Origin of the sequence: Lysinibacillus sp. NPDC056185 (genome assembly GCF_047737915.1) — a bacterium.
Classification (GTDB): Bacteria; Bacillota; Bacilli; order Bacillales_A; family Planococcaceae; genus Lysinibacillus.
Window position 1 is genome coordinate 1 of the sequence record NZ_JBLLLQ010000026.1, and the last position, 57,671, is coordinate 57,671.

The 57,671-nt window shown below is 36.3% G+C and carries 57 protein-coding genes and 3 pseudogenes (1 of these 60 running past the window's edge); 41 read left to right on the top strand and 19 right to left on the bottom strand.

Annotation, left to right across the window (positions count from 1 at the left end):
- A partial coding sequence (locus ACMZ42_RS20525) for a TSUP family transporter (protein ID WP_415732601.1) occupies positions 1 to 286 on the bottom strand: 286 nt, incomplete at its 3' end.
- A gap of 389 nt (positions 287 to 675) precedes the next feature.
- On the opposite strand from ACMZ42_RS20525, the gene ACMZ42_RS20530 reads away from it, so the two are divergent.
- Both ACMZ42_RS20530 and ACMZ42_RS20535 read left to right on the top strand, forming a co-directional pair.
- Positions 676 to 1,296, top strand: coding sequence for a DUF47 domain-containing protein (locus ACMZ42_RS20530; RefSeq protein ID WP_370082328.1), 621 nt, complete (start codon positions 676 to 678; stop codon positions 1,294 to 1,296).
- Between the two features lie 15 nt (positions 1,297 to 1,311).
- On the top strand, positions 1,312 to 2,328 hold the full coding sequence (locus ACMZ42_RS20535) for an inorganic phosphate transporter (protein WP_370082330.1): 1,017 nt from the start codon (positions 1,312 to 1,314) through the stop codon (positions 2,326 to 2,328).
- 48 nt (positions 2,329 to 2,376) lie between these two features.
- Here the strand turns inward: ACMZ42_RS20535 and ACMZ42_RS20540 are convergent, their stop codons facing one another.
- Positions 2,377 to 2,793, bottom strand: coding sequence for a hypothetical protein (locus tag ACMZ42_RS20540; RefSeq protein ID WP_415732602.1), 417 nt, complete (start codon positions 2,791 to 2,793; stop codon positions 2,377 to 2,379).
- A 90-nt stretch (positions 2,794 to 2,883) separates the two neighbouring features.
- Here ACMZ42_RS20540 and ACMZ42_RS20545 point away from each other — a divergent pair, with 90 nt between their 5' ends.
- A complete protein-coding gene (locus ACMZ42_RS20545; protein WP_415732603.1) occupies positions 2,884 to 4,371 on the top strand; it encodes a hypothetical protein in 1,488 nt (495 codons plus the stop codon).
- A gap of 34 nt (positions 4,372 to 4,405) precedes the next feature.
- Here the strand turns inward: ACMZ42_RS20545 and ACMZ42_RS20550 are convergent, their stop codons facing one another.
- From ACMZ42_RS20550 to ACMZ42_RS20570, 5 genes are all read right to left on the bottom strand, one after another.
- Complete coding sequence (locus ACMZ42_RS20550; protein WP_415732604.1) at positions 4,406 to 5,200, bottom strand: DeoR/GlpR family DNA-binding transcription regulator; 795 nt, start codon at positions 5,198 to 5,200, stop codon at positions 4,406 to 4,408.
- Between the two features lie 64 nt (positions 5,201 to 5,264).
- Positions 5,265 to 6,521: an L-rhamnose isomerase gene (gene rhaA, locus ACMZ42_RS20555; RefSeq protein ID WP_415732605.1), complete on the bottom strand. Its 1,257-nt coding sequence runs from the start codon at positions 6,519 to 6,521 to the stop codon at positions 5,265 to 5,267.
- Positions 6,522 to 6,532: 11 nt separating this feature from the next.
- Complete coding sequence (gene rhaM / locus ACMZ42_RS20560) at positions 6,533 to 6,850, bottom strand: L-rhamnose mutarotase (protein WP_415732606.1); 318 nt, start codon at positions 6,848 to 6,850, stop codon at positions 6,533 to 6,535.
- A gap of 2 nt (positions 6,851 to 6,852) precedes the next feature.
- Positions 6,853 to 8,313: a rhamnulokinase gene (rhaB, locus tag ACMZ42_RS20565; protein WP_415732607.1), complete on the bottom strand. Its 1,461-nt coding sequence runs from the start codon at positions 8,311 to 8,313 to the stop codon at positions 6,853 to 6,855.
- Positions 8,314 to 8,422: 109 nt separating this feature from the next.
- On the bottom strand, positions 8,423 to 10,492 hold the full coding sequence (locus ACMZ42_RS20570) for a bifunctional aldolase/short-chain dehydrogenase (RefSeq protein ID WP_415732651.1): 2,070 nt from the start codon (positions 10,490 to 10,492) through the stop codon (positions 8,423 to 8,425).
- A 221-nt stretch (positions 10,493 to 10,713) separates the two neighbouring features.
- Here ACMZ42_RS20570 and ACMZ42_RS20575 point away from each other — a divergent pair, with 221 nt between their 5' ends.
- The 10 genes from ACMZ42_RS20575 to ACMZ42_RS20620 all read left to right on the top strand — a co-directional run bounded on the left by ACMZ42_RS20575 (position 10,714) and on the right by ACMZ42_RS20620 (position 21,129).
- Positions 10,714 to 12,231 carry a sugar ABC transporter ATP-binding protein gene (locus tag ACMZ42_RS20575; protein WP_415732608.1) on the top strand — a complete coding sequence of 506 codons (1,518 nt, stop codon included), beginning with the start codon at positions 10,714 to 10,716 and terminating at the stop codon, positions 12,229 to 12,231.
- Positions 12,232 to 12,246: 15 nt separating this feature from the next.
- Positions 12,247 to 13,275 carry an ABC transporter permease gene (locus ACMZ42_RS20580; protein ID WP_415732609.1) on the top strand — a complete coding sequence of 343 codons (1,029 nt, stop codon included), beginning with the start codon at positions 12,247 to 12,249 and terminating at the stop codon, positions 13,273 to 13,275.
- Complete coding sequence (locus ACMZ42_RS20585; protein ID WP_415732610.1) at positions 13,275 to 14,294, top strand: ABC transporter permease; 1,020 nt, start codon at positions 13,275 to 13,277, stop codon at positions 14,292 to 14,294. Before ACMZ42_RS20580 ends, ACMZ42_RS20585 begins: the two co-directional genes overlap by 1 nt.
- Positions 14,295 to 14,447: 153 nt before the next feature.
- Positions 14,448 to 15,485: a rhamnose ABC transporter substrate-binding protein gene (gene rhaS, locus ACMZ42_RS20590; protein ID WP_415732611.1), complete on the top strand. Its 1,038-nt coding sequence runs from the start codon at positions 14,448 to 14,450 to the stop codon at positions 15,483 to 15,485.
- 73 nt (positions 15,486 to 15,558) lie between these two features.
- The gene (locus ACMZ42_RS20595) at positions 15,559 to 16,425 is read left to right on the top strand and encodes an AraC family transcriptional regulator (protein WP_415732612.1); all 867 of its coding nucleotides are present in this window, start codon (positions 15,559 to 15,561) and stop codon (positions 16,423 to 16,425) included.
- A 209-nt stretch (positions 16,426 to 16,634) separates the two neighbouring features.
- The gene (locus tag ACMZ42_RS20600; protein ID WP_415732613.1) at positions 16,635 to 17,333 is read left to right on the top strand and encodes a response regulator transcription factor; all 699 of its coding nucleotides are present in this window, start codon (positions 16,635 to 16,637) and stop codon (positions 17,331 to 17,333) included.
- Complete coding sequence (locus ACMZ42_RS20605) at positions 17,330 to 18,778, top strand: ATP-binding protein (protein WP_415732614.1); 1,449 nt, start codon at positions 17,330 to 17,332, stop codon at positions 18,776 to 18,778. The genes ACMZ42_RS20600 and ACMZ42_RS20605 overlap by 4 nt, the downstream gene beginning before the upstream one ends.
- Positions 18,775 to 19,845, top strand: coding sequence for a LolA family protein (locus ACMZ42_RS20610; RefSeq protein ID WP_415732615.1), 1,071 nt, complete (start codon positions 18,775 to 18,777; stop codon positions 19,843 to 19,845). The genes ACMZ42_RS20605 and ACMZ42_RS20610 overlap by 4 nt, the downstream gene beginning before the upstream one ends.
- An 11-nt stretch (positions 19,846 to 19,856) precedes the next feature.
- Positions 19,857 to 20,078 carry a hypothetical protein gene (locus ACMZ42_RS20615; RefSeq protein WP_415732616.1) on the top strand — a complete coding sequence of 74 codons (222 nt, stop codon included), beginning with the start codon at positions 19,857 to 19,859 and terminating at the stop codon, positions 20,076 to 20,078.
- Positions 20,079 to 20,181: 103 nt separating this feature from the next.
- A complete protein-coding gene (locus ACMZ42_RS20620) occupies positions 20,182 to 21,129 on the top strand; it encodes an MBL fold metallo-hydrolase (RefSeq protein ID WP_415732617.1) in 948 nt (315 codons plus the stop codon).
- Positions 21,130 to 21,157: 28 nt separating this feature from the next.
- Here ACMZ42_RS20620 and ACMZ42_RS20625 read toward each other — a convergent pair whose 3' ends face one another.
- From ACMZ42_RS20625 to ACMZ42_RS20640, 4 genes are read right to left on the bottom strand one after another with little or no spacing between them, the layout of a single operon-like run.
- Positions 21,158 to 21,439 carry a YrdB family protein gene (locus ACMZ42_RS20625; RefSeq protein ID WP_415732652.1) on the bottom strand — a complete coding sequence of 94 codons (282 nt, stop codon included), beginning with the start codon at positions 21,437 to 21,439 and terminating at the stop codon, positions 21,158 to 21,160.
- On the bottom strand, positions 21,348 to 21,866 hold the full coding sequence (locus tag ACMZ42_RS20630) for a hypothetical protein (RefSeq protein WP_415732654.1): 519 nt from the start codon (positions 21,864 to 21,866) through the stop codon (positions 21,348 to 21,350). The genes ACMZ42_RS20625 and ACMZ42_RS20630 overlap by 92 nt, the downstream gene beginning before the upstream one ends.
- A 22-nt stretch (positions 21,867 to 21,888) precedes the next feature.
- A complete protein-coding gene (locus ACMZ42_RS20635; RefSeq protein WP_370083623.1) occupies positions 21,889 to 22,242 on the bottom strand; it encodes a DUF4260 domain-containing protein in 354 nt (117 codons plus the stop codon).
- Entirely contained in the window at positions 22,229 to 22,669 is a 441-nt protein-coding gene (locus ACMZ42_RS20640; RefSeq protein ID WP_415732618.1) for a MerR family transcriptional regulator, read from the bottom strand. Before ACMZ42_RS20640 ends, ACMZ42_RS20635 begins: the two co-directional genes overlap by 14 nt.
- A gap of 125 nt (positions 22,670 to 22,794) precedes the next feature.
- Between ACMZ42_RS20640 and ACMZ42_RS20645 the strand changes: the two genes are divergently transcribed.
- The 6 genes and pseudogenes from ACMZ42_RS20645 (at position 22,795) to ACMZ42_RS20670 (ending at position 28,669) form a co-directional block, all read left to right on the top strand.
- Complete coding sequence (locus ACMZ42_RS20645; protein WP_370083627.1) at positions 22,795 to 23,070, top strand: sigma factor; 276 nt, start codon at positions 22,795 to 22,797, stop codon at positions 23,068 to 23,070.
- A gap of 207 nt (positions 23,071 to 23,277) precedes the next feature.
- Positions 23,278 to 24,732: a diguanylate cyclase gene (locus tag ACMZ42_RS20650; protein ID WP_415732619.1), complete on the top strand. Its 1,455-nt coding sequence runs from the start codon at positions 23,278 to 23,280 to the stop codon at positions 24,730 to 24,732.
- A gap of 233 nt (positions 24,733 to 24,965) precedes the next feature.
- Complete coding sequence (locus ACMZ42_RS20655) at positions 24,966 to 25,481, top strand: sigma-70 family RNA polymerase sigma factor (RefSeq protein ID WP_415732620.1); 516 nt, start codon at positions 24,966 to 24,968, stop codon at positions 25,479 to 25,481.
- Positions 25,468 to 26,130 (top strand): TIGR04104 family putative zinc finger protein, encoded by a 663-nt coding sequence (locus ACMZ42_RS20660; RefSeq protein ID WP_415732621.1) that lies wholly within the window; start codon positions 25,468 to 25,470, stop codon positions 26,128 to 26,130. Before ACMZ42_RS20655 ends, ACMZ42_RS20660 begins: the two co-directional genes overlap by 14 nt.
- A 147-nt stretch (positions 26,131 to 26,277) precedes the next feature.
- Positions 26,278 to 26,814, top strand: a pseudogene (locus ACMZ42_RS20665) (biotin transporter BioY); the annotation flags it as partial.
- A gap of 280 nt (positions 26,815 to 27,094) precedes the next feature.
- A complete protein-coding gene (locus ACMZ42_RS20670; protein ID WP_415732622.1) occupies positions 27,095 to 28,669 on the top strand; it encodes an amidohydrolase in 1,575 nt (524 codons plus the stop codon).
- A 249-nt stretch (positions 28,670 to 28,918) separates the two neighbouring features.
- Here ACMZ42_RS20670 and ACMZ42_RS20675 read toward each other — a convergent pair whose 3' ends face one another.
- Entirely contained in the window at positions 28,919 to 29,140 is a 222-nt protein-coding gene (locus ACMZ42_RS20675; protein WP_370083636.1) for a hypothetical protein, read from the bottom strand.
- Between the two features lie 254 nt (positions 29,141 to 29,394).
- Here ACMZ42_RS20675 and ACMZ42_RS20680 point away from each other — a divergent pair, with 254 nt between their 5' ends.
- Positions 29,395 to 31,167 (top strand): glycerophosphoryl diester phosphodiesterase membrane domain-containing protein, encoded by a 1,773-nt coding sequence (locus tag ACMZ42_RS20680; RefSeq protein ID WP_415732623.1) that lies wholly within the window; start codon positions 29,395 to 29,397, stop codon positions 31,165 to 31,167.
- 10 nt (positions 31,168 to 31,177) lie between these two features.
- Here the strand turns inward: ACMZ42_RS20680 and ACMZ42_RS20685 are convergent, their stop codons facing one another.
- Entirely contained in the window at positions 31,178 to 31,585 is a 408-nt protein-coding gene (locus ACMZ42_RS20685) for a hypothetical protein (RefSeq protein ID WP_415732624.1), read from the bottom strand.
- Positions 31,586 to 31,749: 164 nt separating this feature from the next.
- Between ACMZ42_RS20685 and ACMZ42_RS20690 the strand changes: the two genes are divergently transcribed.
- From ACMZ42_RS20690 to ACMZ42_RS20705, 4 genes are all read left to right on the top strand, one after another.
- A complete protein-coding gene (locus ACMZ42_RS20690; RefSeq protein ID WP_415732625.1) occupies positions 31,750 to 32,697 on the top strand; it encodes a stalk domain-containing protein in 948 nt (315 codons plus the stop codon).
- A gap of 239 nt (positions 32,698 to 32,936) precedes the next feature.
- Entirely contained in the window at positions 32,937 to 33,509 is a 573-nt protein-coding gene (locus ACMZ42_RS20695) for a cysteine hydrolase family protein (RefSeq protein WP_415732626.1), read from the top strand.
- Entirely contained in the window at positions 33,484 to 34,029 is a 546-nt protein-coding gene (locus ACMZ42_RS20700) for a GNAT family N-acetyltransferase (RefSeq protein WP_415732627.1), read from the top strand. Before ACMZ42_RS20695 ends, ACMZ42_RS20700 begins: the two co-directional genes overlap by 26 nt.
- Positions 34,030 to 34,471: 442 nt before the next feature.
- Entirely contained in the window at positions 34,472 to 35,680 is a 1,209-nt protein-coding gene (locus ACMZ42_RS20705; RefSeq protein WP_415732628.1) for an MFS transporter, read from the top strand.
- Between the two features lie 172 nt (positions 35,681 to 35,852).
- Here ACMZ42_RS20705 and ACMZ42_RS20710 read toward each other — a convergent pair.
- Positions 35,853 to 36,643, bottom strand: a pseudogene (locus ACMZ42_RS20710) (tyrosine-type recombinase/integrase).
- Positions 36,644 to 37,133: 490 nt separating this feature from the next.
- Between ACMZ42_RS20710 and ACMZ42_RS20715 the strand changes: the two are divergent.
- From ACMZ42_RS20715 to ACMZ42_RS20740, 6 genes are all read left to right on the top strand, one after another.
- On the top strand, positions 37,134 to 37,919 hold the full coding sequence (locus ACMZ42_RS20715; RefSeq protein WP_323657614.1) for an ABC transporter ATP-binding protein: 786 nt from the start codon (positions 37,134 to 37,136) through the stop codon (positions 37,917 to 37,919).
- Between the two features lie 11 nt (positions 37,920 to 37,930).
- Positions 37,931 to 38,923 carry a FecCD family ABC transporter permease gene (locus tag ACMZ42_RS20720; protein ID WP_415732629.1) on the top strand — a complete coding sequence of 331 codons (993 nt, stop codon included), beginning with the start codon at positions 37,931 to 37,933 and terminating at the stop codon, positions 38,921 to 38,923.
- Positions 38,924 to 39,940 carry a FecCD family ABC transporter permease gene (locus ACMZ42_RS20725; RefSeq protein ID WP_415732630.1) on the top strand — a complete coding sequence of 339 codons (1,017 nt, stop codon included), beginning with the start codon at positions 38,924 to 38,926 and terminating at the stop codon, positions 39,938 to 39,940.
- Positions 39,941 to 39,944: 4 nt separating this feature from the next.
- Positions 39,945 to 40,850: an ABC transporter substrate-binding protein gene (locus ACMZ42_RS20730; RefSeq protein WP_370083551.1), complete on the top strand. Its 906-nt coding sequence runs from the start codon at positions 39,945 to 39,947 to the stop codon at positions 40,848 to 40,850.
- A 460-nt stretch (positions 40,851 to 41,310) separates the two neighbouring features.
- Entirely contained in the window at positions 41,311 to 41,496 is a 186-nt protein-coding gene (locus ACMZ42_RS20735; protein ID WP_370083549.1) for a hypothetical protein, read from the top strand.
- A gap of 849 nt (positions 41,497 to 42,345) precedes the next feature.
- Complete coding sequence (locus ACMZ42_RS20740) at positions 42,346 to 43,380, top strand: serine hydrolase domain-containing protein (RefSeq protein WP_415732631.1); 1,035 nt, start codon at positions 42,346 to 42,348, stop codon at positions 43,378 to 43,380.
- 562 nt (positions 43,381 to 43,942) lie between these two features.
- Here the strand turns inward: ACMZ42_RS20740 and ACMZ42_RS20745 are convergent.
- Positions 43,943 to 44,335, bottom strand: a complete 393-nt coding sequence (locus tag ACMZ42_RS20745; protein ID WP_415732632.1) for a hypothetical protein — start codon at positions 44,333 to 44,335, stop codon at positions 43,943 to 43,945.
- A gap of 131 nt (positions 44,336 to 44,466) precedes the next feature.
- On the opposite strand from ACMZ42_RS20745, the gene ACMZ42_RS20750 reads away from it, so the two are divergent.
- Both ACMZ42_RS20750 and ACMZ42_RS20755 read left to right on the top strand, forming a co-directional pair.
- Positions 44,467 to 44,682, top strand: coding sequence for a hypothetical protein (locus tag ACMZ42_RS20750; RefSeq protein WP_415732633.1), 216 nt, complete (start codon positions 44,467 to 44,469; stop codon positions 44,680 to 44,682).
- Positions 44,683 to 45,002: 320 nt separating this feature from the next.
- The gene (locus ACMZ42_RS20755; protein WP_415732634.1) at positions 45,003 to 45,188 is read left to right on the top strand and encodes a hypothetical protein; all 186 of its coding nucleotides are present in this window, start codon (positions 45,003 to 45,005) and stop codon (positions 45,186 to 45,188) included.
- A gap of 49 nt (positions 45,189 to 45,237) precedes the next feature.
- Here the strand turns inward: ACMZ42_RS20755 and ACMZ42_RS20760 are convergent.
- Positions 45,238 to 45,363, bottom strand: a pseudogene (locus tag ACMZ42_RS20760) (IS1595 family transposase); the annotation flags it as partial.
- Positions 45,364 to 45,687: 324 nt separating this feature from the next.
- Here ACMZ42_RS20760 and ACMZ42_RS20765 point away from each other — a divergent pair.
- From ACMZ42_RS20765 to ACMZ42_RS20795, 7 genes are all read left to right on the top strand, one after another.
- The gene (locus ACMZ42_RS20765) at positions 45,688 to 47,634 is read left to right on the top strand and encodes a primary-amine oxidase (RefSeq protein ID WP_415732635.1); all 1,947 of its coding nucleotides are present in this window, start codon (positions 45,688 to 45,690) and stop codon (positions 47,632 to 47,634) included.
- A gap of 21 nt (positions 47,635 to 47,655) precedes the next feature.
- Positions 47,656 to 48,201, top strand: coding sequence for a hypothetical protein (locus tag ACMZ42_RS20770; RefSeq protein WP_415732636.1), 546 nt, complete (start codon positions 47,656 to 47,658; stop codon positions 48,199 to 48,201).
- A gap of 14 nt (positions 48,202 to 48,215) precedes the next feature.
- Positions 48,216 to 49,730 carry an aldehyde dehydrogenase family protein gene (locus ACMZ42_RS20775; RefSeq protein ID WP_415732637.1) on the top strand — a complete coding sequence of 505 codons (1,515 nt, stop codon included), beginning with the start codon at positions 48,216 to 48,218 and terminating at the stop codon, positions 49,728 to 49,730.
- Between the two features lie 33 nt (positions 49,731 to 49,763).
- Complete coding sequence (locus ACMZ42_RS20780) at positions 49,764 to 50,576, top strand: hypothetical protein (RefSeq protein ID WP_415732638.1); 813 nt, start codon at positions 49,764 to 49,766, stop codon at positions 50,574 to 50,576.
- 815 nt (positions 50,577 to 51,391) lie between these two features.
- The gene (lepB, locus tag ACMZ42_RS20785; RefSeq protein WP_415732639.1) at positions 51,392 to 51,982 is read left to right on the top strand and encodes a signal peptidase I; all 591 of its coding nucleotides are present in this window, start codon (positions 51,392 to 51,394) and stop codon (positions 51,980 to 51,982) included.
- A 210-nt stretch (positions 51,983 to 52,192) separates the two neighbouring features.
- Positions 52,193 to 52,744 (top strand): DUF6773 family protein, encoded by a 552-nt coding sequence (locus ACMZ42_RS20790; RefSeq protein WP_370083473.1) that lies wholly within the window; start codon positions 52,193 to 52,195, stop codon positions 52,742 to 52,744.
- Positions 52,710 to 52,904 (top strand): helix-turn-helix transcriptional regulator, encoded by a 195-nt coding sequence (locus ACMZ42_RS20795; protein WP_053482180.1) that lies wholly within the window; start codon positions 52,710 to 52,712, stop codon positions 52,902 to 52,904. The genes ACMZ42_RS20790 and ACMZ42_RS20795 overlap by 35 nt, the downstream gene beginning before the upstream one ends.
- Before the next feature lie 167 nt (positions 52,905 to 53,071).
- Here the strand turns inward: ACMZ42_RS20795 and ACMZ42_RS20800 are convergent, their stop codons facing one another.
- Positions 53,072 to 53,665, bottom strand: a complete 594-nt coding sequence (locus ACMZ42_RS20800) for a YdeI/OmpD-associated family protein (RefSeq protein ID WP_415732640.1) — start codon at positions 53,663 to 53,665, stop codon at positions 53,072 to 53,074.
- A gap of 271 nt (positions 53,666 to 53,936) precedes the next feature.
- Here ACMZ42_RS20800 and ACMZ42_RS20805 point away from each other — a divergent pair, with 271 nt between their 5' ends.
- A complete protein-coding gene (locus ACMZ42_RS20805; RefSeq protein WP_370083455.1) occupies positions 53,937 to 54,686 on the top strand; it encodes a hypothetical protein in 750 nt (249 codons plus the stop codon).
- Between the two features lie 367 nt (positions 54,687 to 55,053).
- Positions 55,054 to 55,503, top strand: coding sequence for an HTH domain-containing protein (locus tag ACMZ42_RS20810; protein WP_370083456.1), 450 nt, complete (start codon positions 55,054 to 55,056; stop codon positions 55,501 to 55,503).
- Positions 55,504 to 55,829: 326 nt separating this feature from the next.
- Here ACMZ42_RS20810 and fumC read toward each other — a convergent pair whose 3' ends face one another.
- Both fumC and ACMZ42_RS20820 read right to left on the bottom strand, forming a co-directional pair.
- Positions 55,830 to 57,221 carry a class II fumarate hydratase gene (fumC, locus tag ACMZ42_RS20815; RefSeq protein ID WP_415732641.1) on the bottom strand — a complete coding sequence of 464 codons (1,392 nt, stop codon included), beginning with the start codon at positions 57,219 to 57,221 and terminating at the stop codon, positions 55,830 to 55,832.
- A 381-nt stretch (positions 57,222 to 57,602) separates the two neighbouring features.
- A protein-coding gene (locus ACMZ42_RS20820; protein WP_370083458.1) for a hypothetical protein crosses the window boundary here: on the bottom strand, positions 57,603 to 57,671 show its 3' end. It continues 147 nt past the right edge of the window; the window shows 69 of its 216 coding nt (coding positions 148–216); its start codon lies off the right edge, out of view; it ends in the stop codon at positions 57,603 to 57,605.

Consider the following 57,671-nt stretch of genomic DNA (forward strand, 5'->3'; position numbering starts at 1 on the left):
GATGCACAGTATATGCACCAATGAATGAACCAATAAAAATAAAAGGCATTATTTTCTTATTCTTTTTCACATCAACCTTGCCAGCTCGTAAAAAAGTTAACATGCTAGTCCCATTGCTAATTGTATTGGCGAGTTTGTTTGTGGCAATTGCTGTACTTGGGGGTAAACCAACAGCCATAAGCGCGGGTAACGAAATTAATCCTCCACCACCGACAATCGCATTTAAAAAGGATGCGATAAAGCCAAATACTAAAAGGATTACAAGTGAAAGTAAATCGATGTCCATATGTATGATACTCACATCCTTATTTGTAAGATACACTTTTCTTATAACAGTACTGCGAATTGTAATAAATGACAATGGAGGAATGTAAATATCGTTTACAATTCCTTAACATTGAAAACGATGAAAAAATTGAAGAAAAAATTGTTTTTTCAAGTGTTTTTATAAAAATGAAAGAAAAAACGGTAATATTTAAAGAAAAATCGATAAATTTTGTTATCGAGTTTCCAACGTTTTCAACTTGGAAAAGTACCTAAAAATAATTGTGGCGAATTTTATATTACATTTTTGTAAATTCAACTATTTTATCTTTAAAAATCTGTAGAACTATGTGAAAGTTTTGTTATGATGATTGCAGAAATCGTCAATATTCATTCAACAGGAGGAACATGATGTTCAACTCAAACAAGCAAGATCCATTTTTTAAGGCATTGTTAAACATTTCTAAAAACGTGAAAGAAGGTATTTATTACGCTCATAACGCACGTATTGAAAATATAGATTCACTAAAAGAAATCGCAGACACAATGAAGCGATATGAAACAAGTGGAGATAAATTGATTCACGAGCTTATCGTTATGCTAAATAAATCATTTATGACACCTATCGAGCGTGAAGATATTTTATCACTTGCCAATAAATTAGATGATGTTATTGATGGAATGGAAGGCTGTATTGCTCATTTTGATATGTACAATTTAACAGAAGTTACAGACCCGATGCGCCAATTCTTAACATATATTGCGAAAAGTACAGACGAAATGGTCCAAGCAATGGAGCTATTAAATAGTAAAAAGCTTGTTGAAATGCGTAAACATGCTATTCAAATTAAGGACTATGAGCGTGAATGTGATGAAATTTTCCGCTCGTCTATGAAGCAATTATTTATTCAAGAAAAAGATCCGATGCGCATCATCGTCTTCAAGAGTATTTACGAACAATTTGAAGATATTGCAGACTACTGTCAAACTGTAGCAAATACAATTGAAACAATAATTATGCGTAACGCGTAAGATGGAGTGTAAGAAATGGATACGATATTACTGATAACAATATTAGTCGTTTTATTTGCACTTGTTTTCGATTTTATTAACGGCTTCCATGATACGGCCAATGCGATCGCAACTTCGGTATCAACAAGGGCATTAAAGCCACGTACCGCAATATATATGGCTGCAATTATGAACTTCATTGGAGCTATTACATTCGTTGGGGTAGCAAAAGCATTAACAAAGGATATTGTTGACCCATTCAGCTTAAATGCTTTTAATGGAGATACTACAGGTTCTGTCGTTATTTTAGCGGCATTATTATCAGCGATCACATGGAATTTAGTAACGTGGTACTTTGGAATTCCGTCTAGTTCATCGCATACATTGATCGGTTCTGTGGCTGGTGCTGCCATTGCGGCAGCTGGCTTTAATGTTTTGAACTATAGTGGCTTTATTAAAATTCTTCAGGCGCTTATTTTCTCACCATTACTTGCGTTTGCAGCTGGTTTCTTAATGATGTCTTTATTTAAAGTGTTATTTAAGGATATGAATTTATATCGAACGAATAAAGGCTTCCGGACAATGCAAATTGGTACAGCCGCTTTACAATCATTTACACACGGTACAAACGATGCACAAAAGGCGATGGGGATTATTACGCTCGCTTTAATTGCAGGAGGCTTGCATCATACAGACGATATTCCTTTCTGGGTACGTTTTGCAGCAGCCTGTGCGATGGGTCTTGGTACTTCTGTAGGTGGTTATAAAATCATCAAAACAGTCGGCGGCAAGATTATGAAAATCCGTCCAGTAAACGGGGTAGCAGCAGACCTTGCTTCTGCATCCATCATCTTCGGTGCGACATTAATCCATTTACCAGTATCTACAACACATGTTATTTCTTCATCTATCATGGGCGTAGGAACAGCACACCGTGTAAGAGGTGTTAAATGGGGCATGGCACGAAAAATCGTGACAACATGGGTAATCACCATGCCAATTTCCGCAGTCATGGCGGCAGCTATTTATTTCATATTAAGTTTATTTTTCTAACATAGTGGGAGGAATGCACAAATTGCGTGCATTCCTTTTTTTGTTTGATTAATTGGATAGAAAGGAGGGTACGGAAAGCTCGAGCAGAACGACGGAAGGCCCTAGCAGAATGACGGATGGGAAAGAAGGCGACGGAAAGTCCAGGTAGAACGACGGAAAGTAAAGGCGAAGCGACGGAAAGCTCGGGCAGAACGACGGATGGGAAAGAAGGCGACGGAAAGACAGGTCAGAACGACGGAAAGAAAAGGCGAAGCGACGGAATGGAAGAGTAGAACGACGGAAAGAAGAAGCAAAGCGACGAAAGGCCCGAGCAGAACGACGGATGGAAAAGAAGGCGACGGAAAGACCGGATAGAACGACGGAAAGAAAAGGCAAAGCGACGGATAGTCCGAACAGACCGACGGATAGAAAAGGTGAAACGACGGATAGCTTAATATAGAATTTAAAATAAGAGAAAATAAGCAAAATAATGCAACTTTATGGCAAGATAGTGCCATGATTTTTATTTAGAGATTGCTATAATGGCAGTACATTTTATGGTAGGGGGATGAAATGGTGGGAAATGTAAAGCAAAAGCCAAGAATCGGCTTATATACGGTAGGGCTTGCAGCGTATTGGTCACAATTTGAAGGATTAAAAGATCGACTAGAGGTTTACAATCATTTTATTTGTGATGAATTAGAGAGGGAGGTAGATGTATATAATTTTGGACTAGTTGATTCTGTAGATAAAGGGAGAGAAGCTGGAGCTTATTTTAATCAGCATCAAGTTGATCTTATCTTTTTACATGCAGGGACATACGCAACAAGTTCAATCGTATTACCTGTGCATCAACGCTGCCAAGCAAAAATTGTTATTCTAAGCCTACAACCAACTACTCAGATTTCTTATGATCGTACAACAACAGGGGAATGGTTAGCACAATGTGTAGCTTGTCCAGTGCCGGAATTTGCAAATGCTTTAAATCGAGCAACTATTCCTTATACAGTGATAAGTGGTTTGTTAGGGTTAAGGGAGCAGTTGAATTGGGTGATTAGTGAGGAGATTACAGCTGATCGACCGGAGGCCAAGCGTGCTTGGCAGGAAATCTTTGAATGGGTGAGAGCTGCTGGAGTTAAACAAACATTGCAAAATAGTAATTTTGGATTTTTAGGTAATACTTATAATGGAATGCTAGATATGTATAGTGATTTTACAATGGTCCAAGCACAAACAGGCATTCATATAGAAGCACTAGAAATGTGTGATCTAGATGAACAGCTTCAACAAGTTCAGCCCTGTGACATAAAGGTTAAGTATGAGCAAATGCTTAACATCTTTAAGATTAGTGAAGATTCTTCAGCCGACCCATTAGCAAAAAAGCCGACGAAAAAGCAATTAGATTGGGCATGTCGAGTAGCGGCAGCTCAGCAGAGATTGGTAGAAGAAAAACATCTTGATGCATTAACTTATTATTATCATGGATCATCTGGCAACGAATATGAAAAACTGCAAAGTGGATTTATTCTTGGACATTCACTCTTAACAGCAAATGGCATTCCTTGTGCAGGAGAAGGAGATTTAAAAACGGCATTGGCTATGAAAATTTGTGACATATTGCATGTTGGTGGCAGTTACAGCGAAATTATTGCAACTGATTATGTACATGAAACAATTTTACTAGGACATGACGGGCCATTTCATCTACAAATTGCTCAAGAGCAACCGGTTTTACGCGGAATGGGTTTATATCATGGTAAACAGGGGAGCGGCATATCGGTTGAAGCAAAGGTACAAAGTGGACCTGTAACGGCATTGGGTATTACACAAACGTTTGAAGGAAAATTAAAGTTTATTATAAGTGAAGGGGAGTCCTTAAATTTACCAGTTATGAAAATTGGAAATACGCAAACACATGTGAAATTTTCTCAGCGTCCTGATTTATATATGGAACGCTGGTTTGATGAAGCCCCGACACATCACTGTGCATTATCTATTGGTCATAATGCTAAACAGTTTCAAAAGGTTGCAATGTTGTTGAAAATCCCATACTGCATTTTTTAAGTAAGAAAAACCAGGTGTTTTTGCCTGGTTTTTCTTAACTTCTATAATATCCGATATTGTTATGCGGAAGTGTAACAGTGTGGATGTGAATCCCGAGATCCGTAGCCTGTTGTTTAAAATTCTGATCCATATTCTCATCGCAAATTATTGTATGAATTTTGTCTAGTGGAGCGATTTGAGCAAAAGAATGTGTATTAATTTTACTAGAGTCTACAAGTAAAATTGCTTCATCACAATGTTCAAGCATTTGTGCCTTTAATAGAGCCTGTAGTTCACTTGAGTCACTAACTCCATGCTTGAGATGTACACCTTTACATGAAATGAATGTCTTTGTCACATGATAATTGGCTAGTGAACGTTCTGCTAACGGCCCGACAAAGGAATGAGATTTAGCAGTGTAGCGTCCGCCGGTTGAGATAATCTCAATTTGATTTTTATCAACGAGCTCTGTAACTACCTGGACAGAATTCGTGATGACTGTTAAGGGGATATTAGGCAAAAATCGAGCTAGACACCGGGCTGTTGTACTGGCATCTAAAATAATTTTATCACCTGTTTGGATGAATTTTAAAGCTTCATAGGCAATCGCCCGTTTTTCATGCACATTCAAAATTTCACGCTCTGTAAAATGGATTTCTTGATCGACGGAAGGGATTTTAATAGCGCCACCATGTTGCCGTTGTATTTTATGTTCGCGTTCTAATTTTTCTAAATCTCTTCGAATAGTTTCTTCAGTGACAGAAAATAACTCACTTAAATCGGTAACTTTAACGAAGTTCTGTTCGTAAATTAATTCAAAGATTTTTTTACGTCTTTCTGCTGCAAGCATGGTAAACACTCCTTTCAGTAAGATAAACCTTTATCATTTTAGCATACATCATAATGATACTGCTTTAATTGCGATGAGTACGCAGCTCTTTTTCATACGTTTTGACATTATTTAGCCAATTTTCACGCACTGGTACTTGTTGTGTTTCACAGTAATAATCCCAAATGGCTCCAAATGGATATGTTTTGAATTCTTCCATTAAAGCAAGGCGTTCTGTGAAATTTCCTGATTCCTGTAGTTGGCGTAAATAATCGTTTGGTAGTAAAAGTGCATATAATAATGCTTTGATCATATTACGTGTGCCGATAACCCATGCAGCTATACGATTAATGCTAGCGTCAAAGAAATCAAGACCGATAATAACACGATGAATAGCATCATTACGCACTATTTCCATGGCAATTTCCCGTAATTCATCATCAAAGGTCACGACATGATCACTATCCCAACGAACAGGACGAGATACATGTAATGCTACCTTTTCGTGAAAGAGCAGTAGTGTGGATAGCTTATTGGACACCATCTCAGTTGGATGAAAATGGCCAGTATCTAGTAAACATAGTTTATTATTTTGTTGTGCATAGCTCAAATAAAACTCATGTGACCCTACTACAAAGGATTCTGAACCGATACCGAATAATTTACTCTCTATAGCATCAAGATTGTAGCGAATATCAATATCTTCAGCAAAGATAATATCTAATGATTCTTTTAAGCGCTTACGTGGTGTTAGACGATCACTAGGTGTATCCTTATAGCCATCTGGAATCCAAATATTTGTTAAACAAGGTGAGTTTAAAGCTTTCCCAAAGTATTCGCCAATTTTGCGAGAGGCGATACAATGCTCAATCCAAAATGCACGAATGTTCTCATCGGGGTGAGATAGTGTCAAACCATCTTGTGCTTTTTCATGTGAAAATAATGTTGGATTAAAATCTAAGCCAAGTTGATGCTTTTTAGCCCATTCTACCCAATTAGTAAAATGAATAGGCTGTAACTCATTTCTTTCTACTATTTGCCCTTCTGTTTCTGCATAAATGGCATGCAAATTAATGCGATGTTTACCAGGAATCAGTGCTAATGCTTGCTCAAGATCAGCACGAAGTTCGTCCCCATTACGTGCCTTGCCAGGATAGTTTCCTGTTACATCAATGCCACCAGAAAGTGTTTGCCGTTTGGTCTCAAAGCCGCCAACATCATCTCCTTGCCAGCAATGAATGGAAATAGGGATACTTTTGAGAGTTTGAAGTGCTCCTTCTACATCTATATTCCAATGCTCATAGTATGCCTTCGCTTGTTGAAAACGTTGTTGTATTGTCATAGATATCCTCCTTATCGTGAAAGATGAAATACTTGTTTAAGATCTATTGATACAGGTTGATTATTAGCATGAGTTTCCATTAGAGGTGCCATATAAGCCCACCATTGACGACAAATTTCTGTACTTGCTAATGCATCCCATAGTTGCTCATCGTTAATTTCAAGATAGGCAAATAATTGTCCTGTTGCAGGATGTAAGAAAATAGAATAAGAATGTGCCCCATGAGCTTTGATTGCCTCTTCCATTGCAGGCCATAATTCAGCATGGCGTTTTTCATATTCCTCATAGTATTGTGGGTAAACAGTCATTACGAATGCATTTCGAAACATCATTATCCCTCACTTTCAATAAAGGTTGTCGCATGTAAAAATGCCGAAAACAGTTGTTGTTGATTACATGGAAGAGGGGTGAATACTTTGTGTGGAAAAGAACGTCTCACAAGTGCGCGTCCCGCTTCAATAGATTCAACAGTACCTACATGAATTAATTGTACTAATAAGTTTCCGATAGCAGTGGCTTCAGTTGGACCTGTTACCACTGTTTTTTGACTAAAGGTAGCGATGCATTGATTTAAAAAATCATTATGAGCACCACCGCCGACAATATGTAGCACATCAATGGAATGTCCGACTATTTCTACGATTTGCTCAAGATGATGCGCTATGATGATAGCTAAATTATAGTAAACTGCCGCAGCTAGCTCGCCTTCTGTGTTAGGGATATGTTGTTTTGTTTCCAGACAATAGGCTTGCAATTCCTCAATCATATTGTCTGGATTGATAAAACGACTATCATTCAAATTAATATATTGTTGAAGTGGGGGGACTTTTTTCGCTTTCTCTACAAGTTCTTCAAATGTATAGGCTGTCGGAAGTAGTCGCTGCACTTCTTGTATAATCCAAAGTCCCATTACATTTTTTAAAAAGCGATAAGTGTGTGCCGCGCCGTACTCATTCGTGTAATTTTCTTCTAAAGTTTGTGTTGTCACAATAGGTTGCTTTGTTTCTATACCGATTAATGACCATGTCCCGGAGCTTAAGTAGGCCCAGTTGTCCGTACTTGCGGGCGTTCCTAATACAGCAGAAGCGGTATCGTGGGATGCGACTGCAATGACAGTACATGTAGGCAAATCATATGTCGGAAAAGCATCCATACTTAGGGGCCCAATGACTGTTCCTGGCTCAATCAATGGAGGAAAATGTGTGCGTGATAACCCAAGTATTTGTAAGAGCTCTTCATCATACTCACGTGTTGCGATATTGAGTAATTGTGTTGTTGAAGCATTAGTAATTTCGGCTGTTATACGTCCTGTTAGCCGATAATTTATATAATCCGGTACGAGTAGGATAGATGCTGTTTGGGCAAGGATATCCTTATTTTCCTCATATAGCTGAAATAGTGTATTGAACGGCAAAAATTGAATACCTGTTTTTTGATAAATCGTCGGACCATCCATCTGCTGAAGCACAGAGGACATCGTATGGTCAGTACGATGGTCACGATAGGCAATCACAGGTTGTAGGAGCTCACCATTTTGGGCAATCAATGCATAATCAATTGCCCATGTATCGATTCCGAGTGTGCAGCTAACGATACCGTGCTGTTTGGCAATCGCTAAGCCTTTTAAAATTTCATCCATTAAATAATGCACATCCCAGCAGAAGTGATTATTTACGTGGTGGAATTCATTTTTAAATCGATGAAGCTCTTTTAGCTGAATATGTCCATCTAATAGTTGGGCATGTACAAGACGACCACTAGACGCTCCGATGTCAACAGCAATATGATGCAATGTTTTTCACCCCTTGAAAAGAATGTACATCAGTATTAAGGAAAACCAAATAACGTTATTTGAATTTGTTATTTGGTCGATTCTATAAATAGCTACAGGCTTAGTAACATTAGCGTGTAAATGCTGCTGGTACGCCTCCATCTACCGTTAGCATGCAACCTGTTGTTTTGCTAGATTTAGAGGATGCAAAAAATAGAATAGCATCTGCGATATCGTCAGGAAATATATTCACCAATAAGGTTGTACGTTGACGATAATGTTCTTCTAATTCCTCTGGATTGATATTATAGGCGGCAGCACGTTCTTCTCGCCAGCGTGAGTCCCAAATAGCGGACCCTTGTAGTACAGCATCTGGCAATACGGAGTTAACGCGGATACCGAATTCACCTCCCTCGGTAGCAATACATTTGGCAAGATGAATTTCAAGTGCCTTCACAGCACTATAAGCGGCTGCATTTTTTCCTGCATAAAGTGAATTTTTAGATCCCACAAATACCATATTACCCCCGAGTTCTTGAAGTCTCATGCATTTAAAGGCTTCGCGTGCTACTAGGAAATAACCTGTGCCAAGTACATCCATATTTAAGTTCCATTCTTGCAAAGTCGTTTCAGAAAATGGAGCGGATGTTGCTAAACCTGCATTGTTGACGATAATATCAAGGCCACCATAGGACAAGATAGTTTGTTGGATGGCTTCGATAACTTGTTCTTCTTTCGTCACATCCATTTTCACGGCAAGAGCAACAGGCGCTTTATATTCCTTGTTTAATGCATCGGCAACCTTTTGAGCTCCTTCAAGATTAATATCGGCCAATACAATGTGAGCTCCTTCAGCTACGAATTTTCTGGCAGTCGAGCTTCCGATACCACCAGCACCACCTGTAATGAAAGCAATTTGGCGGGAAAATTCTGCTTCTTTTGGCGCTAATGATAATTTATATAATTCAAGTGGCCAGTACTCAATTTGGTAGGATTCTTCCTCATTTAGTGATACAAATTGACCGAGGGCTTCAGCACCTCTCATAACGGCAATTGCCCGATTATATAGTTGGCCACTTACATCTGCCATCAACATGTTTTTCCCGCTATTTATCATACCGATACCGGGAATGAGGATCACACGTGGGGCAGCCTCAAACATAACATCATGGTCATTTTTATGACGTTCAAAGTAGTCCTTATAATCTTCTTTATAATTGTTAATAGACTCTTTTAACATACATTTTAATGTCTCTACGTCATCTTTTTGAGGATGCCATTCTACAAAGAGCGGTGTTCTCTTAGTGTGCACTAAATGATCGGGGCATGCTGCGCCTATTTGGGAAAGTCTCTCAGCGTGTTGGCTGTTAACAAATTGCAGAACACGCTGAGAGGTATCCACTTTTAACAGCATCTTTTTTTGATCACTTACAGCTCCTCGAATGACAGGTAAAATTTTGTGTAAAATGTTTGTGCGCTGTTCCTCATCAAATACCTCAAATTTCTGACCACCGAAGATAGTGGCTTCATCGATTTTATTAGCAATGAAGCGTTCGGCTTGTGCAATAATTTGGATCGTTTTATCGTAGCTTTCTTCAGCTGTGTCTCCCCATGTAACTAATCCGTGTTTTTCCATTAAAACAAGTTCTGCATTTGGATTGTTTTTGACCGCTTGAGCAATCATTTTTGATAATTTGAAGCCAGGGCGAATATATGGAACCCATACAAATTTATCCCCGAATATTTCCTTTGCTATTTCTTGTCCATTATGTGCACAGCAGAGACTGATAATCGCATCTGGATGTGTGTGATCAACATGTTTATATGGTAAAAATGCATGCAATAATGTTTCGATAGAAGCACGTGGATGACGTGTATCTATCATACAATGCCCGAGATAATCGACCATTTCTTCATCAGTCATGTCCTCGCGCTCTAGTAATGGTAGGATGCTTGTTAAGTCAAGCCCGGTAAATTGTTGGGGTTGAATAGTGGCTAAGTCAGAGCCGCTACCCTTCACCCAAAGTACTTCGACATTTTCACCTTTAAAATTTTTTTCTACAGATTTGGCTGAAGTGTTGCCACCTCCCCAGTTACAAACTGTCCGATCCAAACCGAGTAGATTGGATCGATAGGCAAGCTCCTCTAGTGTCGATGTGAATGTTTTAGCTCTGTCATTATTCCATGTATTGATTGGCATCATATATCTCCACCTTTTAATTTCTTTGTTTTTCTTTGTTTATAGTAACATTTTTTCTGAAAAATAGAAATAATTTTTTGAAAATTAAAAATACGGCATTGTAAACGCTATATATTTGCTTTATGATAAGAAATAAAATAATAACAAAAAAACTCAAGTGTATTTTTATGTTGTTTTTTCTTTACTTTGTACCTTGGACAAAACAAAGGAGGGCGGTTTAGATGACGGAATATGTTTTAGAGTTACGGGGTGTAACCAAACAATTTCCCGGAGTAACAGCACTAGATAATGTGAATTTAAAATTAAAAAAGGGTGAGATTCATGCATTAATGGGAGAGAACGGCGCAGGAAAATCAACATTCATTAAAATTATTACAGGTGTATATGCCCCTAATAAGGGAGAAATTATTTTGCATGGAGAGAGTGTGCAATTTAATAACCCAAAGGAGGCTCAAGCTAAAGGAATAGCAGCGATTTACCAGCATGTTACCAACTATCCAGATTTGACAGTCACCGAAAATATATTTATGGGGCATGAAATAGTTAGTCCTCATACGAAACGATTGCTATGGAAAAAAATGCACGATGAGGCGAAAAAGATTTTAGTTCAACTGGGGTCATCCATTGATCCTAAAACAGAGATGAGTGCATTAAGCGTAGCACAGCAACAAATTGTAGAAATTGCGAAGGCCATTTCTACAAATGCCAATATTATTATTATGGATGAACCGACAGCAGCCTTAACTGCGCGTGAAAGTGAAGAGCTTTACCGTATTGCAGAAACATTACGAGATCAAGGAGCTTCTATTATATTTATCTCTCATCGTTTTGAGGATATGTACAGGCTTGCCACACAGGTCACTGTACTGCGTGATTCTAAATATATGGGAAGCTGGGGAGTGCATGAAATTTCAAATGAAGATTTAATTGTGCAAATGGTTGGACGTGAAATTTCGCAGGTGTTTCCAAATAAGCATAATCAAATTGGTGAAAAAATCGTAGAAGTAAGGAATTTGGGGAAAGTTGGCTGCTTTGCAGATATTTCTTTTGAAGTACATCGTGGAGAAATCGTAGGGTTAACAGGATTAGTGGGGGCAGGACGTACAGAGGTATGCCAAGCACTTTTTGGTATCGCACTAGCGGATAAGGGAGACATTTTTGTTAAGGGACAAAAGGTTGTTATTAAAAAGCCAAAGGATGCAATGAAACTAGGAATTGGTTACTTGCCTGAAGATCGTCAACTCCAAGGATTAATTTTATCGTGGGAGATTGGTCAAAATATTACTCTTCCAGCTTTGCGTCAGTATGCGACAAATGGGTGGCTGCGTACAGCAAAAGAAGCGCAAGTTGCTAAAGAATTAGCAGAGAAAGTAAATGTAAAAGCAAACTCTATTTTTGATTTAGTCAGCTCTTTATCGGGTGGAAATCAACAGAAAGTGGCAGTTGCTAAGCTACTTACGAGTGATGTAGACATTATCATTTTAGATGAGCCGACAAAAGGAGTAGATGTAGGGGCGAAATCCGCCATATATGAAATTGTAAATGAACTTTCGGCACAGGGATATGGCGTAATACTTGTTTCATCAGAAATGCCTGAGATTCTAGGTTTAAGTGACCGGATTATTGTTATGAAAGAGGGACGTATAACACGAACATTACATCGAAATGAGGCCACGCAGGAGAAAATATTAGAGGCGGCGATGGGAACAGAAGTAACGGGAACAGAAGTAACTGTATAAGTGGGGTGTGAAAGTATGGAGACATTACAGCAAACGACAAATTCAGTGGATGCGCTAGCAGAGAATCGTTGGTTGACAAATATCTATAAATTTAGAGAACTGGGGTTAATTGGCTTCATTGTTGTACTATGTATTTTTATTCAATGGAGAAATAGTAGCTTTCTCACTTTAGAAAATATTAATGATTTAATGACAAACGCAGCAATTTTAAGCATTCTAGCAGTGGGGATGATGCTTGTATTAATTACACGAGGAATTGATCTATCGATTGGGGCCATTATTGGCTTGACGGGAATGATTAGTGCCCAGTTTGTCAGTAACTATCATTTACATCCTGTCCTAGTACTGTTGCTTGGGATAGGGTTAGGTATTCTATGCGGTGTAATCAATGGGACACTCATTGCCAAGCTTGGCATTCTACCTATCATTGCAACATTAGCATTGATGAATATTTTCCGTGGTCTTACTTATCGAGTGAGCAATGGTGAATGGGTTAGCTCATATCAAATGTCTGAAAGTTTTTTAGCGATAGCAACAGGTAAATTATTCGGTGTTAATCATTTAGTGATCATTGCAATTGCTATTTATATTATTTTTTACTTTTTTATCAATCACACCATTACAGGACGCCAAATTTATGCAGTTGGGAGCAATCCGGAATCAGCTGTTGTTAGTGGTATTCCTGACAAGAAAATACTAATTTTAGTGTATGCCATAATGGGTGGGCTCTCTGGGCTAGCTGGTGTATTATGGGTAGCCAAATTTGCATCCGCTCAAGGAGATACTGGTTCGGGCTATGAATTGACGGTTATTGCTGCCTGTATTTTAGGTGGTGTCAGTATTGCTGGTGGAGCTGGAAAAATTTCAGGTGTGATACTAGGTGCTTTGCTGTTAGGGATTTTGCAAAATGCACTGCCATTACTGAATGTATCTCCATTTTGGCAAACAGGTATTCAAGGCATCATTATTTTATTTGCAGTCATATTAAATACACTTGTGAAACGTAGTGTAGATCGTAATAACTTGTTAAGGAGGAAGATTTAGTGAGTGAAAAAATACTTGTAGAAACAAAGCATCTTCCACGTAATTTACTACATGAAAAAACATTTTCATGGAAAAATTTCTTCTTTCAATGGGAATGGCTATTAATGATAATATTGTTGCTTGTTTTTGTTGTCAATACAGTGCTCTCACCGTATTTTCTTAACGCTACTAGCTTATTAGATGCAACGATGGTGTTTTTAGATAAAGCATTTATTGTGTTTCCGATGGCACTAATAATGATTTTAAGAGATATAGATATTTCCGTAGGATCCATTGTAGCTTTAGCCTCTGTTGTTATGGCGACTGTATACAACGCAGGAGTATCTATGGAGTTCGCCATCATTTTATGCTTGATCGTGGGAGCGTTATGTGGTCTTATCAATGGATTGTTAATCGTTAAATTTAAAGAGCTTTCTGCAGTTATTGTGACATTAGGAACAATGATTTTATTTAGAGGAATTGCCTATATCATTTTAGAGGATCAATCCTCTGGTGCATTCCCAGAGTGGTTTAGTTTTTTGGGATGGGGTTATGTGGGACCGATACCGTTTATCTTAATCGTATTTGTCATTGTAGCTATTTCTTTTACGTTACTTTTACACAAAACAACATTTGGACGTCGTGTATATGCAATGGGTAGTAATCCAACAGCAAGTCGATTCTCGGGTATAAGTGTAGATAAAATTCGCGTGATTATTTTTATGCTGGCAGGACTGATGGCAGCTATTACAGCTATTTTCTTAGCATCACGTATGGGAAGTACACGGCCTAATATTGCAACAGGCTATGAGTTAGATATTATTGCAATGGTTGCTTTAGGTGGAATAAGCACTGCAGGTGGTAAAGGTCGAATGATAGGAACAATTATTGCGATTTTTATTATCGGATATTTACAGTATGGCTTAGGGTTAATGAATGTATCTGCACAAACATTGCTCATTGTAATAGGGTTGCTGTTATTGCTATCTGTATCAGTGCCTAAATTTAAACTACCACCTTTCTTCACTAAAAAAGCATGAGTCGATTTACGTTGGGTGTATATAAAAGCAATAATAAATATCGTTTTGGTCATGACGATCGACCGTTAGAATGCTGTAAATACCAAAATTGGAAGAGTCATTTGTTTTGTATATACCTAATTTAAATAAAAAATTTACTTAGGGGGTTATGGTATGAAAAAGTTTTGGAGCTTTGTGTTAATGATGACACTCGTTTTATTTGTATTATCTGCATGCAACTCAGATTCCTCATCTAAGGAAGACAAAACATCAGGTGATAAGGGGAATAATAAGTATGCTTTTGTTTTTAAAAACACTGGCAATCCTTATGGTGAAAAGATGCAAGAGGGCTTCGAGAAGGCAATTAATGAAATTGGTGGAGAGGTGATTTTACGTTCTCCGGAGCAACCAACTGCTGAAGGGCAAATTCAAATTATTGAGCAGCTAATAACGCAAAATGTAACTGCCATTGCTGTAGCAGCAAATGATTTCGATGCATTAGAACCTGTGCTAAAAAAGGCGATGAATAAGGGAATTAAGGTGCTATCTGTAGATTCTGCAATAAATGCTAATAGTCGTATGCTTCATGTTAACCAAGCTAACCCTGAGCGCATTGGTCGTATTCAAATAGAAGCGGTATCAGAAATGATTAATGGTGAAGGTGAGATTGCTATTTTAAGCGCAACATCGCAAGCATCTAACCAAAATCTATGGATAGAGTGGATGAAAAAGGAATTAGAAGATCCTAAATATGCAAATATTAAACTTGTTAAAGTTGCATATGGTGATGATTTACGTGATAAAAGTGTATCTGAAACAGAGGCACTATTAAAATCATATCCTAACTTGAAGGCGATTATTGCACCAACAACAGTTGGGATTGCAGCAGCTGGAAAAGTATTAACTGACAAAAATTTAGGAGGAAAAGTAGCTTTGACAGGACTAGGGTTACCTAGTGAAATGGCTAGTTACATTGAAAATGGTGTATCTCCTTGGATGTATCTGTGGAACCCTATTGATGTTGGCTATGCAGCTGGATATGCAGCAGCTGACTTAGTGAATGATAAAAAGGGTGAGGTTGGAGAAACATTTGAGTTAGGAAAATTGGGTTCATTTGAAGTAGTTAAAGATGGAGAAGGCACACAAGTAATGCTTGGTGATCCATTTAAGTTTGATGCGAAAAATATAGCTGAGTGGAAGGATGTCTACTAATCCATTACTAACACTGTCTGACGGTCGAAGTTTTCGACATGCTAGACAGTGTTTTCTTTAGGAGGAGAAAGGGATGAAATATGAGAATTATAATCGTACATGGAAAGTATCGTCTCTTTATCTTCAAAATGATGTTAGTACCTTTGCAATAGCAAACTTACTTTACGTACAGGAAATGGGTGATTTTTCTACGTTTAGACCCTATTTTACTGAAAGACAGGAGCATGATTCTTTTTTAATTTTATGGACAATTAAAGGGCAAGGCCATTTATTATATGAAGATGAGCTATACACACTGGAGGCAGGCGATGTATTTTGGATTGACTGTTATCAATATCATAAATATTGGTGTTCAATTAATAGGGTGTGGGATTTTCAATGGATTCATGTACAAGGGCAATCTATGAGAGGCTATTATAGCTTGTTTCGACAGTTTACAAAGAGTCCGTTGATTTCGCTACAACTAGAACTATTTAAGGGTGCCTTTCAAAATATACTAATGATAAGAAAAGAGTCGAGAATGTGTGCACAGCTTCGAGAAATACGTACTCATAAAGTTTTGACAGAATGGATGACACAGATATTAGAATTATATTTACAGCAAGGTGAGCCGAAAGCTAAGGTTCCAGATTACCTACAGGAGGTACATGCTTTATTGACAACACAGTATGCTGAACATTTATCTCTTTACCAATTGGAACAACAATTTGCTATAAGCCGTTTTACGTTGATTCGTCAATTTAAGCAATATTATGGTATGACACCAAATGCCTATTTAATCTTGCGTAGGATGATAGCTGCTGAATCATTATTGCAGGAGACAGCCCTTTCAGTACAACAGATTGGAGAGAGGGTAGGCGTGTTTCATACAGGTCATTTTATTCGCTTATTTAAACGTTACAAAGGTTTGACACCTGAGACATTTCGGCAATCATTGTAAATAGATGATCGTCTTTTTATTAAATGGTAGTAAGAGGTTACTTGCCGGTCACATTATTTTTATATAATCTAAGAATGCACAACGAGCGTGCATTCTTTTCTGATTGAAAAAATCGGACGGATAACCAAATCTATGGTAATTATAAAGAAAGTATAAAGTTCAGAAAAATTGTCTTTTTACATAGTAAGGTTAGTACAGGAGGAAAACAGATGAAAGAAAAGCTATTACTGATTGAGGATGATACGGCGATTGGACGTATTGTGAAGGATACGCTTGAGCAAGAAGGTTACCAAATTACTTGGGCAACAACAGGACTTGAAGGGCTAGCTGATTTTCAAGCTGATACGTTCGATTTAGTGTTAGTCGATTGGATGTTACCTGAGATGGATGGTCTTACTGTTTGTCAAAATATCCGTTGGGAAAGTGATGTACCTATTATAATGATGAGCGCGCGTAAGGAAGAGGAAGATAAGGTTGAGGGCTTGCAGGGCGCTGACGATTATATAGCAAAACCGTTTAGCTTAGAGGAGTTAAAGGCACGTGTAGCCTCACACTTACGTCGCTGGAAACGTTTTGCGAAAAAAGAAATAGCAGAAGATGTTACATCCTTTAAACATGGCTTAAAAATTGATTGGCAAAAGGAAACAGCGCGCCTTGAGGATCAAGAGCTTGCCTTAACACAGAAGGAATTTGCTTTGTTAAAACTACTTGCGAAAAATCCAAGCCAAACCTTTTCAAAAGAAGAGCTTTATCAGCATATTTGGCAACAGGCGAGCGTAGATGAAACACATACAGTCACAGTACATATAAAGGCGCTACGAGAAAAGCTAAAAGACCCAGTAAAATCACCGTATTATATACAAACAGTATGGGGCAAGGGGTACCGCTTTATCGGTGAACTATTATGAAGATTAAAACATGGTTACTCATCACTTTCTTCATCGTGATGGTTTTACCGATAACAGGTGCTTATAGCCTTTATGTGTGGATCAATGCCTATTACCAAGATAAAAACGTTGGTGAGTATTTTGAAAAATTAACAGAGCTCAATCAGGTAAAATCTGTTCTCGAAAATCCTATGTATTATAAAAAAAATGCGGATATAAAGGATATTGAAGCACTAACGAATGAGCATCTTGCAATTACTCTTTACTCGAAATCAGACTTGATTTTGTATTCCTCAAATCCATTGAAACAGGTGTTTGATACTAAAGATAGAATTTTTAAAGGTTTATATGAGCTAAAGCAAAATTACAATGCTTTTACTTATAAAGAACCTGTTTATCAAGATGGAGAATTGCTTGGGGTTTATGAGATTCAATTAGTTAGGACGGATTGGGTAAAAGGTGTAGAAAGTCGTTCTTGGCTTGTAATAGCTAGCTCTATATTTTTATTTCTCCTTATTTATTTTGCAGTAATGATGCTGCTTAACCGTAAATTAAATCGCCCGTTACATGAACTGATGCGGCAAATGCGTACTTTTGCAAAGGGGGAGCATGTGGAATCAAATTTAGTGGTAAGAAAAGATGAAATTGGGGAACTTGCTCAAACCTTTCTTGCCATGCAGGACGAAATTGAAACAGCGCGTGCTCACTTGAAAACTGAACAACAGCAAAAGGAGCTAATGATTGCAAGTATTTCCCATGATTTGAAAACACCTCTTACAGCTATTCAAGCATATGCTGAATCTTTACAAAGCAAGGCGTTATCAGAAGAACAGCAAGACGAGTACCGACAGATAATTTTAACAAAGTCTGAAACGATGAAGCATATGTTAGAGGATTTACTAATGTACACTTTACTGCAATCGACAAGCTATCATTTAGAACTTGTTGCAGTTGATGGGGCAGAGTTTTTTGAAATGGCACTGTCTGATTACGAGCAGCTGTGCAAAGATCAAGGATTTATGCTTGAAGTTACTTGTGACATAGAGGGTATGTATGCAGTGCATCCGAAGCAGCTTCAACGGGTGATCGACAATTTAATGAGTAATGCTTGGCGCTATGGAGCAGTAGGTACAACGATAGGCTTAGCAGCCGTGAATGCTGGACAATGCCCTATAGAGAGCTTTGATTTTGTATTGCCAGCACTGAATAAGCAGAATGGTATGTATATCATTGTACAAAATAGCGGGCAAGGTGTAAAAAAAGAGGATATCGAGAAGCTATTCGAGCCCATGTACCAAGCAGATTCAGCACGAACTAAGGCTGGGGAGCGCGGCACTGGACTAGGATTAAATATAGCAAAACAAATAATAGAAAAACACGGTGGGACAGTAGAGCTTATATCAAAAGAAAACTATGGGACAGCTGTACTTTGCTGGTTACCATCATTTAAAGGAGAGAATTCATGATGAATTGGAAAAAATCATTACGTGCAGCAGGTTTAGTTGCTGCCCTAACATTTAGCTTAGTAGGTTGTAATACAGAGGGATCATATTCACCACAGGAAATTATTGATCATGCATTACAGGAAACGAAAGAACCACTTACGTATTACGGTGAATACACAATGGATATAGGCGAGGCTGGTGAAAAAGCTCAAGTCAAAGAGTGGATTAAAGATGGTAAACGACGTATTGAGTCGACAACTGAAAATGGTGAGCATAGCATCGCAGTCAACGATGGCTCACAGATTATGATGTATGATGTTGTTAAAAACACTGTTCATAAATTAGATATTAGCAACGGTGGGTTAGATGAAATCCCATCACAAAGAGACCAGTTAGAATTACTATTTAACGCAGTAAAGGATACGCATGATGTGAAAATTGCAGGAGAGGAGAAGATTGCTGGAAGAGATACGTATAAAGTTGTCGCGAAAGCTAAAAAAGATGATACTTTAATAGGTGATATAGAAGTATGGGTTGATAAAAAAACATGGGTAACGTTAAAAACAATAACGAATAGTGCTGGAAGTAAAATGACATCAGAGTATACGAAAATGGATGAAAATGCAAAAATTGATGATGCACAATTTACACTTGATATTCCAAAGGATGCAACAGTAGAAGAAATAAATGTACCTGAACCTGAATCAGTGACACTGGATACAGTGAAAGAACAGCTTGGCGAATTTTTAATGGTGCCAGAAGTAAATGGACTAACTTTGGAGGATATTTCATTAGATAAAGGGATAGAAGATCATTCAGCATATACCTTTAGCTATGCGAAGAATGGTCAGCAAGATATTTCAGTAACAGTTGTTAAAGCAACTAGCAATGCTAAGAAGGAAGAGCCTATTAAAGGTCAAAAAGAAATGGACATCCGAGGTCAAAAAGGTACTGTAATGGATGAGAAAAACTTCCGTTATATTAGCTGGCAGGAAAACGGCTATCAATATAGCATTTTTCTTGCAAAACCTAAGCTTACTATCGAAGACCTTGTAGCCTATGCAAAACAAATGACCATCGTTAAGTGAGGTGAATTGTAATGAAAAGAAATGAATTTATCAAATGTCTTGCATTGTTTTTATTTAGCACAGTTTTTTTATACGGTATAGGTGAAACATATGGCGTTTCATGGCTACAATTTCATTTCTTAGGACAATATAATGATGAAGGTTTTTATTTCAGTTTAAGTTCTTTAACCCCTATACTTGGAGGCTTACTAATTGTTGCGTTATATGAAACGAAGATTAAGAGACTTATTTAATATGATGAGAAAAATCCACTTTAAAAGAGTGGATTTTTTTTGTATTGATTTATCTTCCAGTATGAATGCTATAATATGTAAAAACTTTTAGGGGGAGCTATGAATGGAGCGGGAGATTGTAGAAACAAAATATTTTACTTTGCATACTTTATGTGACGGTGTGTTTGCTGCTATTGCTAAACCAGGTCAAGGTGCTTGGAGTAATGCAGGAATAATTGATTTAGGTGACGGACTTCTAGTTTTTGATTCGCTAAGTACTCCTTCAGCGGGGGAAGAGTTAAGGCGCCAAGCCGAAAGTTTAACGGGTAAGAAAGTAAAGTATTTGATTAATAGTCACTATCACGGAGATCACGTTTTTGGGAATCAAGTATTTTCAGATACAACGATTATTTCTACATATGTAACTGAGAAATTGTGCAAAGAAAAAAATAAGATTGAAGATTATGAGAAGGAAAAGCAGGACATGAATCAATACCTCCTTCAACTGGAAAATCAAATCGGCTCAACAAAGGACACCATTATAAAAGCGAGTTTAATAAACCAATATCAAGAAATGTCGAAGGTGTTGGTTGATTTATCTCAATTACAAATTGTGTTACCATCCTTGTTGTTTGAAGAGAAATTAACCATCACCGGTTCCGAAAGAACTGTGGAATTATACTGTTTAGGCGGAGGACATTCACCGAGTGACACATTTATGTACCTGCCTAACGAAAAAATAGCTTTTATGGGTGATTTAGCGACTGAAGATTTACATGTTCCAATCTATAATCCTGAAGAATTTTTGATTATATTAAAGCGAGCTAAACAAATCGATATAAATATAATCGTACCTGGCCATGGTAATGTTGCTGATATGACTTTATGCGATACATTAATTGACTATTTATCATTCATGATTCAACGCGCAAAAGAGGCTCTTCAACGAAAGTTGCCACTGGAAGATTTTATTTCTGAATTTGATTTACCTAAAAAGTATAGGAAATGGAAGGGAGTAAACGGTATTAAAGGTAACCTTACAACGATATACAAGTATCTTCAAAAGAGTTAAAAAATCCACTTTTAAAAACGTGGATTTTTTAGCGTTGATGAAATACGGACAATAAAATCTCATTAATGATAATTAGTATGGCAAATATAATCGCTAATTGTTTTCGTCCTGTAGCATACAGAGCTATGACGGCTAAAGAGAATATCACAAATTCAAACATAAAATGCGAAATCCCATTCAATGGAAATGTTGCTTTGGGTGAACCGAACAAACTCCAACTAACTACGAACAAAGCCGGTGCTCCAATGCCAAGTAAAAGCTTGAAGAACATGCCTTTCCCAGTTTGTATACCCCAATATCCAAAAGCCATTAACACGCAAATTTCTAATAGAAAGCGAAGTACTAAATTCAATACCATAGTATCCCTCCGATAAATTGGTTTTTGAAAGGGTGTACATAATCGCTAATAAAGTGAACCGAACTGCTGATAAAACACTCATCGCTGATAAAAGCGGAAGAATCGCTGATAGAACCACGACCATCGCTGATAAAAGTCCAAGAATCGCTGATAGAACCACGAACATCGCTGATAAAAGAGCAAGAATCGCTGATAGAACCACGAACATCGCTGATGAAAGAGCAAGAATCGCTGATAGAACCACGAACATCGCTGATGAAAGAGCAAGAATCGCTGATAGAACCACGACCATCGCTGATAAAAGCGCAAGAATCGCTGATAGAACCATGAACATCGCTGATAAAACCACAAAAACCGCTGATAAAACCATCCAACCCATCGATACAATCACAACTTCTAACTTAAGCTATTTGTTGTAAATGTGTTTTAGTAAAGGCATCATCATATTTTAAACCATAGCCTAGCGTACGATCTAAAAATATATGAGCAAGCCAAATTATAGAGGCCATTAGTAGCGGGGGCGATACTGTGGCAAAGCCTATAATCAAGAGAATGGCTGGCACGACTAAACTATGGCCAATATTGTAAAATAACGCGCCAATTTTAGTGTTTACTATGTAGCCTAACATCGTTATATCCGGTAGTAATAAAAACAATATAAAATAAAGGAACGAAAATTCAAAATACCTGTAGAAAAATATACTTACTAAAAATGCTATTAAATATTCCAATGAGATAATTTTACGTAGTTTCATGATGACCACTTCCTTCTTGTAATTTATTATACATATCCTCGATAAGTGAGCCGATGACCAACTTATTTTCTGCGTATTTTCCATCAGCCATTAATGTTTGAGTGAGCTGTAAGGATTGTAGAGCCTGCTGATAAAAAAATAACTGCTTTTCAATGTGGGCGATCTTTGTTGAGAATAACTGTACTGTTTGTTGATTGCAGGCATTTGAAGTTGGCTTTTGCTCTAGTGTTAGAAGCTGTTTGATTTCTTGTAAGGTAAAGCCGAGCTGTCTTAATACTAAAATAAATTTTATTGTATGTTCACAAGTGACATCATACACTCGATAACCATTGTCCCGTTTAGTTGGGTGTAGTAATCCTTCTTTTTCATAGTAACGTACGGTATCAGTAGATAAATTATACTTAGTTGCAAATTGTTTGATAAGCATGTGAGCACCTCCTAAATTTATCCTAACATTGGAGTATGCTCCAAGGTCAATACGGTAATTGAAATTTTTAAAAAAATGGTGAAACGGTCGTTGAATGGCAGTCGTTTATAGTGTAAGAGGGGGAGGTGGACGGCATACTTGAAAAAATTATGGATGAACATGCAGAGCATTTATTGCGTCTCGCCTATTTTTATGTGAAAAATAGACACGCGGCAGAGGACATCGTGCAGGAGGTTTTTATCAAATTTTCACAGCATGATTATGAAGAACGTGGACAGCTACGTGCTTATTTATCAAGGTTAACGATTAATAAAAGCAAGGATTATTTAAAAAGCTGGCATTACCATTCTGCAAGTCTCTTTAAAGAAGAGACTTGTTTTTTCTGTGCTTGGAAATTATAGTTTTTGTACTGTTATAAATATTCAAAGTATAAAAAGAGTCATTTTTATAGGGTTATGTATTATCTTTTTGGGAGAAATGGATCACTGTATGGTATTTTAAGGTTAAAATTACTCATTAATTTGAAAATAAATGAGTCTGAGGAATTGTAATATTATGCACATAAAGATAGTATTAAAGAAGTAGGGGTTAATATAAGGAGGGGCGGTATGAACACACAGGAGTTTGACGAACTATGGATTACACTAAATGAATTGTATGATGCGAATCGCTTTATAGAATATATAGAATTAAGTAGTGCCGCAATTGAAAGTGCCATTGAACTTGGTATGTATAAAAAAGCAATCCTGTTATTGCGTTATAGCTGTGCAAGCTATTTCCAAACAGGTGATTTGCAAGTTTCCATTAGTGTGCTTGAGCAGTATCGCGAATTAACCTTTCAATATGGCGATGATATTGATTTAATCCACCATTATATTTTAGCAGCCATTTATTGGGGAACGTTTGGCCATATAAAGAAGTCTAAAGAGTTTATGATTAAAGGACTAAAGATTGCTGAGCGTATTCAACATATAGATAGTATAGGGAAAATTTATAATAATTTGAGCGACTTGGAAAACTCTTTAGGGAACTATCAAAAAGCGAAGGATTTTGCATTAAAGAGCTTATACTATGCTAATTATTTTGAGAAAAAACATGAAAATCCATATTCAGGGATTATGTATTCAAAAATAAACTTAGCTGTTGCACAAATTTCCCTGGAGGAATTTGATGAAGCAGGGGAATTATTGAAAGAGCTGTTATTGACGGTTCAGAAACCACCTTATTCAAAGCTACAATTAGAAGTTATAAATGCCTATGCTTTACTTTGTGAAAAACAGGGACGCATTGGCGAGGCTATTGATTTGTACCAAAAGTCGAAGCACTATGCCTTACAAAATAATGATTTAGCTATGCTTCAAACAATCTACAATTCTTTGGTGAAGCTAATAGAAAAGCAAGGTAATAAACTTGTATTGTGCTCGATACAAAAGGAATATATTGACATTTTATTAGAAATTCAAAGGGAAAATTATACTCATTTATTATTTGAGATGGAGTACAATGACCAGAAAAAACATTTTGAAAAAACCTCTTACATTGATCCATTAACGAATATTTATAATCGACGCTATTTTGATCAGAATGCAGAGAAAATGCTGGAGAAAGCTTCAGTAGAAAATCAGCAATTAGCATTAATGATGATTGATTTAGATCATTTTAAAGAAATCAATGATGCAAATGGTCATTTATTTGGTGATGATGCTTTAACGATTACTGCAACAACATTAAAGGACTATTTTCAAGCATTTGAGTCGATCGTTGCTCGTTTTGGCGGGGACGAGTTTATTGTACTTTGCAAATTACAGGAAGGTGAATCTATTCAAACGATGACGGAAAATCTCTATCAAACATTAAATTCTCTGTCCTTAATAATTAATAATGAGACCGTTCAGTTGGAATTTAGTATTGGTGTAAGTACAAATAAACAAGGCCGAATTACCGCTGTCGAAGAGCTGATCCATAATGCGGACACAGCTCTGTATACGTCCAAGCGCAATGGCCGTAACCAAATCACGTTCTTTAATAAATATAGTGATGTGGGAAATAAACAGTTCAGATGACTGGCGGATTTTAAAATGTAAACGTTTTATTCAGCGAAATATTTTTAACTTCTTTCAGCGGGTTCCAAACATCCGCTGAGGCATAATGGATTCAATCATAAAGGATCTGCTTCATTTCAACGAATAGTCGTTGGAGTTTGGCAGATTTTTTTCTTTTTAAAAATTTTTTTGAAAAAATGAATCGGAAATGAAGTGGCATCCGTCAGTAGTTTAGAAAGAAGGTGGGACAACAAATGGATATCGAAAAAATTATTGCAGAGCACGGTGACTATTTACTCAAGGTTGCTTATTTATATGTGAAAAATGAAGCAACAGCTGAAGACATTGTGCAGGATGTGTTTATCGCCTTTTATCAAAAGCAGGAGCAATTTCGTCAAGAATCATCAATACGTACATATTTAGTGAAAATGACGGTCAATCGAAGCCATGATTATTTGCGTAGCTGGAAAAGTAAACGACTGACACTCTTTGAAAAAATAACAGGGCGTCCGACAGCAGTTACGCCTGAAAAAGAATTTCTTGCTAAGTCTACAAAACGAGAGCTAGTGGAAGCTTTGTTTTCATTATCTGTGGCATATAGGGAAGTACTGATTCTCTATTATTTTGAGGATATGACGACAGTAGAAATTGCACAGCTCGTATGTTGTCCAGAGGCAACGATACGCACAAGATTACAGCGTGCTAGAAAGCAACTTGCAACAGCAATCGGTGATTATGATTGGGAGGTGTTACGCCATGAATCAATTTAAAGAAGATGTGCTAAATGAACTTCGGGGTGTAAAGCTTACAGATGAAAAAAAACAAGCAATTGCCCAAAAAGCTCGTAGTAAAACTAAACAAAGAAGAAGTAGTCCGTGGCAATATCGTGTTGTGCTAGCAACGTTTACGCTTTTTGTCATTGGTTTTAGTTATTTATTATCACACAATAAAAATTCAGGGAGTCATCAGGCAGCTAGCTTACAGCAAGAAGCGGATACATGGAGTATATGGACATTTTTACAGAATGATTTCGTAAAAGGTATATTGTTTTTTAGTTTTTTTGTAGGTATTACTTTTATTATTAAACGTGTGCTAATCAAGAAAGGATATGGCCTACCGGTGTGCATTGAGTGTGGGGAAGCTTGGTCAGAGAAGCAAGCTCGAAAAATGTACCGAAAAAATGGACAACTCGAATGCCCTTATTGTGGGAAAAATCAATATCGCACAAAGAAATCTATGCAAATGGGTGGCATTTTAGCATTTCCGGTTCCTTTAATGTCTTTTATGCACTATATTTTTAATAATTTTACGATTGGGATTATTTTCTTTATAGTTGCATTACTTATTTATTATCGTCAATTAGCACCATATGTCTTTGATTTACAAGAAGATGATCCTACCAACGATCCGCTTTGGTAATTTGTGAAGAGAAATTGCTAGTTCACTATAGCAATTTCTTCTTTTATAGCAATTTTTCAAAATAGATTGACAACAGTTTTTATTTGCTTTATCTTTGTGTTAACTTATTTACACCATGAGTTAACGTACAAAGGGAGGCCATTTAGTTTGAAAAAGGGTAGTACATATAATTATGTGTTAGCGGCATTTGGTGCAGCGATTATTGCTGTTCTTGCACAAGTAACGATCCCGCTACCACTTATTCCAATTACAGGACAAACATTAGCAGTAGGCTTAGTCGTAACGATTTTAGGGACAAGAATTGGTACGTTATCAGTACTGCTTTATATTTTACTTGGTGCAGCAAGTCTTCCGGTATTTAGCGGTTTTTCAGGGGGATTGGGTATTTTAGTTGGTCCTACAGGTGGCTATATTGTTGGATTCCTTGTGACGGCCATTATAATGGGCTTTTACTTAGATAAATTTGGGCTTACAATGTTCCACGCAATTGTTGCGAACATCATTGGGATGGTTGTGACATTGGCGTTTGGAACGACTTGGTTAAAAATTGTCGGAGATTTAACTTGGACAGCAGCATTTATGGGTGGTGTAGTACCTTTTATCGTTGTAGGTATTGTGAAAGCTGTTCTGGCAGCATGGTTTGGCGTAATTGTTCGTCGTCGCTTAGAGCGAGCACATTTAATTTCTTTCAGCGGGTTCCAAACACCCGCTGAACAGAGGAACTCAGTCAAAGAACGCCACGTCCTGTGGCAATTTATCTGTGGGAAAGCAAAGCGACAGCAACAACACACGACTGAGTGACCAACATCACGTTGGCCCAAAGCCTCTGGCGGATGTCACGGAATCGGAAGGGAGTTCTTTGTGCTAGCACAAAGTCGATTCCGGACGCATTGTTTATCTGCGCGACAGCTACAATTATGCCAAGCCATAATTGATTAGAAGCAATTGCATAGGAGGAATTGTTTTGGCAACGTTATGGACAGGTGGAAAAATTTACACGATGGCGCAAGTTGGCGAAACAGTTGAAGCAGTCCTTGTAAAAGAAGGGGAAATTGTGGCGACAGGCTCAGTAGATAGCTTGTCGCCACATGCTACTTCTATTCAACAATTACAAGGGAATGTGATGTATCCAGGTTTTGTCGATAGTCATTTACATATCATTGGCTACGGGGAGAAATTAAAGCATATTGATGTCTCGAACGTCAGAAGTAAGGACGAGCTACTGGCAATTATTCGTGAACGGATGACAAAGGTTCCTGCTGATGAATGGGTAATTGCGATAGGGCTTAATGAGACACAATTTGAAGTTCCTATTTTCCCAACATTAGCCGAGCTCGATGCACTTGGTGAAGCACATTTAATCATTAAGCGTAGCTGCCATCATTTAATTTTGGCTAATTCCAAGGCACTGGCATTTGCGAGAATAACAAAGGACACACCATCTCCAGAAGGTGGGGTCATTGATAAGGCGGATGGACAGCTAACAGGAGTCTTAAAGGATGCGGCATTGTATATGATTGTCAACCATATGCCTCATATTACGCACGAGTATATTGAGGATGCTCTTGAAAAGGCGGTAACATCCTTGCAATCATTTGGTTTAGTAGGTGGTCATTCTGAGGATTTAAGCTATTACGGGCCACCGCTTCAACCGATACATGCTTTTCGGAAAATCGTCGAGGCAAAGCAAGCGTTTAAAGTTCATTTATTACAACACCACACGGTATTTGAGGAAGTTGCCAAGATGGAAGAAGCATCTTCTCCGTATTTAGAGTTTGGTGCCATGAAGATTTTTGTCGATGGTGCCTTTGGAGGACGTACTGCAGCTCTTCGTGAACCGTACTGTGATGAACCAGGCAATAGCGGTATGCTCGTACATTCAACTGAACAATTAGAGGAATATGTTCAACTTGCACGTCAACATGAACAAACAGTGGCAGTGCATGCCATCGGAGATTTAGCCATTGAAACAATTTTAAAAGTATTTGCCGCCCATCCGCCTCGCGAAGGTCAATTAGATCGTGTTATTCATTGTAGCTTGGTCGATGAAGGTATTTTAGAAAAACTCGCTGGATTGCCTGTCGCAGTGGATATGCAGCCTCAATTCGTGCAGGGAGAGTATGAGGCAGAACTAGCTAGGCTAGGAGAGGAACGAGCAAAAGGATTACACCCGTTAAAATCGCTATTAAATCGTGGATTAGTTGTTGCAGGTGGCAGTGATGCCCCGATTGAAGTACCAAATCCTTTATTTGGTATATATGCTGCAGTAACAAGACGGAATTTCGGGGAATCCCATAATGGCTACGGTCCAGAAGAGAAGATTTCACGCTTTGAGGCAGTACGACTATATACTGTTGGAGCTGCACAAATTATAGCGCAAGATCATGTTAGAGGTAAAATTGAAAAGGGCTATACAGCAGACTTCACCGTTTTGGAAGAAGATATTTTTACAATAGCTATCGAAAACATTCCACAAGTAAAAGTCGCCTATACGGTTGTTGATGGGCGTATCATTTATGAAAAAACCGCCCAGTCATAACGGAAATCAACCTCACATTTTGCGAAATTAAAAGTAACCATCCTAATTCATTGACATAATATTTTTATAAGAACTTGAAAAGAGGCTGGGACAGAACTCGTTTATTTTGAAAAATAATAAAAAGAGATAATAACTTTTCCCGCTTCATCAAAGTGAATTTTCCATCTAAAATCAAAAAAATGTTAGACCGATTATATCTAGGTCTAACATTTTTCTTTTTGTTCCAGCCTCTTTTTCATTTATTAGGAGCTAGCGTCTTTCTGATAAATTTTTCACTTGATGCTCGAGTATTGTCACTCGTGTTGTTAAATCATCTACTTTTTGCTGAAGTGTTTCTTGGGGAGGCAAAGGAGCAGTCGATTTCATTTTTTTAATCGTATTAATCATCACGAAAAATATCGCTAGGAAAATGACAAAAAGTACGGTTGTACTAATAATATCACCAAGATTAAACATTGTTTGTCTCATCATTATTAGCCCCCTTATTTTGTATCGATTGTATTATTTACTGGGTTACATACAAAAAAGTTTCAAGAAAATATTTATAGACACTAAAAATACAGAAATCTTATCATTTTTCCTTGCATATTATATGGAACAAATTGTATTCCAAGAGCGGAAGGTAATTAGAAATAAATGGCTTTACATATCATATTGGAAGAGCTTATAAAAATCGTAAAGATGCTTAAGATAGGGGATACGATAGGTATGACTGGGGTGAGTAAATGCACAAAGAGGGACAAGTAATGCGACAAGCCTTTTACAATATTTATATGTATCGCATCGATTATATACAGGTTTTCGCGCTGATTAAGTTATTTCAGTTATTATTAATTGTTCCTGTGACGGCTATCGTATTTAAGCTAATGCTACGAGTAACGGGCTACACACATATTACGGAGCAAAATATTCAAAGTTTTATGGCGCATCCATTTGTCATCTCAATGATCATTCTTTTGATCATGCTCATTTTGCTAGTTATTTATTATGAAATGGGCTTTCTTTTTTTAATGGCTTTTTATCAACAACGGGGAATTCGCTATCGATATCTACACATATGGCAGCAGCTCAATCGTAAAGTTATTTCTTTTTTAAGTATACAAGTCATTTTTTTATTTATTTATATTGCACTTTTATTGCCAGTAGCTTCATTTATATATCCACTAACGTTAACACAAGCAATATCCATTCCGCATTTTTTGACAGATGAAATAATGAGCAGTCGTTCAGGTCGTTTACTTTATGCCGCTGTGGTAATTATTTTTGTAATAGTAGGGATACGCAGTATTTTGGCTTTGCCGATCTTTACAATCCAGCCCAAAATATCATTATTTCGTTCATTAATACACAGCTGGCGTTTTTCAAAGCAGGGCTTGTTTAAACTCCTTGGATTATTAGCTATGCTAGTTACGGTTCTTTTACTTGTGATGCTTGGAATTACACTTATAAGCACCTTGCCATTATATATATTGGAGCGTTTGATACCGAGTACAGCACTTGTCACGGCGGCGATTACTCTTGCTTTTTTAGAAATGGTTTTCGTCGTGTTATTTAGTATACTGCAAGCAATGTTTTCACAAGTAATGGTGACTTTTATCTATAATACACCTGTTTTAGGCAAGTCAAGGTTTACACCGAAATTTCGAAGAAGGCGTTATAAGCCATTGTTATTCATTGTTGTGGTTGTTTTCATCGCCTTAAGTGTGATGAATATCATTTCGTTAGAGAAAAGTGTCTATGCACCAGATACAAAAATTATTGCTCATCGTGGCTTCACGGAGGGTAATGTAGAAAATACAATCAGTGGCCTTGTCAGCGCAGCAAGTGCAGGTGCAGACTTAATCGAGGTCGATATCCAGCAAACGGTAGATGGACAATTCGTTGTATTTCATGATCGAACATTAAGAAGACTGACAGGTAAAAATGGTGTTATATCTAATATGACGCTCGGTGAATTAAAGACGTTAACGATTCATGCTAATGGTTTTAATGACAAAATTTCATCTTTAGATGATTTTATTGAAATAGCAAAAACTTTAAATGTTTCCTTACTGATTGAATTGAAAGTTCATGGTAAAGAAACGGAAGATGTATTGCCCAAGTTAGTAGATAAACTAAAAGCTTATAAGGTGCTCGATACGTATTATGTGCAATCATCAGACCCACAAATGATGTCACAGTTAAAAAAATTGGCACCGAACTTACGTGTTGGGATTGTCTATGCATTAAACATCGGGCCGATGGATGAAACGGTTGATTTTATATCACTTGAGGAAGCATGGGTAACAGATCAACTAATCTCAGAGATGAAGCAACAAAAAATTGATTTGTTTGTCTGGACATTAAATAAAGATCAGTCATTACACGAATTTATTCGGAAAAATGTCAACGGAGTCATCACCGATCTCCCAGATATGGCTTTGAAAATAAGGAAAAAACAAAATGAGCGTGAATATTTTTTACAGCGTATATTAAATCTACTGCAATTTATGTTCTAAATTAATGTGATTAAATGCAATTACCCGAGCGAATCGGGGCGAATATTCGCCCGAAGCAGTGAAATACCCGCGGAAGGAGGGCGAATGCTCGCGCGAAGCAAGGAAGGAAATACTTGCGGAAGGTGAGCGAATACTCGCGAAAGAAGGGCGAATACCCGCGGAAGAAGAGGAAATACCCGCTGAAGATGAGCAAATATTCGCGGGAGCAGGGCGAATACTCGCGCGAAGCAAGGAAATACTCGCGGAAGGAGAGAGAATACTCGCGCGAAGCAAGGAAATACCCGCGGAAGGAGAGCGAATACCCGCGCGAAGCAAGGAAATACTCGCGGAAGGAGAGTGAATATTCGCTCAAAGCAGTGAAATACTCGCGCGAAGCAAGGAAATACCTGCGGAAGAAGAGCAAATACCCGCGAACCAAACAAAATACTCATCCAAACAGCATAAGAGAAAGCCGTGATTCTTCATCGTAAAAGAATCACGGCTTTTTTAGCGCAATGAAAAAAATGTTGGTAATGTTGTAACCTTTTCCTTTTATAACCGACTACTACTATGAATTCGTGAAATGAAGGAGATGCTTTTTTTATGAAAATGACGAAAGTCGTACCATTTGCCATGTCAGCATTATTAATCGGGGGCGCTGTAGTAGCTCCAACTGCATCAGCGAACGAAGGAGAAGCGGTTGTGACGAACGCTACTGATAATAATGAGCAAAATCCACAAGTTCAACCTATTTTTATTAAAATAGCTGGAACAATTGAGAATGTTGAAAAACGTGAGGATTCAACATATTACACTGTGAAAGAAGAAGAAAATACAAATGTTTTTGTCGTAAATGACGATACACTAGTTTTCGATAATACTGGTAAAGAAGTTAAACTACAAAAAGGTGATAAAGTAACGGCATACACGTATGCAAATAAGCCAATGCTGATGATTTATCCACCACAATATAACCCAGAGGTAATTATTGTTGAAACAAAAGAAATGGGAACAGTTGAAGTAGACTTATTCAATAAAGAATTAGTGAATACTGATAACACGCTAAAATTAAATGTTGGTAAAGAAACGGAATTACTCAGCCTATCTGGTAAAAAGGTAAAGGCAGAGGATTTAGCAGAACAACATTTACTAGTGTTCTATACAATTGCAACAATGAGTATCCCAGCACAAACACCACCTTCAAAAGTTGTCGTTTTAGATACGATTGCACAAGAGCCAGGTGAGGTTGATCCGGGTGAATTGGATCCATCTAAAGCTGCTGTACAAGAAATTATAAATAAAGACTTTTATGAGGTCGAAGGTACTAAAATGGTACCACTGCGTTTAATTGCCGAAGAGTTAGGCTTTAAAGTAGAATCAACAGGAAATGGCGCAATTATTTCTAAAGGCGCATTATCTTATACAATTACACGTGATCAAAAAGAATATGGCTATAATAAAGCACTTCGTCATTTTGAAGTAGCACCAGCTTTATTAGAACCAACAAAAACATATGTACCAGTTGAATTTGTTGAAGAATTAATGAAATAAAATGTTGTTTCCCCCCTTCATGGCATCGTGCTGTGGAGGGGGTTTTATCTTGACTCAGTAGATGCTTTAGAAAGGATGCGGCTCACCTGACGCTCTCAAGAAAGTATAAGCCGGAACGGAAATCAACGACACGTAAAGTTGATGAGCTATTCGTATATATTTCTCAAAATTCCCTTTAAACGGAAAACATTTTTCTGTACAATAAGAGAATTAAAGTCAGATTCCTAAAGGAGAACTATATGAAGCAGGCATTAATTATCGTGGATATGCAGGAAGCATTCTTTTTGGATAGTGAAAACTACTTATTTGATTACGAAAAAGTATTAGAAAACATTAATATGTTAATAACTTGGGCTCGTAATAGTGAAGTTCCGATTATTTTTATCCAGCATACGGATTCAAATAAAGATGACGATTTTGCGTTTGGAAAGCCAGGCTGGGATCTATATCATGGGCTTCTACGACAACCAGAGGATAAAGTGATTCAAAAAACAACGTGGGATGCATTCTATCAAACGGAACTAGCGCAATACTTACAGGAACAACAAATTGAGCAGCTTATTTTCGCTGGTGCTCAAACAGAATTTTGTCTTGATACGACCATCCGAAATGCCTATAGTCGTGGATACCAGCATAATATTTTAGTTGAAGGTGCACATACCACACTAGATAGTCGCGTATTAAATGCACAGCAAATTATAAAGCACCACGAGTCTGTTTGGCACAATCGATTCGTGAACATTCAGCCAAGTACTTTTTTCAAACTAAGTAAAAGAGGTTTCAATAATGCGCATAAACAGCCAAGAATTTAATGTAAATGAACTTCATTATACAATTAGATCTGCCAATATAGAAGATGCCCAAGCATTATCAGATCTGAGGCTACAACTTGATGGAGAGACGGAAAACTTCGATAGGGAACAAGGGGAAGGCTTCATCGATACGACAGGATTTGAAGAAATCATTAAGGAAGACACGGTAAGTCCAAGGAATTTGTGTTTAGTAGCAGTAGTTGATAATCGCATTGTTGGATTTTCTAGATGTGCGGGATCTCCATTAAAAAGAATTGCTCATAAAGTAGAATTTGGTGTAGGTGTTTTAAAGGAATTTTGGCGCTATGGGATAGGAAAAAATTTCTTGAAAGCATCGATAGAGTGGGCTGACACGAATGACATAAAAAAAATGGCCTTGCAAGTTGTAGAGACAAATGACAAAGCAATTTTGCTCTATAAAAAGCTTGGCTTTGAAGTTGAAGGAGTCTTAAAAAATGATAAACTCCTTTCAGATGGCAACTATTATAATACGATTGTCATGGGAAGAATTAAGGCATAATTTTAAAATAAACCCAGCTAAGCAAATAGGTTTTATTAAAAGTCAAGTTATAGGCTGAAACTATTTTAAATAGTGAATTCTTATTTAATGTCACACATTATATGTTTAGAAATTAAAAGGATAGAAGAGCTTAAATGAATAAGCTCTTCTATCCTCTTTTTTACCATAGATGACCCTATTTACTACAACAATTAAATCAATCTAATGTTGCAGTAATTTAAAAGGAGCTTATATCAGTTATTAATTATATATGGATATTAATGTAATATATTTGAAAACAATGCTATAATTCATATAAATATTTATGATGATACAAAACTTGTGATAAATCTACATCCCCCAGATTTGTCCGATATATGATAGGAGTTGAATTTTAATGAATAGTCCAATCTAATATTCCCCTATTAAGCCAAAATTCGAATGAAATATTGGGGGATATATAATGAAATTGAATAGAAATTTTTCTTTATTACTATTGGGTCAGTCACTCGCTAATATAGGCGATGTATTATATATAGTCAGTGTTATAAGTACAATTTTTGTATTAACAGGTTCTACATTTGCAGCATCGTTTGTGCCATTTACGATTGCTTCTTCTATGTTTATATCCAGTCTGCTGACACCTCTTTTGGTTGAGAAATTAAATCTTAAATGGTTACTTGCTGGGTCACAAATTGTAAAAACGATTTTACTCTTTATTCTAGGATTTATGTTAATTGGTTTAACAGCAGCTAATTATTATTTTATCTTTTTAATAATAGGATTGATTGCCTTTTTTGACGGTTGTGCAAATCCAATAAGACAGACATTGACTCCATACTATGTTAAACCTGAACATCTAATTCAAGCTAATGGAATTTCAGAAACTATTACGCAGGTCATAGAAGCAGGTATGTGGTTCGTAGGAAGTTCATTGCTAATTATTATGAGTTCTCAACAACTTATTTGGTTAGTTGGATGTTTATTTGTAATTGCAAGCATATTACTTTGCTTTTTAGAAAGTGTAATCTATGAAACAACCGAGTTAAAAGGGAAACTAGAAAAGATTAAAGAGGGTTGGAAAACTTTATCTAATACTCCGGTATTAAGAAGGATAGCTTGGATAGAATTTTTGGAAACAATTGCAGCAACGGTTTGGATAGCTGCTATTTTATATGTGTTTGTCAACGATGCTTTGAACGTTGATGAAAAATGGTGGGGATTTATCAATGGAGCTAACTTTTTAGGTCTGATTTTAGGAAGTGCTTATTGTATTAAATTTTCTTCTTTTGTTGAAAAGAAATTAGGAACCTTTATTTTTGTCGGTTCATTCGCAAGTTTCTTATTCACAATATTATTTAGCATAAACAGTATTCCTATGATTTCCTTACTTTTATCGCTCTGTGTAGGGCTTTTTGGACAAATTAAAAAAATTCCTCAACAAACGGTTATACAAACTAGTGTGTCAAAAGAACAGTTGTCAACTGTTTATACCTCATTAGGTGCTATCGGAACTGGGATTTTTGGCATTGGCTCTCTTATTATGGGACTATTAGCGGATTTGTTAGGAATTAGAATTGTATTCGTTATTTCGGGACTATTACTTGCAATAGTAAGTGCAATTGCCCATAAAAATAAGCAATTGTTTGTTAGAAATGTTATGGAACAATAAAATTAAAAATGAAGAATTTTATTAGCTACAATGTCCTTTGTTTTTAATGACTGTGTGATAGTTTGTGAAGTAGGACCATCAATTTTGATGGTCTTTTTTATTGAACTTATTGTACTAACGGGGGCTTTTGTCAAGTGGAGCAAAGTCTTTTAAGACATTGCTCCTTTTACATTTAAAAGTACTTCTGATAATACTCTTTCCTTAGCCTCCCGCTTAATTGAGCGTAGATCCTAGTTGTTTCGCTTTTCTCATGCCCCATAAGACTTTCTATCCTCCATTGTTCAACAAATGAGTTGCATAGCTGTGTCTAAGTTGGTGTGGATGAATTTCTTTATTGATTTCAGCACGATTTGATATCCGCTTGATGATGTATCGCATTTGGGCAACACTCATTTTATGTCGCTGCCTTACTGTCACAAAGATGGCAGGATTATTGTCAGTACGGCTTTCAATATAACGTTTAACCCATATGTCACAACGCGTATTAAAATAAACCTCCCTTTCCTTATCACCTTTTCCTCTAACGATTGCGGATTGATTGGACCAATTAATATGGTTCTTTTCTAATGCAACTATTTCTCTAATTCGGCAACCAGTAGAAAACATGAATTCGAAAATTGCTTTTTCCATTGCGGAATGACAGGATTCACGGAGGTGTTCAATCTCCCGTTCGGTTAAATACTTGGGTATCCGCTTTCCTACTTTCGGTTCTTTAATTTTGGAAGTTGGATTCTTACTCAGGTATCCTTCTTCATGAGACCAACGAAAAAATGATTTCATAAAGCGAGTACGGTGTGCAAGACTGGCTGGTTTTAAGTGCTTGCCGGATATAGCAAGATATTCCTTCAGTTGATTGGTGTCAAGCAATTCCATCTCTATATCCTTAAAATAACCAATTAATAGAAAAGACTGCAACCGGTAGGCCTTCTGAGTCTTTATTAAACATTTTTTTCGCCTCCTTATTCATTTATATGGTAACTCTATTACTGAAATTCCAAATAACATATACTACGCTCTTACCTCGGCTTAAGACCCGCACAGGCAAGAACTGATAGCAACAATCTATACGAAAAGAGCCTTATAAAATAACCATTTTAGATGATGAATTACCAGGTTCAATTGTTAATAGCAATACTGTTGAAAACCTCCCTCCAGTCCAAGCTAATGCAGGTAACTGTACAAGTGAATTCTGTATAAAGATTGATACAGTTGAAGATAGCATTTTTGGGGGTTCTAGAAGGAAAAGAATAGAATAGAGTTCAGAGTAGAATAAACTGAATGTACCTTTCTTAGCTATATTTAAACGCTTTTATAAGTGGATGAAAATGAATAAACGATGTTTAATTTAACTTATATTTAAATAACTTATTTTTTAATACTATGTTGACTTTAAAATGCAAATAGAATACAATTCGATAATGATAATCATTCTCAGTAAAAGGAGACTAACAAATTGTTTCGAATTTCTGCACACGACATCGAAGTAAAATATGATAAAAATATTATTCTTAGAGACCTATTATTACATATTCCAGATAATAGTATTTCAACAATTATTGGACCGAATGGTTGTGGAAAATCAACTTTATTAAAGGCTCTAACAAAAATATTGCCTTATTCCAAAGGTCAAATTTTATTAGATGGACAAGCTTTAACCTCATATAAAACAAAAGATTTGGCGAAAAAAATGGCATTACTTCCGCAGTCTCAGATTGCACCTTCTAACATTTCAGTACGTGAACTTATTGCTTACGGAAGGTATCCCCATCAAGGGAATTTCGGTATTTTAAGCTCTCAAGATCAAGAAATTATTAACTGGGCAATCTCCAAGACCAAGTTAAATGACGTAGAAAATTCTATTGTTGATTCATTGTCGGGTGGGCAACGTCAACGCGTTTGGGTCGCTTTAGCATTAGCTCAGCAAACGGACATTATTTATTTAGATGAGCCCACAACCTATTTGGACCTTGCACATCAACTTGATTTAATGAAACTTCTTAAACAATTGAATGTGGAAGAAAATCGTACAATTGTTATGGTACTACATGATTTAAATTTAGCAGCTAGATATTCAGACTATATGATTTCAATGAATTCTGGTCAAATCGTAAAAGCTGGAACCGTTGATGAAGTGATGACTACTGATAATTTAAAGCGGGTTTTTCAAATAGATGCTGTCATTAGTGAAGATCCTTATACTAAAAAACCAATTTGTCTATCTTACGACACTAGTTTATAAGAGGTGATGAGATGACAACTTGGCACAAATGGATCACGATATTCGTACTTTTAATTATCTGTTTTGCTTCCATTATTTTTGCAATCAGTATAGGGGCTAAAAATATTCCCTTTATCACAGTGTGGACATCCATTTTCCAATACAACTCAGAGGATAACTTACATCAGATCATTTATGAAGTTCGATTACCACGAGTGTTAGGGGCCGTATTTGTTGGAGCTGCTTTCGCAGTCGCTGGTACAGTAATTCAAGCAATCACACGTAATCCCCTTGCTGATATAGGCATTTTAGGAGTCAACGGTGGGGCAGTACTTCTTGTGACTATCTGTTTTGCATTTTATCCAGCGATTTCCTACGGTTGGCTTACGTTCTTTTCATTCATCGGGGCCGCACTATCGACCCTCCTTGTCTTTTCAATCGGTATAGTCGCTCGTAGGAATCTTTCCCCTTTAACATTTACAATTGCTGGGGCAGTGATTGCTGCATTTCTACATGCAATTAGTTCTGGTATTGCCATTTATTTTGATTTGAATCAAGAATTGGCTTTTTGGTATGCAGGTGGAGTTGCAGGTGTTACATGGGGGCAACTTCCTTTATTGATTACTATCGTTATCGTATCCATCATTATTGCAACATTACTTGGTAAGCAATTAACGATTTTAAGTACAGGCCAAGAAATGGCATCGAGTTTAGGTATTAACATTAAGTTCTTACTATTCACAAGTATGGGGGTTATCGTTTTACTTGGTGGTGTCGGAGTTGCAGTCGCTGGTTCTATTAGTTTTGTTGGACTAATTATCCCTCATCTTTCACGTAAATTTGTTGGACATGATTACCGTTGGAATATTCCAGTAAGCGCTTTATTAGGGAGTACACTTGTAGTAATCGCTGATTTATCAGCTCGAATAATTTTTGCACCTAAAGAGCTTGCATTAGGAATATTAATTGCCTTTATTGGTGTGCCATTTTTTCTATTTGTCGCGAAGAAACTGGAGGGAACTTAAATGGCACCAAAACGAAAAATTCCATTTCTATTATACATCTCGATCACTTTGATATTCATTTTTCTAACATTTTTCTTTTCAATTAACACAGGAAGCTATCAACTTTCTTTACCAGAAGTGGTGAATATCCTATTTGGTCAGGGGCAGGATAATAGTATACTCGTATTATTTGAGTATCGATTACCCCGCATCTTGATGGCATTAGTCGGTGGTGCTGGTATCGCTGTGGCAGGATCATTACTCCAATCCTATACGGGCAACCATTTAGCGGATACTGGTTTATTAGGTCTCCATGCGGGTGCTTCATGTGGATTAATTATATTCATGAGCTTTTTCAGTCAAAAATTTTTATATTCTGAAATTTTAATACCTTTATTCGCCTTTTCAGGTGGTGCTTTGGCCGCCGTTTTGATTGTTTATTTAGCAAAATCAAAAAATGGCGGTATCAATACAAATAAATTGATTTTAATTGGTATTGCTGTATCGGCACTTTTTAATGCAATAACGCTATTTTTATCATTACGTTTAAGTAAAGATACTTATTCTTTTGCAGCTAGTTGGTTACTTGGGAATATTTGGGGACGTCATTGGATTCATGTTTCTATTTTAATTCCGTGGGTTGCTCTATTTAGTTTTCTTGCCTATCACTTAGCGCATCGATTAAACCTTTTACAAGTTGGAGAGGCATTCGCTCAAACAACGGGAATTAATGTAAAGCGCACCAAAAATAGCGCATTGATATTGGCTGTGGCGTTATCAAGCGTTTCAGTAGCCATCGTAGGTAATATTAGCTTTTTAGGACTTTTAGCGCCACATTTGGCACGTCAATTAGTTGGCAGTGACTATCGCCTTAACCTACCTTTATCTGCATTGATTGGCGCTGGCATTTTACTACTTTCTGATACGATTGGTCGTTCTCTATTTGAAGCAAACCCAATCCCAGCAGGTATATTGGTATCCTTCATTGGAGGACCTTATTTTATTTATTTACTATTAAAAAACAACAGGAGTGTATAACAATATGAAAAAATGGTATTTACCAGTAACTTTAGCTCTATTAACAGCAATTTTAGGTGCTTGTGGAAATGAAGAATCAACAACATCTAATTCAACAACGAAAGTAGTTGAAGAACAACGTATTGGCTCTTTATCAATTCACTTAACAAATGACTTAATTGCCCTAGATATTACCCCCGTTGGTTCTGTAGTAGGCGGTTCATTAGGTGATTTTTTACCACAAGCAGCTCCATACTTAACAGAAGCTACAAAATATGGCCCTGCAAAAGATGTTGATATGGAATCATTACTTTCCTCCGAACCAGATGTTATCGTTGCAGATGAAGAATTTGCAGCAGCGAATTTAGAACACTACAAAAAAATTGCACCCGTTCAACTATATAATTTAGATGAAGGAACATGGCGTGATCATTTAACATTACTTGGAGAAAAATTCAAAAAAGAAGAATCAGCGAAACAATTTATTGCAGATTACGAAAAGAAAACGGAGGAAGTAAAATCTTTACTTGCTAAACAATATGGTGAAGATGCAACAGCAATGGCAATCCGTGTTACAGATAAAGAATTACGTGTTTTCTCAACAGCACGACCAATGGGCCCAATATTATTTAAAGACTTAAATCTTGAACCTGCTACAGGAATTACAGAAATGGGTACAGAAGAGCCTTATCAAGTGATATCAAAAGAAGTTATTGGTGATTACGATGCAGATATTATATTTGTTGTAGTAAATAGCAACGAAGAAGCTGAAAAAGTATACAAAGAACTTGCTGAATCATCTATATGGAAATCTCTAAAAGCTGTTCAAAAGGGCCAAATTTTTGTTGTTTCAGATCAACCTTGGTTAGACTATTCAGCTCTTGGGAACTCAATGGCAATGGATCAACTATATGACCAATTAAAAAAATAAAAATATAGTCTATTTACAAGAATACATCTTACAATGCGAAACCCTTCACTTTTCCCCCTAAAACCATAATGTTTCAATGGTTTTAGGGGGATTTACTTATTTACTTTTAACCGTTTACCTTATTGCTTTGGCGGAACATTTGTAAATTTTCCTCTTTTCCGATTTTTAAAAAACAGGATTTGGTGTAGTAACCATAAGAATCATTCTATTTTTATCGTTCAAGCAATTATCCAGTTGCTCTTCACATTTACTGAACCGTTTTAAAGGGGCTGGTCTTATTACTGTCATTGCAATGAGTTAATTGGATTCTATGAGCGTTCCAATTTTGTAAGCCTAAATTTTAACGCTGGCTGAGCGTTATGACGTGCAGACTGAAGCTAACCGACTTGCAGCAGCCTCAAACTTCCTTGAATATGCAAAGTTTAGTTTGCAATTAATTTAAAAATAAGGGGAATTGATTATGGATATGTATTCTATTGATAACGGAAAATTTGCTGTTGTAAAAACATCGAAAGAGTTTGTCTTGATTTTAGATGAAGAAATTTTGGGACCTTTCCCTTGTACTAGAGGGGAAGTAGAACGTATTTATAGATTATTAAAATCGAATGGCTTTTCATCAAAAGGAAATAAAAAGAAATTAAAATAAATTATAGTTTAAACCACTAGGGAATTTAATGAGTACAAATTCAGTGACGACTCTTAATATACATAATACAACAGCGTGGATCAAAAATAATACACATCGTCATGAAATAACGTTCGTTACAGAAAATAGATTTCTCTTGAACTTTATGGAGGCATACCTGCAGTATTATTTGGAGCCAATTTTCGAAGGTAAAAACTAGTGAAATAATAGTGAATTTGATTGATATGACTGCAAACCAAAGGTGGTCGAGTTATGTAACTTCCCACTTTCTTATATCGTTAACTCCACAGGTAGAAATATGAGCATCCATTAGGAAAATACTCATCCAGATGCACTAGTCGATTTCCGACAACAAAAACGTGTTTATAAGCTTAATAACATTGAGAAAACACGGCAACCTAAAATGTACAAAAAAACGTTTAGTCTGATAGTTCGTGATAACACCGTAGAGGATATTTTAGAGAAACGAAGCGAAGACGTAGAAAAAATGCTTTTAGGTGAACAATTCGTTCAAAACCAACAAGATGAATAATATGGAGAGAAGGCAAAGGTTCTTAAACCATCGGGTGCTTTACTTGAAGATCATTGAGTTGCATATGCAGCTCTTTTTTCTTTATTAAACTAACGGCGCAGTTTAGTGGAAGAAATGGTAACTAAAGTGTATATGATGTTTGGTTTATATAACAGAGCATTGCGGAAATTATTGGGGTATGCTACATTCATAATACATAATTAGGTGACATAAGTAAGATAACTTTTGTTGTCCTTAATGGATAAAAACAGTAATGCTGCACAGTGCCTTCAATCATATTGGGGGCATTTTTTAATTTTCAAAGGAGAGTGAAAAAATTGCTATTAAAAAATGATTACACAAACTTATTTGAAGATGTACAAACTCATGTGAAAGAAAGTGCTAAAAAGTTGGGTTCCAGTGGTGCTGCTCTATTTATCATCCATAACGACAAAATCGTAACAGAGTCTTATTTTGGTAAACAGTCTAATGCTAAACATGCTCGAGATGTTAAAGCAGACACTCAATTCCACATTGCATCTGTAAGAAAGGCTTATATCGGTTTTGCTGCTGCGTACGCGATATACAATGGCTACTTTTCCATTGATGATCCGATTCGACCGTTTGTTGAAGAATCTAATTTATCCGCATATGAAGGAGTAACCATTCGTCATTTATTAACCCACACACATGGACTTAAAATAGCTGATGGCAAACTAGTAAGTGAATATAAACCTGGTGAATCATGGGCATATAGAGGTCCCAGTATTGATTTGTTGACAACGATTATTAAAAAAACAACGGGAATGTCCGTTGCTGATATTGTAAAAGAGCAGGTCATTGTGCCAGTCGGCTTTCAATCGACAGAATGGATTAAGATGAGTCAACCGCATTCAAAAATCGCAAACACTATTCGCGATACAGATAACCCCTTCTGGACTGAGACGGATGTAGTAGATGGTTCTGGAATGAATATGTATGTGTCTGCACAAGAGCTTGCCTTATGGGGTTACCTTCATTTAAGAGAAGGGAAATGGGGAGGAAAACAGCTTATTCCTAAAGAAATCATTCAAATGGCAACATCCATTCAGACTCCTAACCCGAGACTTCCTATTCATAAGAATGGATTTTTATGGTTTGTTAAAGACACTAACCATACCTTTAACCAAATAGGCGATACAGTTCCAAAAGGTTCCTATCAATTACTCGGTTACACAAATGTAGCTCTACTCGTCATTCCAGAGGAAAACGTAGTAGCAGTAAGAATGTTCAACCGTTATGGTTCATCTGATGGATACGATTATCTAAACGACATTCGGTCTTTTGGAGACACTGTTTATAAATGTTCCATAAAAACAAATAGAAACCAATAATGGAAGGTGTTTCAGACGTTAGCCCCCAAAAAAGTTGAGAATTATTATTAGACTTTGGTAAATTAGAGCCTTTTTTATTATTTAACTCCCATGAAAATAAAATCTCTGGCACTAAAAAAGTCTATGCTAAAATAAACGCGACCTTTATATTCAAAAAAATGGTAGCGCCTAAATAGAGATCTGGTTTTAGATTGTATTAGGAATCACCAAGTTCAGTGATGGTCACATTGTAACCCAAACTTTCAAGTCTTCGAACAGAATATCGAATAATGGATTGTTCTTTTTGTTTATCAAAGTAGTCTTCGCCCAAGTCTACATACATTTCTTTCCGCGTTAAAAGGTAATAAGCAACGCGTAAGATGGCATGAGCAACGGATATTCCAGCTCGTTTTTTATCCTTTCAAGTTGCAGTCCGTTTATATAATGCGCCTAGATAGGTTTTAGTTCCTCTGTCGGAATGAGCTACTTCGATTAGAGCCGATTTCAATTATTTATTACCTTTTTTCATAGTAGAGGATTTCCTTTTTCCTGCACTTTCATTGTGTCCAGGTACTAGTCCTGCTCAAGAACAGAGATGTGCTGCACTTGGAAATTGCTTTTCTACATCAGTTCCGATTTCAGCTATGATTTGTTCTACCATTCGAGTGTCAATTCCAGGGATGAAATCCAATCTTTCGATATCTTCTTGGTGTGTGGAAAGCCGGCAAGTTACTTCTGGATTTAACAATTCAATTTGTGCAGTCAGAAAACCAATATGAGTAAGAATGGTTTTAATCATTAGTCGTTGAAGTGGTTGGATATAGCCACGAAGTGCGAGTTCAAGCGCTGCTTTTTTCTTTTTCATTGAACGTCTAGCGAAACTAGCCAACCTTTCTGGATCATTTTCACCTTCGGCAATGGCACGAAGCATATCCAGAGAGGAAACCCCCATCACATCATATTTTTTTCGGTTCATTCGCAAGTTTCTTATTCACAATATTATTTAGCCTAAACAGCATTCCAATCATTTCCTTACTTTTATCTCTCTGTGTAGGGCTTTTTGGACAAATTAAAAAAATTCCTCAACAAACGGTTATACAAACTAGTGTGCAAAAAGAACAGTTGTCAACTGTTTATACCTCGTTAGGTGCTATCGGAACTGGGATTTTTGGCGTTGGCTCTCTTGTTATGGGACTATTAGCAGATTTGTTAGGAATTAGAATTGTATTCGTTATTTCGGGGCTATTACTTGCGATAGTAAGTACAATTGCTCATAAAAATAAGCAATTGTTTGTTAGAAATATTATGGAACAAAAAAATTAAAGATGAAGGATTTTATTAGCTATAATGTCCTTTGTTTTTAATGACTTTGTGATAGTTTGTGAAGTAGGACCATCATTTTTGATGGTCTTTTTTATTGAGGCTGTTTTCGTAAACTTTGTTGCTTTTAAGCCAAAAAGTAATATTGTGATACTATAATGACATAAAAGGAATTAAACGGTCATTGTATAAAGGTTTGAATATAATAAATTAGGAATAACAACCAACTTTTAGGGAGATGAACCCGAATTAATAAATATAGTGTTCTTTCACTTACTACTTTATTAATCTTCGTTGTTATGTTTTTTACAATGTGGAATGGAGTGTCGTTAGGAGCATTAGGTAAACCATATATTCTTTCAATGTTTTTGTTCCCATTATTAGGAGCTTTTTTAGGATTAAAAGCAAAAAAAGGTTTATTAAAATGGCTACTAATAATACTTAACATTAGTGCAATCTGTATCATCGGGTATATTTTATTACTTGCTTACGGTATTGCCGAAAGCTAATTAAAACAAGATGGGTAGCATTTTTCGCTATCCTCTTTTTAATTCCTTACTAAGTAGCCCTTAAAGAATTGACAGTATTATAGTTCGATTTTTGACACGCTGAAATAAGCATTTGCTCCACTCGTTTTTCAAATGCTACGTTTTTCTCTAAATCAAGCCAACGGAACCAGTAAAGGACATACGATCCTTTGCAAACACGTAATGCATATTTAATTTAACGAAACTACATGGAGTTTGTGAATTGCAATGGCAAGATGGAAGACGGTTTAAATAGTGATCTCCCGTCTGATCGCTTCTAAATAGATTGGCAGATTGGGATTTTAATGACTTAACTGCAGTTCAATTAGTATTTTTAATAAAAAGTAGAACACTTAAAGTAGAAAATATTGTATATTTTTAGCTAAAAAGCAACTTATCGATAAAAATGCCGTTATTTACAATAACTTCGCTGAATTTTCTGACTATAATTAAAGAGAACAAATTATAAGGGGTTGATTGAATGTCAGTAAAGGTTAATCCAAACGTTGAGCTAAGCCACCCATTATCACCATTATCTGAAGTAGAAATTGAAAAAGCTGTTCAATTAGTCAAGGAACAGCAACAGTTGTCTGAACATGTACGGTTTATGTCGGTGATGTTACATGAACCTAAAAAATCAGAAGTACTAAATTACAAACCAGGTAATACGGTAGATCGCCAAGTGTTTTTAGTGATTTTAGATGATAAAGAATTGAAAACATTTGAAGCAATTGTAAATTTAACTTCAGAAAAAGTTGATTCCTACGAACATATTCCTGGGGTACAACCAAATGTAGCCTTAGAGGAATTTGAGCAATGTGAAGAATTAGTAAAGAGCCACCCTGATTTTATAGCAGCTTTACAGAAACGTGGCATTGACAATCCTGATTTAATCATGGTGGATCCTTGGTCAGCAGGGAATTTTGGTGTTCAGGAACATGAAGGTAAACGTTTACTTCGTGCGATTTGTTGGCAAAAACAATCACTAGAAGATAACGGATATGCTTACCCTTTAACAGGTATTGTTACGTATGTAGACCTAAACAAAATGGAAGTTTACAAAGTAGAAGATCACGGGGTACGTCCAATTCCAACAACATCAGGTAATTACCATCCTGAAGTTGATGAATCAATTGTGTTTAGAAATGACTTAAAACCATTGGAAATCATTCAACCTGAAGGTCCAAGCTTTACAATTGAAGGGAATTTGATCAAATGGCAAAAGTGGAGTTTCCGCTATGGATTTACACCACGTGAGGGCCTTGTATTATACACAATTAATTACCATGACAAAGGCAAGGATCGTCCAGTTCTTTATCGTGCAGCATTATCAGAAATGGTTGTCCCTTATGGTGAACCAACATTTTCGCATAACACACAAAATGCCTTTGATGCTGGTGAATATGGAATGGGTCAATTAGCCAATTCGTTAGAACTAGGTTGCGACTGCTTAGGCGAAATTCAATACTTTGATGGTGTTGTAGCTGATGTTAAAGGAAATGCGCGTACGATCAAAAATGCGATTTGCTTACACGAAGAAGATTACGGGATTGGTTGGAAACATACAGATTGGCGTACAGGCCATGTAGAAGTACGGCGCTCACGTCGACTAGTGATTTCATTCTTCTGTACAGTTGGAAATTATGATTACGGCTTCTATTGGAGTTTCTACCAAGACGGTACGATTGAAGCTGAAGTCAAACTAACAGGTATTTTAAGCACTGGTACATGTGAAGATGGCATCCAAACAAAATATGGATCTGAGATTTCACCAGGATTAAACGCATCACATCATCAACACTTCTTTAATTTCCGACTTGATACGATGTTAGACGGTGAAAATAACTCAGTAGTTGAAACAGAAACAGTATCAGAAACATTGGGAGAACACAATCCGAATGCCAATGGTTTCTATCCTGTTTCACGTATCTTTAAAACGGAGAAGGAAGCGTTACGTAATTTAGATTTAAAAACGCAGCGTACTTGGAAAATTATCAATAAAAACTCACTCAACCGAGTGAATCAACCTGTTGGATATAAAATTTTGCCTGGCGAAAATTGCTTCCCATTTGCTCATGAAGAAGCAAGCGTTATGAAACGTGCTGGCTTCCTTAAACACCATTTACACGTTACGCAATTTGATGAAAATGAAAAATATGCAACAGGTATGTATCCAAATCAACATGCTGGAGGAGATGGACTTCCAAAATACGTTGAGAAAAACCGTTCAATTGATGATGAAGATATCGTCGTTTGGTACACAATGGGCCATCATCATATCCCGCGCCCTGAAGATTGGCCTGTAATGCCAACTGCATACATCAATTTCCAATTAAAACCGGTTGGATTCTTTGACCGAAACCCAGCAATAGACGTTCCTAGACCAGACAAGAAGTGTCACACAACTTCGTCATGTCATATACAATAAAACTCTTTAAGGAGTGATTATATGCTACCATTCCTAAGCATGTTGGTGATTGTTACCTTTACGGTAATCACTAACCGTTTATTAAAACAGCGTTTTGCTAATCATGGCATGGCCAAGTGCTGTATAATGCTGATTTCTATGACAATGAGTACTGCTGTTGGGATAAATATGGCTACCTGGCTTCCCGATATGGTTCTAGGTGCAATAGCATCTATTATTATTTCTATGGCATTAGGCTATTTACTGTCAACAGGCTTACCAATGTACCTATTCATGGAAAGTGTAGGATCTAGTTTTATGGGAGCAATGATGGGCGTGATGCTAACATTAATGACCATCCAATATTTAACGTTAAGCATTATCTTTTTTACAATGATGTTTATTGTAAGTGCTATCATTTCTATCGGTGTATGGAATCGTGAGATGTTTCCTATCTTTATAAAAGCCATTCCAAAGCATATTTACATTGTGGCAGGTTTAATGATTTGTGTACTAGTATTAAGTAGTTTTGAAATTCAACATGAGGTACCTGTAAAAGAAGAACAACAGCATCATAATCATCATTAAAGGGGTCGATAATTATGCTAAATGTTAAACCGAGTATTGAAGAATCTGGCATTCAATTCAAAAAGAAATATGACAATTTTATTGGTGGTGAATGGGTAGCACCTGTAAATGGAGAGTATTTCGATAATATTACGCCTATCACGAAAGAAATATTTACAAGTGTAGCTCGTTCAACAAAAGAAGATGTAGAGCTAGCATTAGATGCCGCTCATGAAGCCCAAAAAACTTGGGGGAAAACACCTGTAGCAGAACGGGCACGAATCTTACTAGCGATTGCTGATCGTATGGAAGAAAACCTTGAAAAAATTGCAAAGGTAGAAACTTGGGATAATGGGAAAGCAATTCGTGAAACTATGTATGCTGATATTCCATTGGCAATTGATAATTTCCGCTATTTTGCAAGTGCCATTCGCGCGCAACAAGGGCAAGTGACACCTTTTGATGAGGATACAGTAGCTTATCATTTCCAAGAACCTATTGGTGTAGTTGGTCAAATCATTCCATGGAACTTCCCTATTTTAATGGCAGCTTGGAAATTGGCGCCAGCACTTGCTGCAGGAAATAGTGTTGTATTAAAATTAGCAGAACAAACGCCAGTATCATTCTTATTCGTAGTTGAACTTATTCAAGATCTATTACCAAAAGGTGTATTAAACGTCATTAATGGTTTTGGTGAAGAGGCAGGTAAAGAGCTAGCTTCAAGCCCACGTATTGCCAAAGTGGCCTTTACGGGTTCTACAGCTGTCGGCAAACTGATTATGAAATATGCATCTGAGAATCTAATTCCCGTTACACTAGAGTTAGGTGGCAAATCTCCTAATATCTTCTTTGAAGATGTCATGGATGCTGATGACGGATATCTAGATAAGGCGATTGAAGGATTAGTTATGTTTGCTTTAAATCAAGGTGAAGTTTGCACTTGTCCATCTAGAGCCTTGATCCATGAGTCTATTTATGATCGTTTTATGGAAAAAGCCCTTGAACGAGTAAAGCAAATTAAAGTTGGGGATCCATTCGAACTTGAAACAATGATGGGTGCACAGGCTTCAGAAGAACAACATAAAAAAATTCTTTCTTACTTTGAAATTGCTAAACAAGATGGCGCAGAATGTTTAATCGGTGGCGTCGAAAATCGCCTTGATAATTTAGATGGCTATTTTATTAAACCAACTATTTTTAAAGGCAATAACAAAATGCGTATTTTCCAAGAAGAAATTTTCGGTCCTGTATTGGCAGTGACTACATTTAAAACCTTCGAGGAAGCGATTGAAATTGCAAATGATACTATGTATGGATTAGGGGCAGCTGTATGGTCACGTAATACAAACGTTACCTATAAAGCAAGTCGAGAGATCCAAGCAGGACGTGTTTGGATAAATACGTATCACCAATACCCTGCTGGTGCAGCATTTGGCGGCTACAAAAAGTCAGGCGTCGGTCGAGAAAATCATTTAAAAGCTTTAGAATCGTATCAATCGACTAAATGTGTCTTAGCTAGTTACAATGAACAGGCGCAAGGATTCTTTTAATTTTACCTAAGAGTAAAGTGAGGGGGCGGCTTATTGAGTAGCTATTATCCAATCCAACCTGAATTGGTCCAAAAAACGTATTCTTATAGAGAACTGGCTCCAAACAGCAATTTAAACCAGGATATACTATTTTATTATGAGTTTGAACCAATAGACATTAATAGTGATATTCATGTCATTCCTGATGCTTGCCAAGATTTAATGTTTTACATGGGCAAAGATCAAAAGGTTGTCTTAGGGAATAGCCCGACTACACGTGAAATTTATTCATTTACCCCAAAAGGTAAATATTTTGGTGTTCGTCTAAATCCAAAACAAACAGTTATTCAATACAATTGCGCATTAAAACAAATTGTTCAACAACCGTTTGTTAATGTTGAATTAGGCTGCACACTAGACTCTAAATTTATACAAGCTGTTTTTGAAGCAGGAGATTTCGAACAAAGAGTGCAGATTTGTAATGAGTATTTTTGCTCTCAAAAAAAGGAAAAAAGCTTAGGTGATGAAATATTCGCTACTTGTTTTGATTCTATTATTGAAAATAATGGGCTGTTCTTACCAGATGTAATTCAGCATAAAACAGGTTATTCTGAGCGATATATCCGAGAACTTTTCTACAAAAAAACAGGTTTTGGACCAAAAAAACTAAGTAAATTCATACGTATTCAACTCTTACTTCAACATTTTTCTTTTGAAGAGACACCTGTAAACATTGACCAATATGGTTTCTATGATCCTTCACATTATTACAAAGAATTTAAAAGCTTACTTGTAATAACACCTGCTGAATATATAAAAGAATTTTTAGGTTGGAAAAACATAAAACGAAAGCTGCTATCTTATTAGCCCCTCAAAGCTTCCTCTTTTTCTTATAAAAAACATACTAATTTTAGTATGTTTTTTATTTATTCATGAACAGTATACTTTCCTCCAAAAAAACATATCAGTTAGTTTAACTACATTAACAATTCGCTACCCTAGCTTTATGAAAAAATTCTATTATCTATAAAAATTCATATAATTGATGCAGTTGCAACAGATACTTTCAGACTTAAAAGTAAACCTTTTGATTGGATAATTGTAGGTAAGTCCAAAAAAGAGACGTATCCTTTTCATCTCAAGATAAATAGGAAGATATGTAAATTTCTTTTTCCCGAAATTCCAGCACTTGTTCCAGCAGTTATAATTTTTTGTGTTTTTATGATAGTGCATATTATCGGTATTAAAGAGTATGTACAATGGTTCTATGTTCTGTGGCTGTTGGATTATTAGCTCCAAAACAACCCCTTATTTGGCGATGAACAAAACAAATAACATTACATAATATAGAAACAAGAAATATTATTAAAAAGGATGATGTATTATTTCTTTAGTAAGAACTGGTACCCTTCCTAACGGAGAAATACATGACGGCTGGGAAGATGTTGATGTTGTTTGGGACATTGATCGTTGGGAGAATGACGGCGGTAGAAGTGTTGGAACGAGTTCGAGGACGTGAAAAGGCAACCTATATTTAGAGGGAGACAAACTTGTCTCCCTTTAAAAATGTACTTTATAGAAATGCACTTTATGTTTTGATTATTTTAGGATTACGAACAGAAAATTGAAACTATTTTCCTTTTTTTACGTATTAATATTAGAGAATACTAGGAGGTGTAATTTTGGAAGAAAAAATACAGGAAAAACAAACTAATGAGTTTGTTGAATGGGTAAAGGCAATTGTGTTCGCATTATTGGTGGCATTTTTAATCAAGTATTTTTTATTTACGCCAGTACTCGTAAAAGGTGTTTCGATGGAGCCGACACTGGTAGACCACGATCGTGTTATTGTTAATAAAATCGGTCCGAAATTTAAGTCAATTGATCGATTTGACATTGTTGTTATTAATAATATTTTAATTAACAATGAAGAAGAAAATATTATTAAACGTGTTATTGGTCTACCAGGAGATAAGATCGAGTATAAGGATGATCAATTATACATAAACGGAGAAAAGTACAGTGAACCTTATTTAGATCAGTACAAGAAGGTGTTAAAAGATCCTGGGTCACTTACTTATGATTTTACGCTAGACCAAGACTTAGGTGAAACTTCGGTACCTGAAGGGTATTACTTTGTATTAGGTGATAATCGTCGTAAGAGTAATGATAGTAGAAATCCTGAGTTAGGTTTCATCCCTAAAGAAAAAATAATGGGTACAACAAGTATCATCTGTTGGCCAATCGAGCATTTTGACTTCAGATTTAACTGATAGATCGAAAGCTTATAAACTTGATAAAGATAACATGACCACTCCACGATGAGTGGTTTTTTTTGTATTGTCATTTGATCTAGGAGACGGACGCACAGAGGGTATCATTTCATTAATGGAAAATATAATTAACTTAATGCAATATATACATTGCAAAAAGACAAATATTCTGTATAATTAAAATCATAAACAAGAGGAGGTAAAATATTGATGTTTTGGAAAAGTAAACACGTCGATGAACGAATTAAAAATCAGCAAAATAAAATTTACAAAGAGATTTTTTTCTTTGTCATAGTAATCTGTTTAATATCGATCCTAATAAAATTCATTACACAGGGAGTGACCTCACAAAATGTAGTAACAGAACGGTTGATTATATTATTCTCAGTTGTTTATTATTGTGGCAGAGCAGCGTATCTCGGCATATTTACTGAAGAAGTAGAGATTCACGATAGTGCAAGTAAATTTAAATTAAGTACTAAACTTATTATTTTCGGTGTGGCTATTGGCATGGTTATTGCAATTATTATGGGTGTTAACAGTGCATTCAACTATGCAGAAAGCACTTCACAAGCAATATATTTTTTCTTTATGGTATTTTTTGTATCACTGTTCATGTACTCACTATTTATTGCCGGAATTTTATTCTTATTTTATGTGCTTGCTAAAAAGAAAAGTGATCGAGTTATTCAAAGAATGTTAGAAGATGAAGATAGTGGTGATCAATGTGAAAAACATACGCTTAAAAATGGCTCGAATTGAACATGATTTATCACAGGGGGAATTGGCTGAAAAAGTGGGGGTTACTAGGCAAACTATCGGTTTGATTGAATTAGGTAAATATAACCCGACTTTGAATTTATGTATTGCTATTTGTAAAACGTTAAATAAAACCCTAGATGAATTGTTCTGGGAGGAGTAAATCTGATTGGTTCAAAATGTTAAGTAATGTATTTAAAGAAGAGACTATCAACTAGACAGATAGTCTCTTTTGTTCTTTTGATTTCTAGTACAGCCGAAATAAAAAAGATCGAAGCAATTTGCTCCAACCTTTTTATAACAGAGTTATTTATTTTCCTACGAATAAACCTAATCATTTAATCCTTTACCATCAAGAATGTGTTGCGTGTATTTTTCAATTCTTGACACGCGAGTTTTGGATTGTTTAGGTTGAGAGAAATGTAGAATATATGCTCTTTGTCGTCCTGGCGTCAATTCTTCAAAAGCAGTTTTTAAGGTAGGCACTTCATTGAATTTATTGTGAAGTTCTTCAGGAATTATGTATTCCTTATGCTCTTTCAAGGGTACTTCTAAACCTGCTTTTTCAACTCCAATGGCTTCAAGAATATAATCTTTTATAATGGTTTCCATGCCAACTATTTCTTGAACGTTGGTGAAACGAATTTGGCGCGCTGCCTGTACATTTTCAGTCTGTTGAATTAAAATCCCATTGGCATCCTTTAACAAGGCACCTTTGTGAAACAGAAGCGCACAATAATCTTTAAAACCATGTATTAACACGATGTTTTTTTTCTCAAGCGTGTAACAAGGATGCATCCATTTAAATTCTTCCGTCAATTCACAATCAAGAACGATATTTCTCAACGCAGAATATTCTTCCTGCCACTTTTTAGCTTTACTTAAAAATTCATCAACCTTTGGATTAATTTTGCTATTTGTCATCAAGGAACACCCCTCTACAATTTTTTAATCAGTTGATATTCTCTAATCGATTTATAATAAAACATTAACTGGTGTCATGTCTAGTTAAAAATAGGGAACTAATATCGCTAATTTACAAAGAATTGTGATGAGTTGAAAAAGCCTTTGAAACATGTTTTTTTTGCATATTTTTATTGGTATAACATTGTATTGCTGGTAAAATATTAGAATATTGGTATATAATACTTAAAGGAATGTGTTATTTAAAATAAAGCTAAGTAGGAGGAGAATAATGAGAAAATTTTTTACGGTGTTACTAGCAGCATTTGTAATTGCAGTAGTACATCCAACAAAATCAGAAGCGAAAGTGATGTATGATGGAGCAGAGGTTGTAAAAGACCAAACCGGAAAAATGACCTTTACAAAAGACATTAAGGTGTACAAGAAAAATCCAAATGGTACGTTTGATTCGTTAGTGGTAAAGCGAAATAACTTCTTTAGAACGTATGATATTGAAAAATATGATGGCAAAACGTTCTACCAAATGGGGCAATATCGAGTACAAGCAACGGATTTGGTAGTTTTCAAAGAAGTACCAATAAAAATTCGTTCATCTTTCTACAACAATCCAACTTATATATTTATTAATCGTGATAGTAAATCCGCAACTTACGGAATGTGGTTCAATAAAAGTACCAACCCGGGTTTTTCTTTTACAAATAATGGGCAAATACTTTCTTATTGCGGTCCCAATGATGTTAGTTCTAAAGAGTGTATACAGTATCCTGGTACAGATCTTAAAATCGCTGAGTCGAAAAGAAGCGAAAAAGGCGTGCGTTTTGAGCTAACAAAAGATGCAGATTTTAAACAGGATCCAATAAAAGGATCTGCAACGATAAGTACGTTGAAAAAGGGAAGAATTTTAGTTTCAGAAGGTCTTGAAATTAATGGTTATCTAAATGTTACTTGGAAAAAAGATGACGGCAACGAGTCCACTCATTGGATTCCGGTGAATTTATTAAAACCAGTTGGAAATCAGTAATTGGGAATTTTACAAAGCTCTCTTAAGCTCTGCCCCATCTAGTTTTCATGTTAAATTATAAATAAAGGTACCCTCTAAGAGCGATTTTTAGTGTCTATCTTAGAGGGTACTTTTTATAGAGCACACCTGCTGAAGTAACAGCAACAGTTATTGTTGAACGGAATGCATGACCGATATATTGTACAAACTTCATACTCTAAAAGATCAGTATCTTCATAGATTGGGATACTAAATGACGTTTGTGTTTAAAAGTCTTCTGTATTTTCTTCAGCTTTGGCAGATAGTATAAAACCAATAAAATAATAGAAGTGTGAAAATAAGTGTGACATATAAATATTTTCACTAAATAATGTAGAGGTGAAATAAAATGGATGAAAATCAGAAAAAAGTAGAAATATCTTTTCTTACTAATGGACCGATCCAATCTGATTATATTAGAGAACAATTTCAAGTTTTAATTAAAAAATTTAATTTAGGGCTTCAACAACTCTCTAAAATGTTTGATATACCCATAAATGAGATAGAAAATATAATGAATGATTCAATTACCATCACAAATGAAAAATTTGAAGAGATTGAGTATAAAATAACAATGTTGAATTTTGGTTTTGATGATTTTAATGCCAAAGATAGGGTAAAGTCAATATTGAATAGTTTGTTAGTGGAATACGAAATAACAACAGAAAGCTTGTCTAAAATTATAAATGTAGCAGAAAAAGAACTGATAGATTTTAAAGAAGATCAATTATTAGAGAGGACTATAGAAATTGAGATATGTGTGAATATTATCATGCTTAATTTTGTTTTACATAAATAAATTTAAAACCCAGGTACTCGAATTGATATGCTCCCTATTAAGTAGACAGATTAAAAAATAAAATCTGTTAATCTAAGGGGAGTATTTTTATGGGGCGAAGCAAATTGAAAAAAATGCACCAAAATAGGCTTGGAGTGATGGCACAAAAAACAGAAAATAAAAAGGACTGGGGTATTATCCCCAATCCTACTTACCCATTCCTATAAACATGCCCACCAAAGCTTTATTAATTGCTCCAATTTAGCTCCAATTAGCTAAGTACATAATGGAATACATTATCTAAAAATGTTGATATGAAGGTGCTTTGTGATTAACTTGCATTCCTGTCACTTTACATTTGGATAAATCATCGTCGCAGGGTCCACGTATTCATCGAACTGTTCCTCTGTTAGTAAACCAGATGCAATCGCTGCTTCTTTTAATGTTGTGCCTTCTTTATGGGCTGTCTTCGCAATTTTTGCCGCATTTTCGTAACCGATATAAGGGTTTAATGCAGTTACAAGCATTAATGAGTTTCGTAAATTATGGTCAAGTACTTCTTTATTTGGTTCGATACCGACAGCACAATGATCATTAAATGATTTCATTGTGTCTGCAAGTAGGCGAGTTGATTGTAAGAAGTTATAGATAATGACTGGCTTGAAGACATTTAACTCAAAGTTACCTTGGGAAGCGGCAAAGGCAATTGTTGCATCATTGCCAACAACTTGTGTAACAACCATCGTCATCGCTTCACTTTGAGTTGGATTTACTTTACCAGGCATAATGGATGAGCCTGGCTCGTTTTCTGGAATCGTAATTTCACCAATTCCTGAACGAGGACCACTCGCTAACCAGCGAACATCATTGGCAATTTTCATTAAGTCAGCTGCAAGAGCCTTTAATGCGCCATGTGCGACAACCGCTTCATCATGACTCGTCAGTGCATGGAATTTATTTGCTGCAGAAGTAAAATGTTTTCCTGTTAATTGACTAATTTCCGCTGCTACACGCTCACCAAATTCGGGATGTGCGTTAATACCTGTACCAACCGCTGTGCCACCAATCGCTAGTTCCTTCATATATTCAATATTTTGGACTATCATTTGCTCAGATTTAGCAAGCATTGCTACCCAGCCACTTATTTCTTGACCTAAAGTTAAAGGTGTAGCGTCTTGTAAATGTGTACGACCAATTTTAATAATATCTTTAAATTTCTCTGCTTTGTCATCAAGAGTAGCTTTTAGTAAACGTAGTCGCGGCAATAAATAATCTTCAACTTTTAACACTGCAGCAATATGCAGAGCCGTTGGGAAAGTATCGTTTGAGCTTTGAGATTTATTGACATCATCATTTGGATGGATGCGTTCAGCTTCTCCAGCATTTTGTAAAAGTTGGTTTGCACGGTGCGCAATTACCTCATTGACGTTCATATTTGACTGTGTACCACTACCAGTTTGCCAAACTACAAGAGGGAATTGATCGTCCCATTGACCCTTTAAAATTTCGTCAGCTACTTGAACAATCGCATTTGCTTTTATATCTGAAAGCTTACCTAATTTATTATTGGCCATCGCAGCACTTTTCTTTAAAATGGCCATTGCTTGAACTAGCTCAATAGGCATTTGTTCTGTTCCGATTTGGAAATTCTCTTTACTGCGCTGTGTTTGAGCACCCCAAATTTTATCTGCAGGTACTTTAATTTCACCCATAGTGTCTTTTTCAATACGATAATCCATGTAAAACAGCTCCTTTATTTATGTAAATCTCTCCAATAAATTAAACATCCGACGGAGAATTTAACTTTTTTCATCGGGTGTCAAAACATCTGCTGAAAGAAGTTAAAAAACGGATATTCTTAGTCTGATGTAAGAATATCCGTTTGATACATGCTTATTTCAAAAAAATAGGGGGATTCTGAACTAAGCATTTCGGAGTGAAGAAATAATCTATTGATAATGATAATTGTTATCAATTAAAAAGTCAAATACTTTTCTTTAAGCTATTTATATAGTTGAGAATAATTCGCAATTATTTTTTCTCTTAGAGTTCGATACCCTCTTTATTTAAGTTAAAACGCTATCATTAAATGATAGCGTCGGAAGGTAAATAGGGGAGAACTATCTCTTTTTCTTGCCAATTTCTTTTAATGGTTGTTTTTTAGGTATTTTTTCAAAAATGATACTTAC

Excerpts from the sequence above, each read along its gene's own strand:
- ACMZ42_RS20530 (WP_370082328.1), top strand. The coding sequence starts at position 676 with ATGTTCAACTCAAACAAGCAAGATCCATTTTTTAAGGCATTGTTAAAC.
- ACMZ42_RS20535 (WP_370082330.1), top strand. The coding sequence starts at position 1,312 with ATGGATACGATATTACTGATAACAATATTAGTCGTTTTATTTGCACTT.
- ACMZ42_RS20550 (WP_415732604.1), bottom strand. The coding sequence starts at position 5,200 with ATGCTTGCAGCAGAAAGACGTAAAAAAATCTTTGAATTAATTTACGAA.
- rhaA (WP_415732605.1), bottom strand. The coding sequence starts at position 6,521 with ATGACAATACAACAACGTTTTCAACAAGCGAAGGCATACTATGAGCAT.
- rhaM (WP_415732606.1), bottom strand. The coding sequence starts at position 6,850 with ATGTTTCGAAATGCATTCGTAATGACTGTTTACCCACAATACTATGAG.
- ACMZ42_RS20570 (WP_415732651.1), bottom strand. The coding sequence starts at position 10,492 with ATGCCAATCAATACATGGAATAATGACAGAGCTAAAACATTCACATCG.
- ACMZ42_RS20575 (WP_415732608.1), top strand. The coding sequence starts at position 10,714 with ATGACGGAATATGTTTTAGAGTTACGGGGTGTAACCAAACAATTTCCC.
- ACMZ42_RS20580 (WP_415732609.1), top strand. The coding sequence starts at position 12,247 with ATGGAGACATTACAGCAAACGACAAATTCAGTGGATGCGCTAGCAGAG.
- rhaS (WP_415732611.1), top strand. The coding sequence starts at position 14,448 with ATGAAAAAGTTTTGGAGCTTTGTGTTAATGATGACACTCGTTTTATTT.
- ACMZ42_RS20595 (WP_415732612.1), top strand. The coding sequence starts at position 15,559 with ATGAAATATGAGAATTATAATCGTACATGGAAAGTATCGTCTCTTTAT.
- ACMZ42_RS20600 (WP_415732613.1), top strand. The coding sequence starts at position 16,635 with ATGAAAGAAAAGCTATTACTGATTGAGGATGATACGGCGATTGGACGT.
- ACMZ42_RS20605 (WP_415732614.1), top strand. The coding sequence starts at position 17,330 with ATGAAGATTAAAACATGGTTACTCATCACTTTCTTCATCGTGATGGTT.
- ACMZ42_RS20610 (WP_415732615.1), top strand. The coding sequence starts at position 18,775 with ATGATGAATTGGAAAAAATCATTACGTGCAGCAGGTTTAGTTGCTGCC.
- ACMZ42_RS20615 (WP_415732616.1), top strand. The coding sequence starts at position 19,857 with ATGAAAAGAAATGAATTTATCAAATGTCTTGCATTGTTTTTATTTAGC.
- ACMZ42_RS20620 (WP_415732617.1), top strand. The coding sequence starts at position 20,182 with ATGGAGCGGGAGATTGTAGAAACAAAATATTTTACTTTGCATACTTTA.
- ACMZ42_RS20625 (WP_415732652.1), bottom strand. The coding sequence starts at position 21,439 with ATGGCTTTTGGATATTGGGGTATACAAACTGGGAAAGGCATGTTCTTC.
- ACMZ42_RS20630 (WP_415732654.1), bottom strand. The coding sequence starts at position 21,866 with ATGGGTTGGATGGTTTTATCAGCGGTTTTTGTGGTTTTATCAGCGATG.
- ACMZ42_RS20635 (WP_370083623.1), bottom strand. The coding sequence starts at position 22,242 with ATGAAACTACGTAAAATTATCTCATTGGAATATTTAATAGCATTTTTA.
- ACMZ42_RS20640 (WP_415732618.1), bottom strand. The coding sequence starts at position 22,669 with ATGCTTATCAAACAATTTGCAACTAAGTATAATTTATCTACTGATACC.
- ACMZ42_RS20650 (WP_415732619.1), top strand. The coding sequence starts at position 23,278 with ATGAACACACAGGAGTTTGACGAACTATGGATTACACTAAATGAATTG.
- ACMZ42_RS20655 (WP_415732620.1), top strand. The coding sequence starts at position 24,966 with ATGGATATCGAAAAAATTATTGCAGAGCACGGTGACTATTTACTCAAG.
- ACMZ42_RS20660 (WP_415732621.1), top strand. The coding sequence starts at position 25,468 with ATGAATCAATTTAAAGAAGATGTGCTAAATGAACTTCGGGGTGTAAAG.
- ACMZ42_RS20675 (WP_370083636.1), bottom strand. The coding sequence starts at position 29,140 with ATGATGAGACAAACAATGTTTAATCTTGGTGATATTATTAGTACAACC.
- ACMZ42_RS20680 (WP_415732623.1), top strand. The coding sequence starts at position 29,395 with ATGCACAAAGAGGGACAAGTAATGCGACAAGCCTTTTACAATATTTAT.
- ACMZ42_RS20690 (WP_415732625.1), top strand. The coding sequence starts at position 31,750 with ATGAAAATGACGAAAGTCGTACCATTTGCCATGTCAGCATTATTAATC.
- ACMZ42_RS20695 (WP_415732626.1), top strand. The coding sequence starts at position 32,937 with ATGAAGCAGGCATTAATTATCGTGGATATGCAGGAAGCATTCTTTTTG.
- ACMZ42_RS20700 (WP_415732627.1), top strand. The coding sequence starts at position 33,484 with ATGCGCATAAACAGCCAAGAATTTAATGTAAATGAACTTCATTATACA.
- ACMZ42_RS20705 (WP_415732628.1), top strand. The coding sequence starts at position 34,472 with ATGAAATTGAATAGAAATTTTTCTTTATTACTATTGGGTCAGTCACTC.
- ACMZ42_RS20720 (WP_415732629.1), top strand. The coding sequence starts at position 37,931 with ATGACAACTTGGCACAAATGGATCACGATATTCGTACTTTTAATTATC.
- ACMZ42_RS20725 (WP_415732630.1), top strand. The coding sequence starts at position 38,924 with ATGGCACCAAAACGAAAAATTCCATTTCTATTATACATCTCGATCACT.
- ACMZ42_RS20730 (WP_370083551.1), top strand. The coding sequence starts at position 39,945 with ATGAAAAAATGGTATTTACCAGTAACTTTAGCTCTATTAACAGCAATT.
- ACMZ42_RS20735 (WP_370083549.1), top strand. The coding sequence starts at position 41,311 with ATGGATATGTATTCTATTGATAACGGAAAATTTGCTGTTGTAAAAACA.
- ACMZ42_RS20745 (WP_415732632.1), bottom strand. The coding sequence starts at position 44,335 with ATGAACCGAAAAAAATATGATGTGATGGGGGTTTCCTCTCTGGATATG.
- ACMZ42_RS20765 (WP_415732635.1), top strand. The coding sequence starts at position 45,688 with ATGTCAGTAAAGGTTAATCCAAACGTTGAGCTAAGCCACCCATTATCA.
- ACMZ42_RS20770 (WP_415732636.1), top strand. The coding sequence starts at position 47,656 with ATGCTACCATTCCTAAGCATGTTGGTGATTGTTACCTTTACGGTAATC.
- ACMZ42_RS20775 (WP_415732637.1), top strand. The coding sequence starts at position 48,216 with ATGCTAAATGTTAAACCGAGTATTGAAGAATCTGGCATTCAATTCAAA.
- ACMZ42_RS20790 (WP_370083473.1), top strand. The coding sequence starts at position 52,193 with ATGTTTTGGAAAAGTAAACACGTCGATGAACGAATTAAAAATCAGCAA.
- ACMZ42_RS20800 (WP_415732640.1), bottom strand. The coding sequence starts at position 53,665 with ATGACAAATAGCAAAATTAATCCAAAGGTTGATGAATTTTTAAGTAAA.
- ACMZ42_RS20805 (WP_370083455.1), top strand. The coding sequence starts at position 53,937 with ATGAGAAAATTTTTTACGGTGTTACTAGCAGCATTTGTAATTGCAGTA.
- ACMZ42_RS20810 (WP_370083456.1), top strand. The coding sequence starts at position 55,054 with ATGGATGAAAATCAGAAAAAAGTAGAAATATCTTTTCTTACTAATGGA.
- fumC (WP_415732641.1), bottom strand. The coding sequence starts at position 57,221 with ATGGATTATCGTATTGAAAAAGACACTATGGGTGAAATTAAAGTACCT.